Genomic DNA, 56,904 nt, shown 5'->3' with positions numbered 1-56,904 from the left:
CCCAAGGTCTACACCTTCGACCAGGTCGCCCAGTAAGCGCCGAAAAGGATAAGGACACTCCCGTGGCGAACATCGAAGAAACCACCAACTACTCCACCGAGACGCCGGCCGACCTCGACGACGTAGCCGTCGCCGCCGAGCGCCCCGTGCTCTCGGTCCCCGGCGCAGCCGTCGGTCGCCGCAAGCAGGCCATCGCCCGCGTGCGTCTGATCCCGGGCTCGGGCACCATCACGGTCAACGGCCGGGCGTTCGAGGACTACTTCCCGAACAAGCTGCACCAGCAGCTGATCACCGACCCGTTCACGGTGCTGAACCTCACCGGCGCGTACGACGTCATCGCCCGCATCTCCGGTGGCGGCGACTCGGGTCAGGCCGGCGCGCTGCGCCTCGGCATCGCCCGCGCGCTGAACCAGATCGATGAGGAGAACAACCGCCCGACCCTCAAGAAGGCCGGCTTCCTCTCGCGCGACGCCCGCGTCATCGAGCGCAAGAAGGCCGGTCTCAAGAAGGCCCGCAAGGCTCCTCAGTACTCGAAGCGCTGACACGCCCTATGGCGCTGTTCGGTACGGACGGCGTGCGGGGGCTGGCCAACGGCCCCCTCACCGCCGATCTGGCGCTTTCCCTGGCCCAGGCGACTGCTGTCGTCCTGGGCCAGGGACGTTCCGCCGAGGCGCGGCGGGCCGCAGGCAAGCGGCCCACCGCCGTCGTCGCGCGTGATCCCCGCATCTCGGGTGAATTCCTCTCCGCCGCGGTCGCCGCGGGTCTCGCCTCCTCCGGGGTCGACGTGCTCGACGCCGGGGTGCTGCCCACCCCCGCCACGGCCTTCCTCATCTCCGACATCGATGCCGACTTCGGTGTCATGGTGTCGGCCTCGCACAACCCGGCTCCCGATAACGGGATCAAGATCTTCGCCCGAGGCGGCGTCAAGCTCCCCGATGAGGTCGAGCAGCGCATCGAGTACGCGATCGCCGGTCAGAAGCTGCAGCCCACCGGGCCCCACGTCGGCCGCATCCGCCGGTTCGCAGACGCGGAGGACCGGTACGTCGTGCACCTGCTCCAGTCGCTGCCGCACCCGCTCGACGGCCTGCACGTCGTGCTCGACTGCGCGCACGGCGCTGCGGCCGGCGTCTCCCCGGACGCCTTCCGGGATGCGGGCGCTCGCGTCACCGTGATCGGTGCGGACCCGGACGGTCTGAACATCAACGACGGAGTGGGCTCCACCCACCTCGACCAGCTGGCTGTGGAGGTGCTGCGCACCGGTGCCGACCTCGGCATCGCGCACGACGGCGACGCCGACCGCTGCCTCGCCGTCGACGCACAGGGCAACATCATCGACGGCGACCAGATCATGGCGATCCTCGCGGTCGCCATGAAGGACCGCGGCGTGCTGACCAAGGACACGCTCGTCGCCACCGTGATGAGCAACCTCGGGCTGCACCGGGCGATGGCCGAGCGCGGCATCCGCGTCCTGCAGACCAACGTCGGCGACCGGTACGTCCTCGAGGAGATGAACGCCCACGGCTACGCGATCGGCGGCGAGCAGTCCGGTCACGTGATCATGAGCGAGTTCGCCACGACCGGCGACGGCCTGCTGACCGGGCTGCACCTGATGGCCGAGATGGCACGGCAGGGCAAGTCCCTCGCCGAGCTGGCCTCGATCATGACGGTCTTCCCGCAGGTGCTGGTCAACGTGAAGGGCGTCGACCGCACCCGCGTCGCCGACGCCGGAGTCTCCGCCGCCGTCGCTGCGGCCGAGGCCGAGCTCGGCGACAGCGGACGCGTCCTGCTGCGCGCCTCCGGCACCGAGCAGCTCGTTCGCGTGATGGTCGAGGCGGAGAACGTCGAGCAGGCACAGCGGATCGCCGACGAGCTCGCTGCGGTCGTCCTCGAACGCCTGGCCCTCTGACCCGCCTGGCCGCGACCGGTGTGCAGGCCGCAGCCGTGCACACCGCTGGGCGCCGTATCCGTCAGGGGCGGTGGGTGAGGCCGTTGAGCATCTTCCAGAAGGCCAGCGCCGTCGTCTCCCACTCGACGGGTTCGCCGTCGATGCCGGGGCGCAGAGCCGTCCCGTGGGCCTCGTCGATCCCGATGAGGCGCTTGCTGGCCATGCCCTCGACCAGAGACGTGCCGACAGCCGCGATCTGCAGCCAGGTGACGCCCTCCGAGGGGCGGCGGCCGACCCGCTCCAGCACGCTGCGGTAGAGATCCGCCATCTGCTCCAGGAATCGCATCTGCGCGAGCCGGAGCGCCTCGCGCACCCGCGGCTGCTGGGCGGGCGGAAGGCTCGACACCGACACCGACAGGGCCATGTACGTGCGCCATTCCGTGGACTGCATCGTGTCCACGACGTTGCGGGCCAGCCCCACCCGGATCGATTCCTTCAGGACGGCGTCCGCGCCCTCGGGGTCGATGTCGCCGTCGGCGTTCCGTATCCGGTCGGCGTACGTCCGGAACACGGCCGTGGCCAGTTCATCCGTGCCGGGCGAGTATCCGAGGGTGCGCGGTTCCGAGGGCTCCAAGAGGCGGAGCATCAGCTGCGTGAGCAGTTCGTCCTTGCCGCCGAAGGCCGCGAACGCGGAGCTGCGGGGCACTCCCACCCGCCGGATGAGCTCCTCCATGTTGAGCTGATGCAGGCCCACCGACAGGCCCCCGTCGGCCAGGAGCTCCTGCGCCGCATCCAGGACGCGTGCCCGCAGCTCCGCTCGCGGGATGCGCTTCGCGCGGCCCGCCGAGCCGTTCCGGGCAGCAGTCGATGCCGGATTGTTATGGACCGGGAGTCCAGAATCTTGTCCGGATGCGGAATCTGCTCTACGTTCGTTCATACCGACGGTGGTTCTGCTCTCTGCTGAGGCCGGAGCGTCCTGTTTTGGGGGGACGTCGGTACCGGCGCCGCTCGCCCGGTCGGAGTGGCTCTCGGAGCCGTCCCGACCGGGTGCGCGGACGCCTCATCCTACGTTCGGAACAGGGGCGGCGCACCAGGTCCGATGGACCCGCTTCGACGGTCGTTCGCGAGGAAGTGCCGGGCGCGCGTCAGCCCCAGGCCATGGACTCGATGTAGCGCAGCAGGACGCCCTCGCGCAGCGCCCACGGGCTCACTTCGAGTTCCGCGACGTCGAGGGTGCGCATCGCCTCATGGAGTACCACCGCGCCGGCGACGATCTGGAACGTGCGGTCCGGGGTGATCCCGGGGAGCTCCTGGCGGGCGGACGCGGGCAACCGGGCCAGACGCGGGATCCAGGATCCGAGCGCGTCGCGGGGCAGCAGCATCCGCTCCGTCCCCGACCATCCCGGGGCGGGGTACCCGGCCAGACGCGCGAGCGAGCGGATGGCCTTCGACGATCCCGCGACGTGGTCGGGGCGCGGCTGGGCGGCGAAGGCCTCGGCCACCGGCTGCAACGCTGCCGCGGCGTGCTCGCGCAGGAGCGACACTGCGCCCTCGCCGGGCGGGTCCTCCGGCAGGAACTCGATCGTCATCCGTCCGGCGCCGAGGGGGGCGGACGCCGCGGCCGCGGGCAGCTCGTCGGAGCCCGCCGCGACCTCGAGGGAGCCGCCGCCGATGTCGAGCAGCAGGATCTGCCCCGCCGACCAGCCGAACCAGCGGCGCACGGCGAGGAAGGTGAAGCGCGCCTCGTCCTCGCCGGAGAGCACCTGGAGGGGCTGGCCGAGCGCGTCCTCGATGCGGCGGATCACCTCGACCCCGTTCGCGGCCTCACGCACCGCGGACGTCGCGGTGGCGAGCAGTTCGGCGACGCCCTCGGCGCGGGCGGTCTGCCGCGCCTCGGCGACCGCATCCTCCAGCGCGCGGACACCGGTCTCGCTGATCGCACCGGATGGCGTGAGGTGGCGCATGAGGCGCAGTACCGTGCGCCGGCTCGTGGTCGCCTGCGGGCGTCCGCCGGGATGGACGTCGGCGACGAGGAGGTGGACGGTGTTGGACCCGATGTCGAGAACGCCTAGTCGCACGAAGCCAGCGTAGTGGCGCCCAGGGGTGCATCCCTACCGCGCGGCGGGGGTGGGGGCGGGTGCGGCGTTCCGCTCGGCGGGGTGGGCTCGGGGGGACCGTCCCCGGGGGAGCGGGCGCTACGATGGGGCCGTGTCCGAGCTGCCCGCCGTCTCCGAGTCGCTCGCGCTGTCGCTGTACCGCCAGATCGACCGTCCGGACTGGGCGCGTCTCGCGGCGGGTATCGCGCAGCCGCTCACCGAGGCCGAGGTCGTGCAGCTGCGGGGGCTCGGCGACCGGCTGGATCTTGCCGAGGTCCGCGAGGTCTACGTGCCGCTGAGCCGCCTGCTCTCGCTCTACGCGTCGTCCACCAAGCGTCTCGGCGCCGACGCCAGCGCGTTCCTGGAGGAGCCGGACAGCACGACGCCGTTCGTGGTCGGGGTGGCGGGTTCCGTCGCCGTCGGCAAATCCACCATCGCGCGTCTGCTGCGAGAGCTCGTCAGCCGCTGGCCGGGCACCCCGCGCGTCGAGCTCGTCACGACGGACGGGTTCCTCTATCCGAATGAGGAGCTCGAGCGGCGGGGGCTGATGGACCGGAAGGGCTTCCCGGAGTCCTACGACCGGCGGGCGCTCGTGGAGTTCCTCACCGCCGTGAAGTCGGGGGAGTCCGAGGTCCGCGCGCCCTACTACTCGCACATGCGTTACGACATCGTCGCCGATGCGCACACGACCGTCCGGCGTCCCGACGTGGTCATCGTCGAGGGGTTGAACGTGCTCCAGCCCCCGCCCACTCCCAATGACGTGGCCGTGAGCGACCTGTTCGACTTCTCCATCTACGTGGATGCGGATCCCGCCCACATCCAGCAGTGGTACACCGATCGATTCCTCGCGCTGCGGCGCTCCGCGTTCAGCAACCCGAACTCGTTCTTCCAGGTCTTCGCCGACATCTCGGACGAGGAGGCCATCGAGCGGGCCGGCTACTTCTGGAACGAGATCAACCTGCCGAACCTCGTCGAGAACGTGCTGCCGACGAAGCACCGCGCCTCGCTCGTGCTGCAGAAGGGCGCCTCCCACGCGGTCGAGCGTGTCCTCCTCCGCAAGCTGTAGCCCCCGCCGCCTTCCGGCTTTTTCCCGCGAGACTGCACGCGCGGCACGAGACTGCGGCTGGTTACGTCCGTCTCGTGCTGTGGATGCAGTCTCGCGGGCGGAAAGAGCCCGCGGGACGGGATGGCGGGACGGGCTCGGGACGGGCTCGGGGGAGGCGGAAGGCGTAGGGAGATGGCGGCCGGGGTGAGGGGGCGGGTGATGGAGCGGTGGGGGGAATGCCCCTAGATTGAGAACTTCGGCTCTTCTCCGGGGGGAAACGCAGTGAAGCGAAGTTTGTCTGCTGTTGTGGTGTGTGCGATGATCGGCGCGGGCGTCGTGTTCGGGGGGACTGCGGCATCCGCGGTCGATGAACCCGGGGAGATCATCCCGTCCCTCGCCGATGCGCTCGCAGAGGCGGCGGATGACGGGGCTGCGGGCGCGGCGGAACTCGCGGACGCCGTGGGCTTGCCGGATGCCGGTCCGGGGAGTCTCCGCGTGGATGCCGACGGAGACGTCGCCGCCACGGTCACCTTCACCGGACGCCCGTCGGACGCGGACCTCGCCGCCGTCCGGGCGCTCGCCACCGTCGGCACGGTGTACCGGTTCACCCCGGCGGCCGCCGTGACGGTGGCCCCGGAGCTGCTCGACGACCTCGCGGACCTCCCCGGCGTCCTGTCCGTCACGCCGGTGCTGGCCCCGACGGTCGGCTCGGGGGCGAAAACCGCCGGCGCGGCCACCGGCATCCTGCCCACCGCATCCGGTCCCGCAACCGACTGCCGCGCGTTCCCGAGCGACGCGGTCGGTCCACTCGGTGTCGACCTCGCCCGGGACACGTTCGGTGTCGATGGCACCGGTGTGACCGTCGGCATCCTCTCGGACTCGTACGCGAGCGCGAACCCGGCAGGCCCGGCCGCCGATGTCGCGGCGGGCGTGCTGCCCGGGCCCGGGAATCCGTGCGGCTACGAGACCCCGGTGGCGGTATTGGCGGATCTCTCCGGAGCGGGCACCGACGAGGGTCGCGGCATGGCGCAGCTCGTGCACGGTATCGCCCCCGCGGCGGAGATCATGTTCTACACCGGCTACACCGGTATGGAGGGGATGGCCGAAGGGATCGTCGCGCTCGCGGAGGCGGGCGCCGACGTCATCGTCGACGACATCGGCTACTTCAACGAACCGCACTTCCAGCAGAGCGTGATCTCCGCCGCGATCTCCCACGTGCAGGAGATGGGGGTGGCGTACTACACCTCCGCGGGTAACCAGAACGTCATCGGTCGCGAGGGGTCTTCTGCCGGCCTGGCGATCGGGGCCTGGGAGACGAGCGCGTTCCGTGGCACGGCCTGCCCGTCCTGGGTGGTGTCCGTCCCTGCACCCGGTGTGACGTGGGACTGTCTGGACTTCGACCCGAATGGCGCGGGAGATCCCACCGACACCCTGTTCTTCGACGACCCGACCAGCCCGCAGCCCACGGTGTCCTGGGCCGAGCCGGTGTACGGCGCGGAGAGCATCCTGATCCCGCAGCTGTACGTCGACCAGGGAACCGGCTACGAACTGGCATCCCAGCCGATCTCCGCCATTCCCCAGAACCCCGTCGTGGTGGCCGGCCTCAACCCTGCGCACCCGACGGTCGAAGGAGACGTCGAGCTCGTCGTGTTGCGCGGTAGGGACCCAGGCGCGGCACCGAGTTCACCCGCCGTGTGGACCGCCTTCTGGGGGGGGACCGCGGATCTGGCCGCCCGCGAGCACGACACGTCCGTGGGGACTGACCGTGTCGGTATGCGTGCGACCGGGCACTCGTCCGACGGTTCGGCGATCGCGGTGGCCGCCGCAAATTGGCGCACACCGGATCAGCCCGAGCGGTTCACCTCGCCCGGCGCGGGAGACATCTACTTCGAGCCCGTCGCGTTCGGGCCCGACGCGCTGCCCGTCCCGTCGCCGGCCTACCCGCAACCGCTCACCGTCCCGGGGCCGCAGATCGCCGCGGTCGATGGCAACCGCACGAGCTTCTTCGGGGGAACCGAGGTGATCGACGGTGAGACGCAGCACTTCTTCTTCGGCACCTCGGCCGCCGCACCGAATGCCGCCGCCGTTCACGCACTCGCCCTCGAGTACGCCCCGGACACGAGTGCGGATGACATCACGCAGGCGGCGTTCGCGACGGCAGCGGCGATGGACAATCCCCTCGCCTCATCCCTTTCGGACGAGGAGTACTTCGGCGCGGGGCTGATCGACGCGAACGCCCTGCTTGGGGAACTGCCGCCGCATGCGGCGACCGGGCTCGGCGCCACCGCGCTGTCCGAGTCGAGCATCGCCGTCGAATGGGATGCCACCGCCGGCGCGACCGGATACCGGATCGAGGTGCTCGCCGGGGGAGCGCCGGTGACCAGCATCGACACGGATGCGGCGACCACCGCCACGACCGTGACCGGCCTGGAGTCCGAGACCGCCTACACGGTGCGCCTCTCCGTCATCGGCGCGACCGTGACCGGCCCCGCGGTGACGGTCGAGGTCACCACGCTGCGCCCGGCTGAGCCCGCCGGGACGCCCGCCACTCCGTCGGCGGCCGGCCTCACACCGGAACCCACGCCGGGACTCGTGGCCACGCCCTCCCACGTTCAGGCGGGCGGGACCGTCACGGTGACCGGGCTGCCTCCGCGCACGTGGGTCTACGGATGGCTGTTCTCCGAGCCGACCGCGCTCGGGTGGGCCTGGACCGGGTCATCCGGTGCGGCGACCCTGAGCGTGCCCGCCGCAGTCCCCGCCGGCGCACATCGGCTCGCTGTCGCTGCCGCGGACGGAACGCTCCTCGGCTGGGTCGCGCTGGACGTGACGGCGCCCGCCGCGGTGCCGGCGGCAGCCGTGCTCGCTCGCACGGGTTTCGGGGCCGATCTCGCCCCCGCGACGGCGTTCGGGGCACTCGCCCTCCTCATCGGCGCCGGGCTCGTCGCCCTGTCCGGTCGTCGTCTCCGCCGCGCCTCGCGCTGAGCCGATCCGCGGGAGGGGGCGGGTCGTCCCGCCCCCTCCCGCGAGACTGCACGCTCACCACGAGACGGACGTAACCAGCCGCTGTCTCGTGGTGGCTATGCAGTCTCGCGGGAAAAGGGGGCGGGTCAGGGGAGGGGACGCAGGGTGTCGCCGTCCTCGGCGTAGCGCTCGCCCGTCTCGGGGCACACCCACTCGCCGGCGCCGGCGGGGGACAACGGGCGGCCGACACGGCCGACCCAGCCGATCCGCTTGGCCGGTACACCCGCGACGAGCGCGTGCGCGGGCACGTCCTTGGTCACCACCGCACCCGCGGCGACCAGCGCCCACGCGCCGATCCGCACCGGGGCGATGCACACCGCACGTGCGCCGATCGAGGCGCCCCGGTCCACCGTCACCCCCACGGCGTGCCAGTCGTCTGCGCTCTTGAGCGACCCGTCCGGGTTCGCTGCGCGGGGGAACTCGTCGTTCGTGAAGACCACCGCGGGACCGATGAACACCCCGTCGCCGACGACGGCGGGTTCGTAGACCAGCGCATAGTTCTGCACCTTGCAGGCATCGCCGAGCACGACGCCCGGCCCGATGTACGCGCCCCGGCCGATGTTGCAGTCGGCGCCGACCCGCGCCCCCGCCCGTACCTGTGCCAGATGCCACACCCGGGTCCCCGCGCCGAGTTCCACGTCGTCGTCGAGGTCGGCGGAGGCGTGGACGAAGGGGGCGGTGCGGGTCATGGCGGGACCTCTCGCTCAAAGCGCGGATGCGGATGCCGGCGGGCCGCCGTGCGTCGGATTGTATTGTGCCCCGTCCGCGCCCGTGGATACACTGCCCGCGGGGACACCGGTCGTGTGCGTCTGGGGAGACGTGGTCACGACGGCGGCGAGTGGGATCGCCGACCGGACCGGGCTACGTCGGCGCCGCTTCACCGGGGCGCGGGCATCTGGGGAAGAAAATGGGGACTCTGGGGACGGTTGTCGCCTCGTCGGCGGCTCTCGGATCGCGATGGATGCGGCTCGCCGCGCGCGCGGACCTGCGGCGCGAACCGGACACGCCGGCGCTGCCGGCGGACGGCGCGGTCCAGGAGACCGAGCCGGCCCCGGCATCCGCGGGGGCCCTTCCCCTCGATGCCCGCGGCGCGGTCATCATCCCGGCCCACGACGAGTCCGCGGTCATCGGACGCACCCTGCGCTCGCTCGCTCCGCTGACCTCCCTCGCCGGGGTAGAGGTGATTGTCGCCTGCAACGGATGCGTCGACGACACCGCCGACATCGCCCGCGGGTTCGCGGGAGTGCACGTGGTCGAGACGGATCGTGGGTCGAAGCCGGTGGGGCTGAACCTGGGGGACAGCGTCGCGACGGCGTGGCCGCGGCTGTACCTGGACGCCGACATCGAGATCGAACCCGCATCGGTGCTCGCGGTCTTCGAGACGCTCGCCCAACCCGGGGTGTACGCGGCCCGGCCGCGCTACGTCTATGACATCTCGGCGGCGACCCTGCCGGTGCGCGCCTACTACCGGGCGCGCAGCCGCATCCCGGTGCCGCTGCGGATGTGGGGAGCGGGCGGCTACGCGGCGAACGAGGCCGGCCACCGGCGGTTCGGCCAGTTCGCGCAGGTGACGGCGGACGACTCGTGGTTCGACGAGCAGTTCGCCCCCGAGGAGAAGCGGATCGTCGACACCGCGCCCACGCGGGTCCGGACGCCCCGGGACACCGCCGCGCTCCTGGCGGTGCTCACCCGGCAGCGCCGGGGATACCGGGAACTCGGTCTGGAGTCCACGGCTCACACGCGCGGGCGGGCGCTCGTCCGCTCCATCCGCGGTCCGCGCAGCGCATGCGACGTCGCCTGGTACGTCGCCCTCACGCTGATCTCACGTCATCGGGCACGCGCGGTGACGCGTCGCGGCGGAGCCGGCGGCTGGGAGCGGGACACGTCGAGCCGGGCCGGTGGCCCGGTGGACGGCGGGTGGAGGAGATGAGCCTGCTCGCCCCCGGGGAATGGCCCGCCGGAGAGTACGACTGCTGCGTGGTGGGGGCGGGCCCGATCGGCCTCGTCCTCGCGATGGAAGCCGCCGAGTCGGGGCTGCGGGTGCTGCTCGTCGAGGAGGGCGACCGGCGCTCGGGGAAGCGGGACATCGTGCCGCGCACCCGGCAGACCACCGTCATCGTGGATCCCGCCCGTCACGCGCCGCCCATGCTCACCAGCCGCCGGGGCATCGGCGGTACCTCCTGGCTCTGGGGCGGCCGGTGCGTCGCGTTCGAGCCGGAGGACTTCGAGGCCCGCGATCACGTGCCGCTGAGCGGCTGGCCGATCCGGTACGAGGACGTGGCACCGTTCTACGCGGCGGCTGCTCGCCGACTCGACTGCGGCGAGCCGGTGTTCCGCTCGGCCGAACCGGACTGGACGGGTCTCACGGACGTGACGATGTCGAATCTCGAACGCTGGTCGCGCCAGCCGAAGCTCGGACCGCGTCTGGGCGCCCGCGTCCTCGCCCACCCGGGCATCACGGTGCTCGTCGGGGCACGGCTCGCGGACGTCGACTTCGCCGCCGACGGCAGCGTCGCGGCGGTCGTGGTCGTCCGGGGGACCGCGCGTACCCGACTCGTCGCGGCGTCGTACGTCCTCGCCCTCGGCGGTCTCGAGACGACCCGGTTCCTGCTCGGGCTGCAGGCGGTCCGTCCCGCCGCATTCGGGGGGAGGGAGGGTGCGCTCGGCCGGTACTACATGGGGCACGCGACCGGATGCATCGCGGACATCGTGCTGCAGGACCCCGCCCGCGCGGCGGACCTCGACTTCCACCGCGACGGGAGTGACACCTACGTCCGCCGACGGTTCACCCTGGGCGCCGAGGCCGTCCGGCACCACCGCGTGCTGAGCACGAGCTTCTACCTCGACAACCCGGCCTTCCACGAGCACCGGCACCGCAACCCCACCCTCTCCGGGGTGTTCCTGGGGATCTTGATCCCGTGGGTGGGGAGGGCGATCCTCGCGGAGGGGATCCGGCTCCGGCACGTCGGTCCGCGGCCGTGGCACATCGGCGCGCACATCGGGAACGTGCTGCGCGGCCCGTGGCGCGCGGTCGCCGACCTCGGCGACATCCTGAGACGACGCTATCTGTCCCGGGTACGCAAGCCCGGGTTCATCCTGCGCAACGACGCGGGGCGCTACGCCCTGCACTATCACGCGGAGCAGCTCCCGAACCCGGAGAGCCGGATCACCCTCGAGGTGGGTGCGGACGGATCCGAGGTGCTGCGCGTCGACTTCCGCTTCCTGGAGGCCGACGTCGACTCGGTCCTGCGCTGCCACGAGCTCCTCGACGCGGACCTGCGGCGAGCCGGGATCGGGTGGCTGGAGTATCACCATCCGGATGCCGCGGCGGTACGGGCGTCCGCATGGGAGCAGACCACGGACGGCTTCCACAGCATCGGCACGACCCGGATGAGCGCCGATCCGGAGAGGGGGGTGGTCGACGCGGACTGCCGGGTGCACGGTGTCGCGAACCTGTACGTCGCCTCGAGCAGCGTGCTGCCCACCTCGGCGGAGGCGAATCCCACGTTCTTCGCCGCGGCGCTGGCGGTACGGCTGGCGCATCACCTGGCCACGCGCCGGACGAACGGGCCGGTCGAGGACGCGCATCGGTGAGGTCCGCGCGGTCGACGCCGATGCGCACCGCCGACGGACTTGCGGGATTTCCTGGTGTACGGGGACGGGCTGTGGTTATAGTGGCCGCGGGGACACCGGTTGTGCCCGTCTCGGGGAGGCGGAGCGCGACGTCGGCGAGTGGGATCGTCGGCGGGACCGGTCTATGGCTCGCATCACCTGCTCGGGGTGCGCGCGTCTGGGGAAGAGCATGGGGAATCCGGGGATCTCCGCCGTCGTATCGGCGGCGTCTCAGCCGCCACGGCGGCACCCGTCGGCGACGCCACGGCGTGCGCCGTCCTGCCTCGCCCGCGGCGCGGCAGCGGGGCTTCGTGCGCCGCGTCACCGCTCACGACACGACGTCCGGGCAGGCGTCCGTCTCGCCGTATCCGGCTAGCGGCGCGTCCGCGCTTCTGGGGAACACACACTGGGGATTTGGGGATCCGTGAACGATCATTTGAACGTCGCCGTCATCGGCGCCGGGTACTGGGGACCGAACCTCGCACGGAACTTCCGGGCCAGCGCGGACTGGAACCTCGTCGCGATCTGCGACCTGGACGTCGAGCGCGCACGTCGGGTCGCGGAGGGGGTGGGCGGCGTGCCCGTGATGTCGGATCTGGCCGCGGTGCTCGCCGATCCGCTCGTGGACGCGGTCGCCATCGCCACGCCGGCGCGCACGCATCACGCGATCGTGCTCGCGGCGCTCGCCGCGGGAAAGCACGTGATGGTCGAGAAGCCGCTCGCCGACACGCATGAGCGGGGAGACGAGATGGTGCGGGCCGCCGCAGCGCGCGGCCTCGTCCTCATGGCCGATCACACCTATTGCTACACGCCCGCGGTCCTCAAGATGAGGGAGCTCATCGCCGAGGGCGCGCTCGGCGACATCCTGTTCGTGGACAGCGTGCGCATCAACCTGGGCCTGATCCAGCCGGACGTCGACGTGTTCTGGGATCTCGCCCCCCACGACCTGTCCATCATGGATTTCGTCCTGCCCGGCGGGCTCGCCGTCACCTCCGTCTCCGCGCACGGCTCCGACCCGCTCCGCACCGGGAAGTCGTGCGTGGGGTACCTCGCCATGCCCTTGGAGAGCGGTGCGATGGCCCACGTGCACGTCAACTGGCTGAGCCCGACGAAGATCCGCCAGATGGTCATCGCCGGCACCAGGCGGACGCTCGTGTGGGACGACCTCAATCCGCAGCAGCGGCTCAGCGTCTACGACCGCGGCGTCGACATCGAGGCCGTGTCGAAGGGATCGACGGCGGACACCCGAGCCGCGAACGTCTCGTATCGGCTCGGCGACACCTGGTCTCCGGCACTCCCGGAGCGGGAGGCCCTGGGCGGGGTCGTGGCAGAGTTCGCCTCGGCGGTCCACGAGCGGCGTCCCGCCCGGACGAGCGGAGCGGCGGGGCTGCGGGTCCTGTCCGTGCTCGGTGCGGCGCAGGCCAGCCTTCTGGCCGGCGGCGCACCGCAGGTCGTCACCGCCGGCGTCGCCGCCCAGGAGGTGGCGGCATGACGCGGCTGGAGGGGACCCGCGTCCTCGTCACCGGCGGCGCGGGCTTCATCGGGAGTCACCTCGTCGACGCGCTGCTCCAGCAGGGGCCCGCGGACGTGGTGGTGGTGGACGATCTCGCGACCGGGAGCCGGGAGAACCTCGCCGGGGCGCTCCGGGACCCGCGGGTCCGGCTCGTCGAGCGGGATGCCCGTGACCTCGACGTCATGGACGACCTCCTCGGCGCGACCGACGTCGTCTTCCATCTCGCCTGCCTCGGCGTGCGGCACAGTCTGCACGACCCCCGCGAGAACCACGAGGTGAACGCGACGATGACGCTGGAGCTCCTGGAGAGCGCCCGGCGCGCCGGCATCCGGCGGTTCGTGCACGTGAGTTCGAGCGAGGTGTACGGGTCGGCGCAGTACGCCCCGATGGATGAGGGTCACCCGACCTTCCCCGAGACGGTGTACGGCGCCGCGAAGCTCGCCGGCGAGGCGTACGCCCGTGCCGCGTTCCGCACGCACGGGTTCCCCGTATCGGTCGTGCGGCCCTTCAACGCATACGGACTGCGAAGCCACTTCGAAGGGGACAGCGGTGAGGTGCTGCCCCGCACGATCGTGCGCGTGCTCGCCGGTGAACCGCCCCTCATCTACGGGGACGGCGAGCAGTCCCGCGACTTCACGCACGTGACCGACACCGCCCGGGGGATCATCGCGGTGGCCGAGTCGGACGACGCAATCGGGCGAACGCTGAACGTGGGATCGGGGGCGGACGTCACCATCAACGACCTGGCGCGCATCGTCCTCTCGGTGGCCGGCGCGACGGGTCTGAGCCCCATCCACCTGGAACCGCGTCCGGGCGACGTGCGACGGCTGCTGGCGGACTCGACCGCGATGCGGCGGCTGACCGGGTTCTCCCCGCGGGTGGCCTTCGCGGACGGCGTGCGAGAGCTGTTCGAGGGGATGCGGGATGGTGGGCTCCCGCCCGAGGCGATGCTCGCCCAGGTCGAGGAGCGCAACTGGGTGCAGGAAGGCGTGCCCCGTGCCTGAGTCGTCCCACACGGTGGCCACCGCGCCCGCGGAAGGCGGGCGGACCCGCATCAATGTCATGGTGCCGTGGCTCGGCACGGAGGAGGCCGATGCGGTCGCTGAGGTGATCGCGAGCGGATGGGTCGCGCAGGGTCCGCGGGTGGCCCGCTTCGAGCAGGAGTACGCGGCCGCGGTGGGCGCCCCGTATGCCGTGGCGACGTCGAGTTGCACCACGGCGCTCCACCTCGCCCTGATCGTGGCGGGCGTGGGGCCGGGCGACGACGTCGTCATCCCCTCGCTGTCCTTCATCGCCACGACCAACGTGGTCACCTATGTCGGCGCGAACCCGGTGTTCGCGGACGTGGACCCGATCACCGGCAACGTGACGGGAGCCACGGTGCGCCGGGCACTCACCCCCGCGACCGCGGCCGTCATCGCCGTGGACCAGGGCGGGCTGCCGGTGGATCTCGACGACATCCGCGCGGTGACCGATCCGCGCGGCATCGTCGTGATCGAGGACGCCGCGTGCGGGGCGGGATCGACCTATCAGGGACGTCCGGTCGGGGCGGGCGCCGAGATCGTCGCGTGGTCCTTCCATCCTCGGAAGGTCCTGACGACCGGTGAGGGCGGGATGATCACGACCCTGCACGGCGATTGGGCCATGCGCGCGAAGCACCTGCGCGAGCACGCCATGAGCGTCTCCGCCGCCGACCGGCACTCCGCGGTGCTGCCGCCCGCGGAGGAGTACCCCGAGATCGGTTTCAACTTCCGGATGACCGATGTGCAGGCGGCGATGGGGATCGTGCAGCTGGGCCGTCTCCCGGCGATCGTCCGGCGGCGGCGGGAGCTGGCCGAGCGCTACCGGGCAGCCCTCCGGGACGTGCCAGGACTCCGGGCGGTCGCCGATCCGGCCTACGGAGCCGGCAACATGCAGTCCTTCTGGGTCGAGGTGCTGGACGGGTACCCGGTCGACCGGGAGGAACTGCTGCAGGCGCTCGCCGAGGCGGACATCTCCGCGCGGCGCGGCATCATGGCCGCCCACCGTCAGCGACCGTACCGGCACCTGTCGCCCGCGGGCGGGCTCCCCGGGACGGAGCGCGTCACCGACCGGACTCTGATCCTCCCCGTGTACCACGCGATGAGTCTCGACGACCAGGATCGCGTCATCGCGGTGCTGCGGGACGTCGGCGGGGTGCCGGCGTGACGGCCGGGGTACTGCTCGTGGGGGCGAGCGGGCTGGCGAGGGAGGTCGTCGCCGCCGACATCACGGGGGTCGTCGGCATCCTGGACGACGACGCGGCGCTGCACGGGAACGAGATCGACGGCATCCCGGTCCTCGGCCCGGTTGCCTCCGCCGCCGGCCGCGCGGAGCAGCTGCTCGTGTGCATCGGACCGAGCGAGAGCCGCCGGGCCGTGGTGAGGAGGATACGCGACGCCGGGGTGCCCGAGGACCGCTTCGCCACCTTCGTCGCCCGCTCGGCCAGGATCGGGTCGACGAGTGGCATCGCCCCGGGATCCATCGTGCTCGACGGCGTGGTCGTCACCGCGCATGCCACGATCGGCCGGCACGTGGTCGTGATGCCGTCGTGCGTCATCACGCACGACGACGTGATCGGCGACTTCGCGACGCTCGCCGCCGGCGTCGCCCTGGGAGGAGCCGTCCGGATCGGGGAGGCCACCTACCTCGGCATGAACAGCTCGGTCCGGCCGGGCGCAGCGATCGGGGACGGGGCGACCGTCGGCATGGGCGCGGTCGTCCTCGGCGACGTGCCGGACGGAGAGATATGGGCCGGCATACCGGCACGGCGACTGGGGGGAAACCGATGAGCACGACGACGATGACGGACGCGGTGCCGTTCCTGGACCTGGCAGCGCAACAGGCCGAGATCGCCGCGGAGGTGCTGCCGGTCTGGGAGCGGCAGCTCGCTTCGGCATCCTTCGTCGGCGGTCCTGAGATCGCCGCCTTCGAGGACGAGTACGCCGAGTACATCGGTGTCGGCCATGTCGTCGGGGTCTCGAACGGCACCGACGCGCTCGAGCTCGCCTACCGCGCCGTCGGCATCCGTCCCGGTGACGAGATCATCATGCCCGTCAACACCTTCATCGCGACGGCGGAGGCGGCGTCCCGGATCGGCGCCGTCCCGGTGTTCGTGGACGTGGACGACGAGCACCTGCTGATCGACCCGGCCGCTGTCGAGGCCGCGATCACCCCGCGCACGCGGGCCATCGCGCCCGTGCACCTGTTCGGGCAGACCGCGCCGATGGGGCTGATCTCCGCGCTCGCCGGGCGCCACGACCTGTGGGTCGTCGAGGATGCCGCGCAGGCGCAAGGGGCGGGGGGCGCCGCCGGGCGGGCGGGTGCCCTCGGCCACGTCGCCGCGACGAGCTTCTATCCGGGCAAGAACCTCGGGGCGGCCGGGGATGCGGGTGCGGTGATGACCGACGACGTCGGCGTGGCGGCACGGGTGCGGACGCTCGGCGCACACGGCAGCTCGGCCAAGTACGTGCACGACGTGATCGGGGTGAACGCCCGGCTGGATGCGGTGCAGGCCACCGTGCTGCGGGCGAAACTGCGCCGGCTGGACGGCTGGAACGCCGCGCGGCGGTCGGCGGCCGAACGCTACGGGGCGCTCCTCGGAGAGGTCGACGGGGTCCGCCTGCCGGCTGTCCGTCCCGGGAATGCGGACGTGTGGCATCTCTACGTCGTCCGCGTCGATGCCCGTGCGGAGGTCATGTCCGCGCTCGGCGACGCCGGGATCGGGGCGGGCATCCACTACCCGACACCACTCCACCTGACCCCGGCCTACGCGGATGCCGGATACCGGCGAGGCCAGTTCCCCGTGGCGGAGGCGGCCGCCGACCGCATCCTCTCCCTCCCGATGTTCCCGCACCTGAGCGTCCAGCAGCAGGAACGCGTCGCGGACGCGCTCCGCGTCGCGGTGAGGGGCGACTGATGACGATCCCCAGCGCGCTCGAGGGCGGCAGCCGGCAGAAGGTCCTCGTTCAGCTGAACGAACTGGGGCTGCGGGGGACTGAGATCAGCGCGGTGCAGTTCGCCGCCGAGCTTCGCGCACACGGCTACGATTCGGTGCTCTTCGGGCCCGCGGACACCCTCCCCGCGGAGGGCCCGTCGCTCCATGACGTAGCGGCGGAGTACCAGGTGGAGCTGCATGCCGTGGAACGTCCCGCGACCACCCGCCGCGCAGCCGCGCTCTGGTCCTCGCTCGCGGACCGGGTCGGCGCCGACCTGGTGCATGTGTACAGTCAGACGGCGCTGCGTGGCGCCTATCTCGGACCGTGCCGGTTCGCGCGCCGCCCGCTGGTGATCACCACGTACGAAATGAGCGTCCCGGACGTGTTCCTCACCGCCCCGCCGTTGATCGTCGGGACACGGCAACTGGCCGATGACCTCGCGCACCGAAGCGGCCGGACTCATCTGGTCAGCCCGCCGGTGGACATCGACCGTGACTCGCCGGCCGGCGCGGACGGCGCCTCCTTCCGCGCCCGGTTGGGCATCCGCGCGACCGATCTCCTGGTGGTCTGGGTCGGCAGGCTGAGCTCCACGATGAAGTCGCCGGCGGTGGAATGCCTCATCGATGCGATGCCTCTGCTTCGACACCCCGACGTCGTCGTCGCGATCGTCGGGGGAGGGGACGCCGAGGCACACCTGATGCAGCGCGGTGACCGCGTGAATGCGCAGCTCGGTCGGTGGGCCGTACGCTTCGCCGGGTCGATGGCGGATCCCCGTGCCGCCTACGCGGCTGCTGACGTCAGCGTCGGGATGGGGTCATCCGCTGCACGTGCTCTCGCGTTCGGCTCCCCGCTCGTGGTCGTCGGAGAGGCAGGGTGGTCGCGCAGGTTCGATGAGGCCGGTGCCGCCGATCTGTTCCGTGACAGTTTCTGGAGCGCCGCGCAGGTCGCCGAGGGCGCGGAGCGCCTCGCCCGGGAGCTCGAACCGCTCTTGGCCGGTTCCGCTCTGCGGGAGTCGTCGGGACGATTCGGTCGGCGGTTCGCCGAGGAGAGCTTCGGCCTCACCGCGATGGCGGCGCGGGTCGCGGCGATATATCGGGACGCCCGTGCCGACTACCGCCTACGCCACTGGCTGCGCGACGCCGATCTCGAGGTGCGGGCGGCGTGGTCCCGATGGGAGGGCGTCGGACCGCGACGAGCCGACGCCGTGCCTCGAGGTGAGTACCGTTTCTCTCCGTCGTCTCTGCGACGGCGCCGCGCTGCCCGGGACGGGGAAGCACGCAGGTCCGCTCCGGGATCGTCCTCAGGAGGCGCTCTTGTCTGAGAAGGCCACGATGAGCGACGCAGGAGGCTCCCCTCCGCCGGGGCTCGCGACGCAGTCCGCACGCGCGGTGATGTGGACGTCGGCGCAGAAATGGGTCGTCCGCATCGGAGGCTTCGCGACGGTCGCGATCCTGGCGCGGATGCTGACGCCCGAGGACTTCGGACTCGTCGCGATCGCTATGACCGTCATCCCGTTCCTCTATCTCATCTCCGATTTCGGCTTCGTGTCCTACATCGTGCAGGCGGACGACCTGGACCAGCGCAAGCTCAGCACGGCTTTCTGGTACTCCAGCGGAGCCGGTCTGGTACTGACCGGGGCGATGGTCGCGTCGGCTCCGCTCGTGGCGGCTGTGCTCAGGACGCCCGAGGCGGCCACCGTGCTCGCCGCGGTGGCTCCGGCCGCCTTCATCGCGGGTCTCGCCTCGGTCCCCATCGCGCTGCTGAGAAGGAACATGCGCTTCCGCCTCCTGTCCGTGCAGGCGACCGCAGCGGGGCTGCTCGCTCAGATCGTCGCGATCGTGGGCGCCTTCGTGGGCTGGGGCGTCTACGCGCTCGTCGCGCAGTTGCTCGTCTCACAGCTCGTCGCGGCGCTCCTGGCCTGGGCGTGGGGACGCTGGGTGCCCGGTCTTCGTTTCTCGCTGCGCGATCTGGGCGCCATGGCGGGGTTCGGGATCAAGGTCGTCGGGGTGGACCTGGTCGCCATCGTGCGCAGCTGGATCGAGGTGTGGCTGATCACGATCACCCTGGGAGCGACCGGGCTCGGGTATCTCAACATCGCGCAGCGCCTGATCCAGGTGAGCCAAGACCTGTCGGCTGCGGCCATCACCCCCGTCTCGACCGTCGTGTTCGCCAAGGTACGCGCCGAACCGGAACGGCTCCGCTCCGGTTACGTGCGATCCCAGTCGGTCAGCTTCGCCGTGGTGATGCCGGTCATGGCCTTCATCGCCGTGGCGGCGCCCGCCCTCGTCCCGTTCGTCTTCGGTCCGGGGTGGGAGACGAGCGTCGTGCCGGCACAGATCCTCGCGGTGGCGGGCATCCTCACGGTGAGCGCCCTGCTCGACCAGGGACTGTTCATCGGCGCGGGCAAGCCCGGCCGGTGGCTCGCCTATGCGCTGGTCATCGACCTGCTGACGGTGCTCGCGACGCTGGTCGCCGTGCAGTTCGGCCTGGTCGCCGTCACGGTCGGCTTCGTGATCGTCTGCTGCGTCGCGACGGCGACCAGATGGGTCCTGGTCGCGCGTCTCACCCGGACGCCGGTGCGGCGGATCGCCGCCCCCGTCCTGCGGAGCCTTCCCGCCGGAGCGTTCGCGTCGGCGGTGGCGGTCGCCGCCTTCCTGATCTGCGCGGCCCTGCCCGAGGCGATCCAGATCGCCGTGACCGGAATCGTGCTCCTCGGGGCGTATGTGGCGCTGGTGCGTCTGACCCAGCCGGCCCTCTACCGGGAGATCATCGCGCTGACGGTCGGCCTGCTGCGCAGGTCGGCTGCACGACGGGAGGGCCAGGGATGAGCGGTCGATACCGGCGCGAGGGCGTTGCTCCCGGGGTCGGGGAAGCGGCACGGGCCCCTCGTGTGGTCCTCCTGCATCCTTCGCGCGGCCCCATAACCGCACGCGACTGGTCGGGGACACCGCTCGGGCTCATCACCGGGCTGCGGGAACTCGGCGCGGAGGTCCACGAGGTGGGCTACGGGGTGAACGGCCTCGTCCGCAGAACCGCCCACCTTCTGTCCATGCTCGCGACGTCCTCCATCACGGCGGCCGAGCGCAGCGCGCTGAAGATGGAACTGCGACGCAGCTCCTTCCAGCGGCAGCTCGACCGGCTCGGGCCGGTGGATGCGATCGTCGCCGTCGGAACCGACTGCTACCGGCTGGACCGGTTGCGTCTCCCCGCGCCGGTCGCCACCTACGACGATGCGACCTTGGCGGCGATGTGGGCGCATCCCGACTCCGATACCAGCCGTGCAGGGTTCCGCCCCGAGCACGTGCGCCGGTGGATCGCCACGCAGCGTGAGTCGAGCCGGGCAGCCACCGTCTGCTGTGTGAGCACGGCGTGGGCCGGCCGTGCCTTCACCGGAGACTACGGCGTCCCGCCGGAGCGGATCGCTGTGGTGGGGATGGGGCATCGGCCGCGCCGGCCCGCCGTCCATCGGGAACGGGACTGGTCCACGCCGACATACCTGTTCGTCGGTATCGACTGGGAACGCAAGAACGGCGACGCGGTGCTGCGCGCGTTCTCCCGCCTGCGCGAGGACGTCCCACAAGCGACGCTCCACCTGGTGGGCCGGCACAGCCGGGTCGACCGGCCCGGAGTGGTGGATCACGGGCTGCTGGCCCGCGACGATCCGCAAGCCCAACGCGTCCTCGACGACCTGCTCGCGCGTGCCACGGTGTTCGTGCTGCCGAGCAGATTCGACCCGTCGCCGATCGCCTACCTGGAGGCCGCCTCGGCCGGGATGCCGGTGATCGCGACGACAGCGGGCGGAGCCGGGGAGCTCCTGGGCGAAGCGGCGATCGCCGTCGCGCCGACGGACGAGGTCGCCATCCTCCGTGCGATGACCGCGTTGGCCGAGCCCGCCGAGGCCGCTCGCCGGGGCGCACTCGCTTCCGCGGCCGCGGAAGAGGAGACCTGGCGTCACGTGGCGGCGCGGATCCTCGGCGCACTGGGGTCGCCCACGGAGGTCGCCGCCGCACCCGTGCCGAGCCGAGGGGCGGGGCGATGAGCGCGGTCACCCGAATCCTCCACGCCGGCGCGCAGCGGTACCGGGCACGGGTGGACCGGCGGTGGCGCCGGCTGCCTGATATCCACGTGCTGCCGGCGGCCGGATCACCCACGGTCCACTATCTCGTGCCGCACGCCGCCAAACCCCATGGCGGGGTGCGGATGGCGTACCGGCACGTCGACCAGCTGAACGGGCTGGGCGTCTCCGCGGCCGTGCTGCACGCCCGCGACGGCTTCCACCCGGACTGGTTCGGCAGCTCGACCCGCGTGGAGTCCACGCGCACGCTCCGTTTCCGCGAGAACGACATCCTCGTCGTCCCGGAGGTCTACGGCCCCGCCATGAGGGATGTGAATCCCGGCGTCCGGGTCCTCGTGTTCAACCAGGGCGGGTACATCACCTTCGACGCCCTCGACTACGGCGGATCGCGAAGCGGCTCTCCGTACCGCGACCTCGCGCGCTTCGAGGGGATCATGACGGTCTCCGAAGACAGCGCGGAGCTGCTCGCCCTCTCCTTCCCGGAGGCGCCCATCGCCATCGCCCGACCGGTGATAGACGCCACCGTGTTCCACCCGGGTGCCGGGCAGAAGCGGCACGGGATCGCCTACGTACCGACCCGGCGCCCAGCGGAGCGTCATCAGCTGCTGCACGTCTTGCGGTCCCGCGGACTCGCGGGGGAGCTCCGTCCCCTCATCGGGCTCTCCGAGGTCCAGATGGCCGATGAGCTGCGGAGCGCGGCGGTGTTCCTGAGCCTCAGCGACCGGGACGGATTCGGGCTCCCCCCGGCGGAGGCGATGGCCTGCGGGGCATACGTCGTCGGGTACCACGGCGGTGGGGGCAGGGAGTTCTTCGACCCCGACTACTGCTCACCGGTCTCCTCGACGATCGAGCTGGTCTCCGAGCTCGAAAGAGCGGTCTCCACCCCGGCGCACGAGCTCGCCGAGGCCGGCCTGCGCGCCTCCGCCGCGGTGCGGTCCCGATACACCCTCGCCGGACTGCGCGAGGATCTCGCCGCGGTCTACGGACGGCTCATCCCATGAGCGCCGTGCCGGTGCCGCCGGGGAGGCGGACGAGATGACCCTCCGGGATGTGCTGCGGATGCTCCGGCGCCGTTGGTACGTGGTCGTTCTGATCCTGGCCCTGACCGGTGCGGCGACGGTGGGCCTGGCGCGCGACGGCGGGATCCACCACTCGAGGACCATCGTGATGTTCACCATGCCAGGGGCAGGCACCGTCACCCCCTACAACGGGAGCGACTCGTGGAGCGTGATCACCTTCGCGCAGACGATCGCGACGCAGGCGTCGGGTGGACGCGCCATCGGTCGGTACTACTCGCACGCCGACGCGCCGCTCTACGGGGCGGGATTGCGCGAGGCGGTCGTCGTCGCGGTGCGCAGCGACGGGAGTCAGTGGAGCTCGCGGATCGAGTCGGCCGTGATCGAGGTGCAGATCGTCGGTCGCACGGAGCAGTGGGTGCGGGAGCGTCAGGACGACCTGGTGACCAAGATCATCGGGATAACCGCCTCGGAGCAGGCCGCCGCCGGCGTTCCGGAGGGCGACCGGATAGACGCGCACGTCGAACCGCTGACCACGGCCATCGAGTACGTCAGCCCCTCACGCACGGCCGGCCTCGCCGCCATCCTCGCCATGGCGATCGCGGGTGTGCTGACAGCAGGAGCGGCCGCGTGGGCGCTCGACCGGCGCCGTCCGCCGACCCGCCGGGTCGTGCACGCACCGACCGAAGACATCGAAGCAGGAAGTAGGACATCGTGAACCTTCTGGATGCGCTGCGCGGACTGATCCGCCGGTGGTACATCGTCGTGCCGGGCCTCGTGCTCGCCGCTGCCGCGAGCATCTTCGTGTGGATCGACACGCCGCCGGACTATGAGCGGTCCGCCTCCCTGCTCCTGCTGCCGGGCCAGGGGGTGCTGCCGGAAGGAGCCACGAATCAGTACCTCTATATGGGAGGGCTCGGCCCGGTGGCCGACGTCGTCACCCGGGCGGTGGGCGGTGAGGGGCTGGTGCAGGCCTACCGCGAGGACGGCGCCGAGATCGACATCGCGCGCGATGCGTCCGGGACAGGTCCGCTGATGGTCGTCACGGTCCGTGCCACGAGCGAGCGCGCGGCCGTGGACATCCTCGATGCCGTGGCGGAGCAGGCCGTGGTCACGCTGGACCAGTTGCAGGCGGAGCAGGGCGTCCGCCCCGCGGACCGGGTGACCATGACCACCATCGCGGTGGCTCAGGAGAGTGAGATCCTGCAACGCTCCCGACTCGTGGCGACCGGGACGATAGGACTCGGCGTCGCCCTGGTCACACTGATCCTGGCGAGCGTGATCGACGGCGTCCTCATCCGTCGCCGTCGGCCCCGTCGTGGAAAGGGGGAGGAGCCCTCCGGAACTTTGGCACCGGAGGACGATCCGGACCAGGACGCGGACGGTGACGACGACGATCCGCGGCTGCTCGGCGATGAACGCGGCGACGAGTGGGCGCCGATGTGGGCGGACGAGGACCGTCACGAGCGCCCACGCCCCGACTCCCGGTCGTCGGAGGCCACGACGCGTCAGCGCGTCCCGGAACCGGCGGGGCGCGTCGATGATCGCCCCTGACGCCGGCACGGCGCCGGTCGCCGCCCAGGAGCACCGTGGGCTGGGCCGGCCGCGCCGGTTCACCGCGCCCGCGCTGTTGATCGTCTACGTGGTGCTGCTGTTCGCCGTTCCGTCCAACATCGCCATCGCCGGGATGGGCGGGCTCGGCCGCCCGGCGATGCTCTGGGCGCTCATGCTCCTGGTCTGGTGGGTGCTCAGCCACCTGCAGCGCCAGGGGGAGGATGTCCCGCCGCCGATGCAGCCGGTCCGGTGGGCGCTTGGAGCGCTCGCCGTCATCGTCCTGCTCAGCTTCGCCGCGGCGCTGCTGCGTGGACAGCCGGCGGAGCAGGTCAGTCCCGCACTGACCGCGATCATCCGGTTCGGGTCGTGGTGCGGGGTGGTCCTGGTGACCATGGATGGAGTCCGCACGCACAACGACGTCGTGCGGATCGTCCGCGTGCTGGTGATCGCCACGGGGTGCATGGCAGTCCTCGGAGTCGCTCAGTTCCTTATGGGATCGAGCCTGCTCGAATGGGTGGGTTCTGTTCCAGGTCTGTCGTATGACTGGGGCGGTATCGACAGTCGAGGGCAATTCATCCGGGCGGCCGGGACGGCGACGCATCCGCTCGAGTTCGTCGCCGCGCTGGTGACTGTGCTGCCGGTCGCTCTCGCCGTGGCGATCACCGGCGGGCTGACGCGGCATCACTCGAAGCCGTGGCTCTGGTGGGGCATCGTGATCCTGATGCTGTTCGTCTGCCTGATCTCGGTCTCACGGTCGGCCATCATCGGCGTCGTCGTGGCGATGGCGATGTTCCTGCCGTGGATGCCGCGGGGCTACCGCGCGGTGGGGGCTGTGGGCGCTGTCGGCGCGGCCGTCGCCGTCGTCGCTCTCGTGCCGGGTATGTGGAGTGCCACGGTGACGCTTTTCGTCGGCGTCGCGGAGGACTCGAGCACGCAGTCCCGGACCGGGGCACTCGAGCGGATCCCGGACTTCCTGGCCTCCTCGCCGCTGATCGGGCAGGGATGGGGAACCTTCACGTCGAGGTACTACGTATTCGACAACCAGTGGGCGGGACTGCTGATCGAGATAGGAGTGGCCGGCGTGCTGGCGCTTCTCGGCCTGATCGTGAGCGCCGTGTGGAGCGCCGTCAGTGCAGGGCAGGGCACCCCCTTCGCCGACACCCGGATCCTCTCAGGGGCGGTGGCATCCGGCCTGGTCGCGATGGCCGTGGTGCTGTTCCTCTTCGACGGGATCAGCTTTCCGATCGCGGCGGGCGTGTTCTTCCTGCTGATCGGTCTGTCGGCGGCCCTGCGCCGCATCGTCGTCTCGGACATGGCTCTGGCCGAGAGCCGGCGCCTGGTCGGACGGGAACGCCGATGACGATGCAGGGCACCCGCGTGGTCGCGGTCTTCGTCTTCCTGGAGCAAGGGCTCTCCCTCGAGTCCTGGGCGGGTGGCCGGTCGACCCGCAACTCCCCGTCGCCATACGGATACGCCGCCGCATCCGATGCCGTCCGGATGTCGTGGTCCACCGACCGCGATGAGTCCGGCATCGGGCGCCGCCTGCGCCGCGCGGTGTACCGCCTGCTCGGGTTCGACCTCGTTCACGCGTGGCGCAACAGAGCGGCGCTGAACGAGGCGGACGTGGTCTGGACGCACACCGAGAACGAAGCGCTGGCAGCGCTCGCGCTGCTTCAGCTCCTGCGCAATCGCCGGACGCGCGTCATCGCGCAGTCCGTCTGGCTGTGGGACGACTGGGGGTCCCGGTCGAGCGCCCGGCGTCGGGCGCACCTGCGACTGCTCGATCGAGCGGCGGTGGAGATCACCCTGAGCGAGTACAACCGCGATCATGCCCGGGAGGTGCGCGGGACGCAGGAGGTGTACTTCCTGCCGTTCGGTGCAGCCATCAACGAATCCGTCGCAGCACGAATCCGGGAGGACCCGGTCGACGGGGCCGAGACGTACGTGCTGGCGATCGGGAGTGATCGCGACCGGGATTGGGAGACTCTCGTCGCGGCGGCCCGGCTCCTCCCGGATCTCCGGTTCCGCGTCGCCACGCTCAGCCGCCGCTTCCCCTCGGACCTTCCGCCCAATCTCGCCGTGACCCCGGCGGGGTCGCTCGAGGAGTCCTACCGGATGTACGCCCGTGCGGATCTCGTCGTCCTCCCGCTGAAGCCGAACCTGCACGCGTCCGGCTGCACGGTGGCGGTCGAGGCCCAGGCCTTCGACGTCCCGCTGGTCACGACGGACGTGGGCGGCATCCGCTCCTACCTGGATGGCGGTGTGCACCTCTATGAGGCCGGGGACGCGACCTCGCTGGCAGCGGTCATCGCTGCTGCGGCACGGACGCCTCGCGCGCGAACGGGGTCGGGGGCGCAGTTCCTGCGCGACGCCGGCCTGACGGAGCAGGACTACGCCGCCAGGATGCTGCTCGTCACCCGGTGGGTGGTCGAAGGAGGGGGGTTCCCGGTCCAGGTCGAGGCGCTCGCTCCGCTCCGGCACGTGCTGGATCAGGAACGGTGAGGCCCTTCTCACGGATGCTGTCGATGAGTTCGCGGCGGCCCTCCAGCGTGAAACCCTCGGTCGACTGGATCGCGACCCCGACGTGCTGAGGAAGCATCCCCGAACGGAAAGCATCGATGCCCTCCGGTGCGGTGAGGTCGTAGAACCACCCCGCGTGGATGAGGTCCTCGTCGGTGAACGTATGACCGGAGGCCTCCTCTCCGAGGACGTGCTCGGCGAACGCCCCGTACAGGACGTACTCCGAGAAGGCCTTCTGGCCGGCGATCGCGACGTCCCATCGCCGATGCGCGACCTCGGTCAGTCGCGCCTGCAGGGCTCGGAGGACATCCGTGCGCCAGGTGATGAGGTTCCCGATGTAGTCCGAGCCCAGGTGCCCGGCGTCCGGCATGCCCAGCAACCGCTCCGCGGAGCGGTGCCAGCGGACGTGGTCCGGGCTGTCCGTGGTCGCCCCGGGTACCCGGTAGAGGCGAGTGCGGCCGCCGACGAGCAGACGTGACGCGGGGAGGGCGCGCAGCAGCTCGATGTCGCTGTCGGCGAAGACGATGGTGTCCCGTTCCGAGTAGGACGGCGCCGAGAGCTTGACGATCTGCTGGATGATCCAGCCGCGCGCGACTCCCCGTGGCGTCTTCCACAGCTCCCTGACGCGCCGGCGGAATCCGCCGATCCGGAGCTCCTGGGGTGCGGGGATCCGGACATACCCGGAGGGGAGGACGTCCTCGACGAGCACGATCCGTCGCCGCTCGGAGCAGAGCGGCTCGAACAGCCCCGCATCGGCTCGCGAGACGATGAGGATGTGTTCCACGTCATCGTCCAGGTAGGCATCGACGCTCCTGCAGAGGGACTGGGCGAGCTCGAGGTCCCCCCGATAGCTCACCGTCACCAGGGACACGTCCCGGTCGGACACGTTCACGACGAGACCTCCGCGGCGACGGTGCGGGTCGGTCCGCCGCCGGAGGCGTGCGGCAGTGCCCGCCAACCCGATTCCCGTGCCACCGTCCGTAGGATGCCCCGGTAACGCCGTTTTCCGGCGCGCACCAGCGCGTGCAGGATCACGACTGCGTGATACATGGCGGCGCCGGGTGCGGTGCGGTGCTTGCGTGCGTAACGGATGCGGTTCACGGCGAGGAGCTGATCGAGGGCGGGCGACGATCCCGACCCGCCCTGCGCGTGGCGGACCACGGCCTTGGGCTCGTACCAGGCCACGTACCCGGCGTCGCGGACCCGGCGGAAGTAGTCCGTCTCCTCCGAGTAGAGGAAGAATCGCTCGTCCCACGCTCCGACGGCTTGCGCCGTGGACATGCCGATCAGCAGCGCGGCGCCGGTCGCCCAGTCGATGGGATGCGCGTACGCGTACATCGTCGGGGCATAGACGGTCTCGCTGAGTGCCTTCGAGCGCCACCGGAAGCGCTCTCCGAAGGCGGCGTCGCCGAGGGCTGCGAGCAACGAGGGCTCGGACCTCAGAGAGCACGTCAGGTTGTCGTCCGAATCGAGGACCCCGGGGACGACGACTCCGGCACCGGTCGTGCGTTGGCGGTCCCGCAACGCGGTCACGCATCCGGGCAGTACCTCGAGATCCGGATTGAGGATCAGGAGAGCCTCGACGTCGCCGGCGAGCCGCACCGCGGCGTTGATCGCGCCCGCGTAACCGAGGTTCCCGCCCGTCTCCACGACGATGACATCCTCGTGCTTCCGCGCAACGCGTAGCGTGTCGTCCGTGGAGTCGTTGTCGGCGACCACGACGCGCAGGCGGTTCCGGGCGGCCTCGACCCGGAGCGATCCGAGCAGAGTCCCGAGATCGTCGGCGCTGTCGAAGGTCACGATGATCACGGCCACGTCGGCGGGCCCCTCCGTCACGAAACGAGGATCGTGGCGCATCATCCGTCCTTCCTCTCGCCGTGGCGGCGTGCGTCTGTCACAGCGACCTGATGCGCGAGCGACGGTGGATGCTGATCGCTCTGGCGGCGTATGCGCTCCTGGCCTGGTGCGTCCTGGCGCGCCATACCCGGCGAAGACACCAGGACGAGGCGATTCGCCGACCCGACCTGGACGGGCGAGGCGCACCGGGAACGCATGCCCCAGGTCACCGGCTATCCTCGCGCCACAGGGCGGACACGGCCGGACGGGGGGAGCGTCCGACCGTGCCCGCGCGCGGGTGACGCCTCATGCCCTGTGGGGGAGCGACGACCGGCGCACGGCTACGTAAGCCGGGGGTCCCTCGATGAGGTACCGCCTTGCGAGGCGTCTTGGCTCGAGCATGAGTCGCCACATCCATTCGAGTCCCGCGTCGGACACCCACCGGGGTGCCCGCGAGACCCGACCGGCCAGGAAGTCGACGACCGCGCCGAAGGCGAGCAGGGCGCCCGCGCCCGTCGCCTCCCCGTATCCGTCGATCCACTTCTCCTGCCGGGGCTTTCCCAGGCACACGATGACGATGTCCGCCCTCGCCGCGCGAATCTGCGCCGCCACAGCGAGCGATGATTCAGGCGAGGAGATCTCCTCGCGTGCCGGAGTCCAATGTCCTGCGAATCGCAGGGACGGCCAATCGGCCGCGAATCGCCGAGCCAGGGCCTGGCTCACGTCGGGCGACCCGCCGACCACGGCGACGCAGGCCCCACCTGCCGCCGCGTCGTCGAGGATGCCGGTGATCAGATCGCTGCCGGCCAGCCGCGGCCATGCCGTGCCCGTCATCCGCCGGGTCTGCGCGGCGATCGGCGCGCCGTCGATGAGATTGAGCCACCGAGGACTCCCGCCGAGCGGATCCTGCTGCAACGCATCGAGATGATGGATGTGGTCGAGGTTGACGGATGCGACCGCCAGCGGAGCGCCGCTCCGGGTGCGGACCGCCTCCTCCACCGCCTCCCGTGCGCCGATCGAGTCGGTGAGATGCACGGTCGTCCCGGCGATCGTGACCGCGGGGATACCGAGGGACGTCATCCCGGGTGCGACCGGCGGTCGGACCGGAGCGGAACGGTGCCGCAGTCGGATCGGCGTCGTCGCCACGCGCATGGCCATCAGTACGCCCCCTTCGCCCGCAGCACGACCCCGGCCGTGCGCAGCATGATCCCGATGTCGCTCGCGACCGACCAGTTCTCCACGTAGTGCAGATCCAGCCGCACGCTCTGTTCCCAGCTCAGATCGCTGCGCCCGCCGATCTGCCACGGCCCGGTGATCCCGGGACGGATGTACAACCGCCGGAACACCGGATCGTCGTACGCCTGTACCTCGCTCGGGAGCGGAGGGCGCGGTCCCACGACGCTCATGTCGCCGCGCAGGACGTTCCAGAATTGCGGGAGCTCATCGATCGAGTACTTCCGCAGCACGGCACCGACCCGGGTGATCCGCGGGTCCTGACGCACTTTGAACAGCGCGCCGGCGCCCTCATTCACCGCTAGCAGGCCCTCCAGTTCGCTCTCCGCCCCCACGCGCATGGTGCGGAACTTCACGATGTCGAACTCGCGCCCGTCGCGTCCGACCCGGCGTTGCCGGAAGAACACCGGGCCCGGCGAGTCGAGCCGGATGAGGAGGGCGATGAGCGGCGTCACCAGTGCGATCGCCACGAGCGCGCAGGTCGCCGTCCCCACGTCCATCAGGCGCTTGACCCGGTGCGGCCTGCCCGCATAGGTCGGGATCCGCACGTTCACCAGGGCGAGACCGGTCGTCGTGCGCAGCGACATCCGTCCGCTCGCGACGTCCGTCAAGGTCGAGGCGAGGATGAGATCGGTGGCCGTTCCTTCGAGTTGCCAGCTGAGCCGGCGGATGAAGTCCGGGTCGTCGGGAGTCCCGCTGACGATCACGGTGTCCGCGCCCAGCTCCCGGGCGGCCTGGGCCGCCGCGGCGACCGCTCCCAGGACAGGTGCTCCGTCGGTGCCAACGGCCGGCTCGGGGGCGCGAGGGCCCACCAACGTCGTCCCCACGACGTGGAAGCCGAGCCGACCGTCGCGTTGGAACGTCTGCACCAGGGCGTCCAGGTCATGGCGTGAGCCGACCAGGAGCGCCCGCGGCGCGGACTGCCGGTGACGAGGGGGAGCCCACCGCCGCCAGTACCAACGATTGGCGAGGAGGACCGCCAGAGCGGTCGGCACCCCGAGAAGCGCCTGCAGCCGCACCGGTGCGGACGGCAGGAACAGCAGTCCCACCGCTGCGACGGCAAGCACCAGCGCGGCAGCACGGGCCACCCGCCGGTACTCCCAGCCGGACGGCATCCCCGGTTCCCTGCTGTGCACCAGCGCGAGCGCCGACATCCAGAGCACCAGCCCGCCCGCGGCGACCGCCGGCAGCACCGTCCGCCCGGATTCTCCCAGCGGCACGGCCGACGCCCCGATCGCTACGGTGACGGCGACCATGCTCAGGCCCACGGCGAGCGCATCGCTCGCGGCGAGCCGCGCCGCATGTCGCCTGTGATCGCGCAGTCTGCGCAGCAACTCGGGCGTCGGCCGCGGCGTCACCACGGACTCGAGAGTCGGGCTGCCCACCGTCGGCATCATGACGGTGACCCGTCGACGTCGTGCCGACCTGTTCGTCCCCGGTCATCGCGGCGCACCGAATGCGCACGTATGCCACGTTCCGTCCCCATGAACGTCTTTCCCCAGATTCAGGAACGGACCGAAGCCCGTCCCTCCCCAGTGCGGATGAGATCCGCGTTCCCCAGTGCCGAGCGGTGGAAACCCCACCGCCCACGTCACGCATGATCCCGATTCCCACATCGGGGATGCCTCCGGATACCGACCCCTCGGTGCTCCGGATCCGCTCTTCGCGGCTGACGTGGGGCTGACTCTATTCACATCGGCGTCGCATGCACAAGGGCCGATCCGGACTCCTTTTGCGCCCCCGGAAACGAGTCGGGCCCTCTGTGCCTGTCGCTTCGAGAAGCGCAACGCACAAAGGGCCCTGACGTACGTGAGGAGATCCCCCAGATCCCCGGACACGCCATCCACTTCGCCGCAGATCCCCGGGGGCTCCCCAAAGCGTCCCGAGCTGCGGCATCGGTGACGCTACCCGAAAAGAACAGGCCCGCCTAGAGGTTCCGACGGCGCAATTCGTGCCACGAATCCACCGATTCGTGTCACCCGAACGGGGGACAGAATTTTGTTCGAATGCATACCGCGAATGTGGGGTAACGTGACGCAGCAGAACTGAGAAACGACGGACGCGATCCTGGGGAGGATGCGTCCGGTGACAGCCTTTGGGGAGGCTGATATGTGGGGGACTGTTCTTCGGTCGACGCTTGTCTGTGTGGCGCTGGTGTGTGCCATGCCATCTGCGGCATATGCCGTAGCTGATCCGTACACACCCGTCACGCCAAGGGATTCCGGACTCGCCGGTTCCACGGTCGAGGCGATGTGCCGGCTCGGTGACACGTGGATCGCATTCGACCTGATGAGGGAAGGCGACGGTGATCCGCTGCCGGCGTCCCTCCGGATGACCGACGGGGAGTCGGCGGTGGAGGTGCGCCTCGGCGAAATGACCGGGGGACGGCTGGTCGGCGAGGTGCCGTGGCCGGATGCGGAGTGGACGCGCGGCGACATCCGTGCGGTGGTGCGCTCCGGCGACGCGGAACTGGCGGTGCCGCTGGCGATGCCCGCGGCGTCGCCGGGATGCGCGGACGCAGAGGCCACCGGCCCGGGGTCCTCGGCGCTCGCGACCGCGCTGCCGGAGACCGGATCGGTGATCCCGATCGCCGTGGTCGCCGCTGGCGGGTTCGCCGTGGTGGCCGGTGCGGGCGCCGTCCTGCTGACCGCGCGCCGCGCGCGGTCCGGGCACCGCGGGTGACCGGGCGCCTTTCGCGCCGGCTCATTGTCCTCACGTCCCTCGTTCTCCTTGTCGGGCTGGGCGGCGCGGCGGTGTACGTGGGATGGCGTGCGGTCGGGGCGCGGGATGAGCTCGCCGCCGCATCCGCCGCCGCCGAACGGGCGATGACGGCGCTCACCGTCGGTGACGCCGGGTCGGCCGCGTCAGCCATCGACGCGCTGGTCGCGCACGCCGAGGCGGCGGATCCGGGGGACGACGCTCTCTGGTGGGCGGCGGAGCGGCTGCCCGGCGCGGGCGCGCAACTGGCGGCAGTCCGGGCGGTCGCATCCGGTCTCGCCAGGATCGGCGCCGATGTCGCTTCGCCGCTCCTGGCGGCCGCACGCGACATGGCGGATGTCGACCTGGCGGACCTGCCTGCTCAGGTGCGCGCCGCCGCCCCCGAGCTGGAGCGCGCGGAGCGTGCCCGGGCTGAGGTGCAGGCCGCGCTCTCCGGCATCGATCGATCGGGGCTGGTCGACGAGATCGCGGACGGTCTCGGTCTGCTCGACAGGATGCTCACGGAGGTCGCGGAGGTGACCGTGCCGACGGCCGAGGCGAGCCGCATCCTGCCCGCCGTCCTGGGCGCGGACGGGCCGCGCACGATCCTCGTCATGCTGCAGAACACGGCGGAGCTGCGCACGGGCGGTGGGATCACCGGCACTTTCCTGCAGCTCGACATCGACGACGGCAGGGTGACTCTCGCCGGGATGCGCGACTCGAGCGACTTCGCGCCGGCGGCCGAACCGCTCCTCCCGCTTCGCGCCGGCGAACAGCGCGCGCTGGGCGACGGCATCGGACGGTTCGTGCAGAACGCGTCGATGACCGCGGACTTCACCCTGAGCGCGGGACTGGCCTCGGTCTGGTGGCAGGGCGCGACCGGGGTGACCCCGGATGCGGTCGTCTCCGTCGACCCGATCGTCCTGCGGGCGATGCTCGCCGTTACGGGGCCCGTGGATACCGCGTCCGGCCCGCTGGCGGCGGAGGACGTGGTCGATCGTCTGCTCGTGCAGGCCTACGCCACGCTGAGCCCGCAGGAGCAGAGCGCCGCCTTCGCCGATGTCGCAGCGGCCGCCCTCGGCGCGGTGCTCGAGCGGGGGCATCCGCTCGAGCTCGCCTCGGCCCTTCGCACGCCCGTCGAGGAGGGCCGGATCTCGGTGTGGAGTGCGCACGAGGAGGAGCAGAGGGTGATCGCCGGAACGGCGCTCGCCGGCCCCCTCCTGCGTCATCGGCAGGCGGGCCCGGGCGCATTCGCCGTGTACCTGAACGACGCGACGGGGGGGAAGCTGACCCCGTACCTGCAGATCGGGCTCGGGGTGGGTGCGATGGTGTGCCGTGCGGACGGGCGACAGGAGGTCGTCGTCACGGTGGAGCTCGGCAACGCGCTTCCGGTGGGCGCCGCCGAGACGCTGCCCGTCAGCGTCACCGGCGGGGGCATCTGGGGCGCGGCCGTGGGCGACATCGCCCCGACCGTCAGCGTGGTGGCGCCGGCGGGATGGTTCCCGGGTGGCGTGTGGCTGGACGGGGGAGCGGTCGTGCACACCGTGGGCGAGGACGACGGGCAGCCCGCCTCGACCCGGCGCACCGACATCCATCCCGGCGACACCCGCACGCTGTCCTTCCGCTTCATCGCACCGGACCGTGCGGAGGTGGAGCCGTCGCTGCTCCACACGCCCCTGCTGGTGGATCCGACCGGGCTTCCGGCGACGGCGATCTGCGCCGCGAGCTGAACCGGCCGGGTGCGGGGTCGACGCGCACCGACGGCGTACCGAATCCGGTGCTGTATTCGGGAGTGGAAGATCCGCTAGGCTCGCGGTGCCGTCCACTCTGGGCGTCAGGGCTGCCCCCAGCAGCTTTCGGTCGCTCACGTCCCCAAAACGTGCGGCCGTGCGACGCCGGGACGGTTCGCGGACCCTCTCCAGTTCTCCAGTCCCCACTGGGAATCTCGAGAGGGTCCGTCCTTTTCCCCGGGAGACTGCACAGGCGCCACCAGACTGCGCGTGGCGGCATCCGTCTCGTGGTTTGCCTGCAGTCTCGCGGGAGGAGGCGCGCGGGCGACCACCCTCGGCGCGAGCCGCGAGGAACGCCGTGGCTGACGCGCGACGGACGCGGTGCGTGGCGGGGCCGGCTGTCAGCCGGGGCCATCTAGCATGGACACCATGTGTGGAATCGTCGGATATGTCGGCCCTCGGCCCAGCCAGGACATCCTGATCTCCGGGCTCGCCCGCCTGGAATACCGCGGGTACGACTCCGCGGGCATCGCCGTCATCGACGGCGACGGGCACCTCGGCATGCGCAAGCGCGCCGGAAAGCTGCAGGTGCTGCGCGATGACCTCATCATCGACCCGATCCCCGACGGCACGACCGGCATCGGGCACACCCGCTGGGCCACGCACGGCGGCCCGACGGACGCCAACGCGCACCCGCACCTCGCCGACGACGACAAGCTCGCCGTCATCCACAACGGCATCATCGAGAACTTCGCGACCCTGAAGGCGGAGCTCGCCGACGAGGGCTACGAGTTCCGCAGCGAGACCGACACCGAGGTCGCCGCGATCCTGATCGGACGCGCGTACGCCCGGTCCGGGGATCTCGTCGAGGCGTTCCGCTCCACCGTCTCCCGCTTCGACGGGGCCTACACCCTGCTGGCGATGCACCAGGACCACCCCGGTCTGGTCGTCGCCGCGCGGCGCAACTCGCCGCTCGTGATCGGCCTCGGCGTCGGGGAGAACTTCCTCGGGTCCGACGTCGCCGCCTTCGTCGAGCACACCCGCAACGCGCTCGCGATCGGTCAGGACGAGATCGTCGCGATCACGCCGTCGCTCGTCGAGGTGACGAACTTCGACGGCGAGGTCGTCGAGGTCGAGCCGTTCGAGGTGACCTGGGACGCGTCCGCCGCCGACAAGGGCGGATGGTCGTCGTTCATGGCCAAGGAGGTGTCCGAGGAGCCCGAGGCGGTCGCCAAGACCGTGCTCGGCCGCGTCCGCGACGGCGCCGTCGTCATCCCCGAACTGGACGGTCTCGACGAGCTCTTCGCCGGGATCTCCCGCGTCGTCGTCATCGCCTGCGGCACCGCCGCGTACGCCGGCCAGGTCGGCAAGTACGCGATCGAGCAGTGGGCACGCATCCCCGTCGACGTCGAACTCGCCCACGAGTTCCGCTACCGCGACCCGGTGATCGGACCCGACACGCTCGTGGTCTCCATCAGCCAGTCCGGCGAGACGATGGACACGCTGATGGCGGTCAAGTACGCCCGCGAGCAGGGGGCCCGCACGCTGTCGATCTGCAACACGCAGGGCGCGACGATCCCGCGGGAGTCCGACGCGGTCGTCTACACGCACGCCGGTCCCGAGGTCGCCGTCGCCTCCACCAAGGCCTTCGTCGCGCAGATCACCGCGCTCTACCTGCTGGCGCTGCACGTCGCCCGCGTGCGCGGGTCGATGACGGCCGAGCAGATCGCCCGCGAGACGCAGGAGCTCGAGGCCGTGCCGGAGAAGATCAGCACCATCCTGGAGCGGGAGCAGGAGCGCATCACGCAGCTCGCCGGATGGATGGCGGACACCCGGTCCGTGCTGTTCCTCGGCCGCCACGTGGGCTTCCCGATCGCGCTCGAGGGCGCGCTGAAGCTCAAGGAGATCTCGTACATCCACGCCGAGGGGTTCGCCGCCGGCGAGCTCAAGCACGGACCGATCGCGCTGATCGAGCCCGGCCAGCCGGTGTTCGTGATCGTGCCCTCGCCGCGCGACTCCACCGTGCTGCACGACAAGGTCGTCTCCAACATCCAGGAGATCCGCGCCCGCGGCGCCCGCGTCATCGTGATCGCCGAAGAGGGGGATGCCTCGGTGCTCCCGTTCTCGGACGAGGTGCTGCGCATCCCGCTGGCCGGAGCGCTCTTCGAGCCGCTGCTCGCGGTCGTGCCGCTGCACATCTTCGCGATGGGTCTCGCCACGGCCAAGGGTCTGGACGTCGACCAGCCGCGCAACCTGGCCAAGTCCGTCACGGTCGAGTAGACCGCGACACGCCGCCTCCGGTCGGTCCTCCTCCCGCGAGACTGCATCCGCGCCACGAGACAGACGTCGTCACGCGCAGTCTCGTGCGCACCATGCAGTCTCGCGGGAGAGAGAAAGCCCGGACAGGGTGGCGGAACCACCGGGCGTAGGGTTGCGGATGCGGCCACGCCGCGGCATCCGGAAGGACACACATGATCGTGGGGATCGGGATCGACCTCGTCGACATCCCCCGCTTCGAGCAGACGCTGGCGCGTACGCCCCGGCTGCGCGAGCGGCTGTTCTCACCGAGTGAGCAACTGCTCAAGCCGCGCTCCCTCGCCGCGCGCTACGCCGCGAAGGAAGCGCTGATCAAAGCACTCGGCGGCTCGGACGGCGTGCACTGGACCGAGATCGAGATCACCCCGGAAGCCTCGGGACGGCCGTGGTTCACCCTCACCGGTTCGACCGCGGAGGTCGTCGCCGCGCGTGGCATCACGACGCTGCACCTGTCGATGAGCCATGACGCAGGTCTGGCCACCGCCTATGTCGTGGCGGAGGCGGCGGGCGCCCCGGGTGCGGACACGGCACACGAAGAGGAAGAAGAGGCATGAGCGGGTTCCCGGCAGGCGTGACGCGCGAGGCGACGATCGATGTCGGCGCCATCGAGGACAACGTCCGCCACCTCCGACGCCTCGTCGGCGTCGAGGTCCTCGCGGTCGTGAAGGCGGAGGGCTACGGCCACGGCGCCGCCCGCTCGGCGGCCGCCGCGCTCGCCGGAGGCGCGACGCGTCTGGGGGTCGCCGACATCGACGAGGCCCTGGCGCTCCGTCGCGCCGGGATCGACGCCCCGATCCTCGCCTGGCTGCACGCCCCCCACGCGCACTTCGGCGAGGCCGTCGAGCAGGGTGTGGAGCTCGGGATCTCCCACCTCGATCAGCTGAACGCCGCCGCGGCGGCGTCGACGGCCGACCGGCCGGCGGTCGTGCACCTGAAGCTGGAGACGGGACTCGGGCGGAACGGTCTCGCGCCCGAGGAGGCCAGGATCGTCTTCGCGGAGGCGGCACGGCTCGAACGCCTCGGCCGCATCCGTGTGCTCGGCATGTTCAGCCACCTGTCCAACACCTCCGCCGCCGATGACCTCGCCGCCCTGGCCCGTTTCGAGGAGGGCGTGCTGGCAGCCGCATCCGCCGGTCTCGCTCCGCGCCTGCGCCACATCGCCGCCACGGACGCCGCGATCGACCTGCCCGAGACCCGCCTGAACTGCGTGCGGCTGGGCCTCGGCATCTACGGACTGTCGCCCTTCGCGGACCGCTCGTCCGCGGATCTGGGGCTGCGTCCGGCGATGACCCTACGGGCGGCCGTCGCCGCCGTGCGCCGGGTTCCCGCCGGTCAGGGTGTCTCCTACGGGTACACCCACCGCACCGCCCGGGAGACGACCCTCGCGCTCGTCCCGCTCGGCTACGCGGACGGGGTCCCGCGCCAGGCGTCCGGGGCGGGTCCCGTCGTGATCGGCGGGCGGCGGTACCGCGTCGCGGGACGGATCGCCATGGACCAGTTCGTCGTCGACGTGGGGGACGCCCCCGTGGCGGTGGGCGACGAGGCGGTGCTCTTCGGCGATCCGACGCTGGGTGCGCCGTCCGTGACGGAATGGGCGGATGCGGCCGGCACCATCAACTACGAGGTCGTCACCCGGATCGGTGCCCGGGTCCCGCGTCGTCAGACGGCGGCATGAGCGTGCGAGTCCGGTGCGCTCCGCCGTGCGGGGACGTGCGGCGAGACCCGGCACGAACCGTCCCGGAGAGGGGAGGATGGAACGCATGAGTGTTCCCGATGACCTGCTGGGCCGCCGCGAGATCGACTCGCCGGAAGCCATGGAGGAGCTCGGCCGCCGGCTCGGCGCCGCACTCCAGCCGGGCGATCTCGTCGTGCTGACGGGTCCGCTCGGGGCGGGGAAGACCACCCTCACCCGCGGCATCGGCGAGGGTCTCGGGGTGCGGGGCCCGGTGCAGAGCCCCACGTTCGTCATCGCGCGGACGCATCCCTCCCGGGTCGGCGGCGCCCCGCTCGTGCACGTCGACGCCTACCGGCTCGGATCCGCGGCCGAGCTGGAGGACCTCGACATCGACCTGCCGGGTTCGGTCGTGGTGGTCGAGTGGGGCAAGGGGATGGTGGACGGCCTCGTCGACTCGTGGTGGGAGATCGAGCTGGACCGCGAGTGGCACGGGCGCGGCGTCGACACCGCCTGCGGCACGTACTCCCGGGCCACCCTCGACCTCGACGCGGACACGCCGCGCCTGGTCACCATCACGCGCCACCCCTGATCCGAGCTCGCCGGTGCGGCCGGTTCCCCGCGAGACTGCATCCGGGGCACGAGACAGCGCGGGCCACGGTCCGTCTCGTGCCCCGGATGCAGTCTCGCGGGAAAAGAACCGCGGATACCCTGGAAGGGTGATCCTCGGCATCGACACCTCCCTGGGCACGGCCGTCGCCGTGATCGACCCGGACGGCGTCGTGCGCGCCGACATCGGCAGCGACAACCCGCTCGGACACGCGGAGGTCATCGGCGACCTGCTCAGGCAGGCGACGGATGCAGCGGCGGCCACCGCCGCGCACGGCAGCGGCCTGCCCGCATCCGGTCGGGACGAGATCACCCACGTCGCAGCGGGGATGGGGCCCGGTCCCTTCACGGGCCTGCGCATCGGCATCGCGGCAGCACGCGCCTTCGCCCTCGCTCGCGGCATCCCGGTCGTCCCGGTCCCCAGCCACGACGCCGTCGCCCTCGCGATCCTCACCGCAGCCGCGATGGAAGGCCAGGACGACATGCGCTTCGCGGTCGTGACAGACGCCCGCCGCCGCGAGTTCGCGTACACCGTCTACGCGGGCCTCGACGAGGACGGACTCCCTGTGCGGGTGACGGAACCCGCGCTCGTGCCGCGCGACGACCTGGACGAGCGCCTCGCGGAACTGGGCGCCGCGCGGGTGGAGGCGACGAGCGTGTCGGCCCCGTTCCTCGCCCTCGCCGCCGCACGGGCCCTGGCGGCCGGACGCGCCCTGGCCACCGCGGAACCCCTGTACCTGCGCTCCCCGGACGTCACGGTCGGGCACGCCCCCAAGCGGGTCTCGTGATGATCCGTCCCGCGACGATCGGCGACCTCGACGCGATCATGCGCCTCGAGCGGGCCTCGTTCCCGAGCGACGCCTGGAGCGAGGCGATGATGCGGGAGGAACTGCGTTCCCCGCACAGCCGTTACGTCGTGTGGGAGGAGGCGGCCGGCATCATCGGCTACGCGGGATTGCGTGCCGTCGCCGGTGCCCGCGACGGTGACGTCCAGACGATCGCGATCGCCGAGTCCGCCCGCGGCCGGGGGCAGGGCCGGATGCTGCTGCGCACCCTCATCGCCGCCGCCCACGAACGGGGGGTGCGCGATCTCTTCCTCGAGGTGCGCGCGGACAACCCCGTCGCCCAGGAGCTCTACCGCTCGGAGGGGTTCGCGGAGACGGGTCGCCGCCCGCGGTACTACCAGCCCGACGACGTGGATGCGATCGTGATGACGCTGGACGTGGCCGGCTGGGCGGCCGCGCGCGGCGCCGAGTCCGCCGCATCCCCGACCCCGACGTCGCAGGATCGCGCGAACCCCGCAGCATCCGGCGAAGAATCTGCGAACTCCGCTCAGACCTGCGAACATCCCGCAGGAGGATGGTGCACATGACCGCGTCCGAACCCCTTGTGCTCGGCATCGAGACGAGCTGCGACGAGACCGGCATCGGCATCGTCCGCGGCCGTACGCTCCTGTCCAACACGATCGCCAGCTCCATGGACGAGCACGCCCGCTTCGGCGGCGTCGTCCCCGAGGTGGCGGCACGCGCCCACTTGGAGGCGCTGCAACCCTCCATCGAGGCGGCCCTCGCCGAGTCCGGCGTGACCCTCGCCGACCTCGACGCGGTCGCGGTGACCTCCGGTCCCGGCCTCGCCGGGGCGCTGATGGTGGGCGTCGGCGCGGCGAAGGCCCTCGCGGTCGGTCTCGGTACTCCTCTCTACGCGGTCAATCACCTGGTCGGACACATCGCCGCCGACATCCTCGACGAGGGCGCCGAACCCCTGGAGTACCCGACCGTCGCGCTGCTGGTGAGCGGCGGGCACACCTCTCTCCTGCTCGTGCGCGATCTCACGACCGACGTGGAACTGCTGGGCGAGACCGTCGACGACGCCGCGGGGGAGGCCTTCGACAAGGTCGCCCGGATCCTCGGCCTGCCCTACCCGGGCGGCCCGCAGATCGATGCCGCCGCCGCATCCGGCGATCCCGCCGCCATCCGCTTCCCGCGCGGGCTCTCCCGCGCGTCCGACATGGACCGGCACCGCTACGACTTCTCCTTCTCCGGCCTGAAGACCGCGGTCGCGCGATACGTCGAGCAGACCCCGGATGCGTCGGTGCCCGACGTGGCCGCCTCCTTCCGCGAGTCGGTCGTGGACGTGCTCGTGACGAAGGCCCTCGACGCGTGCGCCCGGTACGGCGTTCCCCGGCTCCTGCTCGGCGGTGGCGTCATCGCCAACCGGCGCCTGCGGGAGGTCGCGCTCGAACGCGGCGCCGCCGCCGGTGTCACGGTGCGGATCCCGCCGCTGAGCCTGTGCACCGACAACGGCGCGATGATCGCCGCTCTCGCGTCGGAGCTCATCATGTCCGGGCGGCGGCCCTCGACGCTCTCATTCGGGGCGGACTCCACGCTGCCCGTCACCGAGATCCAGATCGCCGAGGCGGAAGCCGGGGTCCCGGCATGACGGAGCCGCAGCCGCAGCCGCAGCCGCAGCCGGATCCCGATGCGGAGGCGCGCCCGCCTGCCGTCCGCCGCTCTCCGATGCCCGCCGCGCAGGCCCAACCGGTCGCCGGGCCCGCGTCCCCGGCAGCGGATCCGACCGGCCCGCCGCAGATCCGCCCTCACCTCGAGCCCGCGTCCTCGGATGTGGCAGCGCCGACTCCCGAGGCGTCCCTGCCGGGAGCGCACCGCGGTGGCTTCACCCGGCCACCCACCGCGCCGATCGGCATCACGATCGAGCAGATCGAGTTCGTCCCGGTCACCGGCGCGGTCGCCACGCCGCCGCCGCTGCGTCCGGCGAACTTCGCCGCCACCGCGCTCGGCTTCGCGATCGTGGCCCTGATCGCGTCGATGGTGGTCGGGGTCGCCTTCCCGATCGGGGTCACCGCGATCGTCCTCGGTGCGCTGTCGATGCGACGCGCCTTCGAATCGAGGGCGGTCGCGCGCTGGGCGATCGTGCTGGGCGTCGTCTCGGTGCTCTACAGCGCGGGCTGGTTGCTGTGGGCGGCGTACCGGTCCGGCTGGTTCGCCTGACCGGCGGCCTCCATACACGATCCCGCGAGCCTGTGGAAAGTCCCGGCTCCCCGGGCGGGGGCCTTTGCTAGCGTGCAACCGTGGCCGACACCATCGAAGCAGACCCCGACGCGCTGCAGACTCTGGTCGACTCGCTCACCGCGTCGGTCTCCGCGATCGACCTGCAGCTTCAGGGGCTGGACGGCGAGCTGACCTGGCTCATGGGCTCCTGGTCCGGTGACGCGGCGCAGGCGTACCTCACCGCCCAGACCGGATGGAACGGGAGCCTCGAGGAGCTGCGGAGCTGGCTCGGTGCCATGGCCGGCGTTCTGAGCGGGATTTCTGCGCGGTACACCGAGACCGAGAGCACCGTCATCGCACGGTGCTCCTGAACGAAGGAGCAGACCGATCGTCGACGCACCTGACAGCGATGCGCCCGGGGGCGCGGAAGACCTGCTCGAACGCATCACGGCCATGCAACGACGGGCTGAGCAGTCCGTGTTGCGGCTGGAGGAGCTGCAGAGCGAGATCTCCGCGCTCGCGACGCTCCCGGAGGCGACCGCCGTCACGGCGGCCGTCGATCCGGAGGGGCGGCTGACCCGGCTCACGATCGACCGCGAGGCCCGGAAGGATCTCACCGACGAGCAGCTCGCGTACGAGCTCCATCTCGCCATCGCCCACGCCTACGGCGAACGGGATGCTCCCGTCCCGCCCCGTCCCGATCCGGGACTGGATGTCGCCGGCCTCCTGGATCGGATCTTCTCCGGCGCCGAGGCCGCCGCGGCGGCGCCCCAGCCCGAACTCGTCTGGAACGACCGTCGCACCGTCGGCATGAGTGCCGTGTGGGGCGTCATCCAGGACGTCCGCGTGGACCGGGATTGGCTCGGCGCGAGCAGCGAGCTCACGATCGAGACGGATGTGCTCGCGTGGGCGGCAGAAGTCTGGGAGCGATCCGTGGCGGCGCAGAGCGCAGGGGAGGACTGACATGGTCGACGCATTCCGGGTACGACCCGGGGTTCTCGAATCCGACGCGCAGGTGTGGTCCGACTGGGCGTCCCGCCTGAGCACCCTCGGGGAGAGCATCCCCGAGGTGGGCGCGGGGCTGGACCCGCTCGCGTTCTCGATCCTGCCCGGAGCCGGGGAGGTGCGCGACGCGTACGCCGCCGCTGCCTCGACCCTGCGCGCCGCCGTCGCGAAGGGCACGAACCAGTTCGAGGGCATCTCCGGCAAGCTCGCGTGGGCGGCCGCCCAGTACGCCGCCGCCGAAGAGCAGAATCTCGCAGATATCCGTACGGTGAGCGAAAGGTAGCCGATGCATCCCGAAGCGATCGCAGAGCTCATCCTGACGGGCTGCGACAAGACCGAACAGCTCGTCCGGGCGACCGTGGCCGGGGCGCCGGCCGTGATCGACGCCGCTCTGGATGCCGTCCGCGTGGGGTGGCCGGTCTCCGTCCCGCTGCCGGGGTTCGCCAAGGACGGCATCCGCAAGCTGCTGATGGCGGCGGTCGACGAGGCGGCGGAGCGGATCTACGAGGCGATCGAGATGTTCCGGCTCCTCGCACGCTCGGTCGGACGTCCCTCGCTGCTTCGCGCGACCGCGGAGATCCTCCGCACCGCCGTCGAGCAGGGCGGCACGTCTCTCGGCGAGGCGATGCAGCCCTCCGCGCTCGCCGCGCGGGACGACGAGGCCTGGGACTCCCCGGCGGCCGACTCGTACGACACGGCCTTCAGCGAGCAGGTGCGATGCGTCGACCGCATCCCCGAGAACGGCCGCGCTCTGGCCACGACCCTGGACAGCATGGCGGAATCGCTGGAGTCTTTCTTCGCGGAACTGCAGTACGCCTACCTCGGCCTGGTGGTCGGTGTCGCGGGACTCGGCATCGCGATCGCCACCGCCGCTCCGACCCTCGGGGTCGGGGCGATCATCGGCATCGTGGTCACCGTCGTCGGCATCCTCATCAGCCTGGGGAGCGTCGTGATGGCCTTCACGAACTCCTCCAGCCGCAACGCCGGTCTCGCCCGCACGCTCTCCGCTTCGCCCGATCTCGAGTGGACGACGTCCGCTTTCGCCCGGTGAGGAGGACCGCATGAGCATGAGTGATCCTCAGCCCTCCGCCCCCGCCGGCTGGTACGACGCCGGCGTGCCGGGCTGGCAACGCTGGTGGGACGGCACCGCGTGGACCGACCGGCAGCGGCCTGCCGCAACGCCCGCGGTCGCAGGGCCGCCCGCCGAGCCCGCGCAGCCGGTGCGCCCCGGCTGGGGGCAGGGCGCACCGGAGGCGAGCATCATCGCCGGCGTCTTCGCCTGCCTGCTCATCCCGGGCGCCGCGGTGATCGGTCTGTTCGCCCTCGCCGGGAACCCGGTGCTGGTGTTCGGGTCCGTCGTGGCCTGCCTGGCCCTCACCGCACTCGCGGTCGTCGCCTTCCTCAACGCCGCGGCGGCATTCCGGCGGCGGCGCGAGACGCCGCCGGGGTGAGGGTAGCGGCGGTCAGCCGACCCGGTCCGCCAGCAGGGCCCGGTGCCGGCCGGCGACCCGGGTGAGAACGAGCGTGGCCGCGCCGTCCCCGGCGAGCTTCAGCCGGGTGCGCAGCGCTGCGGGGTCCACGTCGACGCCGCGCTTCTTGATCTCGAGGCGGCCGATACCGCGTTCCCGGAGCGCGCGGGCGAGCTTCTTGACGTCGAACGGCACCTCCTCCCGGATGCGGAACGACTGCACGAACGGGCTCGTCACCGCGGTGTCCGAGGTCAGGTAGGCGATCTTCGGATCGAGCATCCCCGCCTCGAGCGACCGGGCGACGTCGCCGATCAGCCGGGCGCGGATGACGGCGCCCTCCGGTTCGTGCAGGAACTCGCCCAGCTCACGGGTCGGAGCGTCCTCGGCATCCGCGCCCGCGGTCAGCTCATGCGTTTCATCGCCGCGGATCACCAGGGCCGCGCGTCGCACGCCAGCGCGGGCGAGGGTCCCCGACCACAGCACGAGCTCCACCGTCGAGCCGTCCACGCTGATCCACTGGGCCTCCGCGTCCGCGGGGATGTCCGCGCGCTCGAACGCAGGACCGAGCTTGATGCCGGACGGGATGCGGGTGGCGAGCTCGAACGCCCAGTCGAGCGGCGGGGTGTAGTCGGCGGCGCGCAGGCGGACCGTCTCCCCGTGCCCGGACGAGCGGCGTGCGGGATCCAGCCACACCGCGTCCACGCCCTCCAGCGGGGTCTGCTCCGCCAGGCCCTGCCGCACCCGCACGTCGGCGCCGAAGGGGGCCAGGTTGTAGGCGGCGACCGCGGCGGTCACCTCATCCGCGTCGACGGCCGTGACGTGCAGTCCCAGCGCGGCCAACCCGAGCGAATCGCCGCCGATGCCGCAGCCGAGGTCGGCGACGTGGGTGCATCCGGCGTCACGGAACCGCCCCGCATGGCGCGCCGCGACCCCGAGGCGGGTCGCCTGCTCGAGCCCGGCGCGGGTGAACAGCATCCGCGTGGCGAAGTCGCCGAACTTCGCGCGCGCGCGGGTGCGCAGCCGCGCCTGTGTGACGACGGCGGAGACGAGCTCCGGCGGATGCCCCGCCGCCCGGAGCCGGCTCACCGCCGACGCCGCGTCACCGGTGGATTCGATCGTTCCGACCTCGTCGAGCAGCCGCAGTCCCTCGGCGGTGAGCAGTGCGCGCAACTCGGCCATCTCCATCCCGCCAGCCTACGGTCCGGCCGCCGTGCCCCCTGAACGCCCATCGGGCCCCTATCGCGTTAGGGGGTTACCCGCACCCGAGGGGGTGAGGCCAGGGAGACGTCCCCGATGTGCGTGACCGGCGGCGCTCGTACCGTGAACCCCACAACCGTAGAGAAGGGGCATGGCCCCGGAAAGAGGGAAAGCGATCATGCCACTCTTCGACGACTACCGTGATTCGTTCAACGCGACCGCGATCGACTCGTTCAACACCGTCAACGACAACACGCTGACCACCGACTTCGGCATCGAGAACTCCGGCAACACGGACAGCTCGACGAACAACAGCAACAACCTGGGCGTGGACATCGACGACACGCTGACGGTCGACTCGAACGACACTTACACCCGGACCGAGACCGACATCGAGGACTCCTACAACGACGTCGTCGACAACTCCATCCGCGACTACTCGGACACCCGGATCGACGACTCCTACAACGAGCTGACCGACAACAGCACGAACAACTCCGGGAACACCTGGACGCTGACCTCCGCCGACGACCGCTCCATCCAGGTCGGCAACCGCGACTACAACACCGGCTTCGGCGACGTGACCGTCGGCGGCGGCGGGGCTGCGGCGGCGGGCGGCGGCGGCGACCTGTTCCTGGACGCACGGGCCACCATCGTCGACCAGTCGGTCAACCAGAACATCGACGCCGGCGTCGTCTTCCAGTCCTCTGCCAGCAACGCCGTGGTCGCCTCGGGTGACGACGCGGTCGCGGCGGGCGACGACGTGCGGATCGAGACGAACCTCGACTCCTCGACGACGATCGTCTCGCTCGGCGGCGATGTGAACCTCGGCAACGAGACGACCATCAACACGACGGTCGGTTCCTACAACACCTACACCGACGAGTCGACCTACACGGACGAGTCGATGGACATCGACATCCGCGGTTCGTACAACGACTTCTCGGACAACTACTCGGCGGTGGACTCGTTCAACGACACCGTCGACTACGCCGAGAGCACGGTCGTCGACATCGACGTGAACGCCATCGTGGACAGCTTCGGCGCCGCAGTGGTGGACGACTCCTTCTGATACCTCGGCCCGGCCGCCGCCACGGCCGGGCCACTCCAGCGCAGAGAAAGCGAACAGGATCATGGCATTCGACGACTTCGAGGACTCCTTCAACTCCCGGGCACGGGACTCCTTCAACACCTCCACCACCAACAACGCCAACCTCAACGTCGGGCTCGACAACGTCGGGAACACGGACAACTCCCAGAACGACAGCGGTAACGCCGTGTTCGACGTGGACAACTCCGCCACGTTCGACTCCAACGACGTCGTCACCGAGACCGAGACGCGCATCGAGGACTCGTACAACACGTCCGAGGACAACTCGGTCGTGGATGCTTCCGACACCTCGGTGCGGGACTCCTACAACCAGTGGACCGACGCGTCGACGAACGATTCGGGCAACTCGTTCAGCTGGACCTCCACCGACGATCACTCCATCCAGGTCGGCAACCGTGACTACAACACCGGCTTCGGCAACATCAACGTCGGTGGCGGAGCGGGCGGAGTGGGCGGCGCCGGCGGCGGCGGCGACGTCTTCCTGGACGGGCGTGCGACGATCGTCGACCAGTCGGTGAACCAGAACATCGATGCCTTCGCGGCCGGCCAGGCCAGTGCGAGCAACGCGGTCGTGGCCTCCGGGGACGGGGCCATCGCCGCCGGCGACGACGTCAGCATCCGCCAGTCGCTCGACGACTCGACCACCATCATCGGCGGCGGGGACATCAACATGGGGAACACCACGACCGTGGACATGGTGGTGGATTCCTACAACGTCGAGGAGGACTTCTCGCAGACGACGGATGCCTCGCAGGAGTGGGAGATCCGCGACTCGTTCAACGACTACTCCGACAACTACGAGGCCGCGAACTCGTTCAACGACGAGATCGCGATCTCCAGCGAGAACGACTGGGACATCGATGCCAACGTGATCTGGGACAGCAGCACGGCGATCATCGTCGACAGCTCGGATGTGGACCTCCCTCCAGCCTGATCCACATCCCCGGCAGGGGTCGTTCCGCGACTCCTGCGCCGATGACCCCGCCGGTCCGCCGTCGGGGTCATCGGCACCTGACACGAGAGGCACCGCTGGACGGTGCCGGAGGAGGCGATGGTGCCGAGCCGAGACGACGTGACGATCCAGAACCCGCCCGGTGCGGCAACAACAGGGACGCAGGATCCGCCGGGTGGGCCGGCTTCCGACTCGGGGGCGGAGCTGATCCAGATCATCACGCGCGTACAGGCGATGTCCGGCGCCCTGGGCCGTGGGGATCTCGTGAACCGGCTCGAGCAGGCGCGTGCGCGCCTGCTCGATCCGCATGTCCGGGTGGCGATCGTCGGGCAGTTCAAACAGGGCAAGAGCAAGCTGGTGAACGCGCTCGTGAACGCCCCCGCGTGCCTGGTGGACGACGACGTCGCCACCACCGTGCCCACTTCCGTGGGGTACGGCGAGGAACCGTCCGCGGCGGTCATGGTGCGCCCGCACGGCGGCACGGACGCGGACATCACCCGGGTGTCGGTGCCGCTGGACCGGCTGGAGGACTACGTGTCCGCGGACGGCGCGGCCGAGCTGGACGGGGATGTCGTCGGAGCCGAGGTGTTCCTGCCTCGCGAGATCCTCAAGGGCGGACTGCGCCTGGTCGATTCCCCCGGCGTCGGCGGACAGGAGTCGACGCGGTCGCTGACCACGCTGGCGGCCCTGTCGACGGCCCACGCGGTGCTGCTCGTCTCCGACGCATCCCAGGAGTACACCGAATCCGAGATGCAGTTCCTCGACCACGCGATGCGCATCTCGCCCAACGTGGCGGCTGTGCTCTCGAAGACCGACGTGTATCCGCAGTGGCAGCAGATCGAGCGCATCGACCGCTCGCACCTCGGCGACGTGGGCAAGATCCCGCTGTTCGCCGTGTCCAGCGATCTGCGGTTGCTGGCGGCGAAGGAGCAGGACCGCGAACTCAACGACGAGTCCGGGTTCCCCGCCCTCGTCGCGCATCTGCGCCGTGAGGTGCTGGGGCACGCCGAGTCGCTGCACCAGCGCAGCACCGTGCACGATCTCGGCTCGGTGCTCGACCAGCTGTCGATGACGATCGACTCGGAGCTGAACGCGCTCCTGCATCCCGAGCGCACACCCGCCATGATCCTGCGGCTCGAGGACGCCAAGGCCCGCGCCGATGAGTTCCGGGGACGGTCGGCACGCTGGCAGGTGACGCTGAGTGACGGCGTGGCCGACCTCATGTCGGACACCGAGCACGACCTCCGCGACCGGCTCCGGAAGGTGCAGCGGGAGGCCGAGGCGGCGATCGACGCCGGCGATCCCGGCCCGATCTGGAGCCAGATCGCCCAGTGGCTCGACGAGCGGGTCGCGACGGTGGTCGCGGAGAACTTCGTGTGGACCTCTGAGCGTGCGCGATGGCTGACCGAGCGCGTGGCGGACGAGTTCCTGCGCGACGACACGCTGATCCCCTACATCGAGGTGGGGGCGACGGATGGCGTGCTCGACCCGGTGGAGCCGCTGCAGCTCCTGGACGAGGGGCGGCTATCGGCGGCGGAGAAGATCTACGTGGGGGTGCGTGGCTCGTACGGCGGGGTGCTCATGGTCGGACTCGCGACGAGCGTCGTCGGGCTCAGCCTGCTCAACCCGCTGTCGCTGCTCGCGGGTGTCGTCGTGGGCCGCAAGGCCTATCGCGAGGACATGGCCACGCGGCTGGCCCGTCGTCAGGCGGAGGCCAAGAACCTGGTGCGTCGGCACATCGACGACGTGGTCTTCCAGACCGGGAAGCAGCTCAAGGACCGGCTGCGGCTCGTTCAGCGCACGGCGCGCGACCACTTCGGGTCCATCGCGGACGAGCTCCACCGGTCCCTGTCCGATTCGGTGCTGGCCGCCAAGCAGGCAGCGGCGAACTACTCGAGCGACCGGGAGGGCCGCGTGGCCCAGTTGCGTGCCCAGCATCAGCGCACACGTCAGCTGCGGGCGTCCCTGCCCCAGCTCGAGCAGTGGGACGGAGGGCAGGGGGCGTGACGGTCACGGCGGAACTGCTCGCCGACGTGCGTGCGGTCTATGCGGACGACCCGATCGCCGGCCGCATCCTGGACGAGATCGACACGCGCCTGCGCGAGCCGGTACGCATCGCCGTGGCGGGGATGGTGAAAGCGGGGAAATCGACGCTCCTCAACGCCCTCATCGGTGAGGAGATCGCGCCGACGGATGCGGGGGAGTGCACGCGCACGGTCATCTGGTACCGGTTCGCCCACACCGCACGCATCACGGCGTTCCTGTGCGACGGGTCCACCCGGCGAATGCCGGTCATCCGCAGAGAAGGGCGCATCGAGTTCGACCTCGGCACCCTGTCCGCGGCGGACATCGAACACATCGAGGTCGGCTGGCCGGCGGAGGCACTCCGATCGCACGTCCTCATCGACACTCCGGGCATCGGCTCCCTCTCGGTGGGGACCTCCGCGCTGTCGCGCCGGTTCCTCACCTCGGCGGACACCCCGTCCGAAGCGGATGCGGTGATCTATCTGCTCCGCCACCTGCACGCGGTGGACCTGGCGTTCCTGGAGGCGCTGCGCGGCGCCGAACCCGGCGTCGCGCCCACCGTGAACGCCATCGCCGTGCTGTCTCGATCGGACGAGATCGGGTCCGGGCGGATCGAGGCGCTGCTGTCCGCCGCCCGCGTGGTCGAGAGGTACCGCCGGGAGGGGGTGCTGAAGGGGCTGGCACTCGCCGTCGTCCCCGTCGCCGGCCTGCTCGCCGAAGCGGCGCGCACCCTCCGGGAGGAAGAGTTCGCGGTGTTCCGCGCTCTCGCGGGACTCGACCGCGCGGAGCGGGAGCGTCTGCTCATCTCCGCGGACCGGTTCGTCCAGCCCCGTCCCGCACCGGTCCCTCCGGCCGCGCAGCGCCGGGCCCTGCTCGAACGGTTCGGGGTGTTCGGCGTCCGGCTCGGGGCGACGCTCGTGCTGGCCGGCGCGTCGACGTCGTCGGAACTCGCCTCCCGGATGGTCGCACAGAGCGGACTGCGTGAACTCGAACGGCTCATCGCCGACCAGTTCCGCTCGCGCGCCGCTGCGCTGAAGTCGCGCTGGGTCCTGCAAGCACTGGAATCCCTGCTCCGCGACCGTCCCCGTCCGGGCGTCGACCGCATCCGTCACGGCATCGAGCGCGCGGCCGCCAATGCGCACGAGCTGCGCGAGCTGAACCTCCTCGCGCGCCTGCGGACGAGGGATTCGCCCCTGGCCGCGGACGAATGGCAGGAGGCCGTGCGCATCATCGGCGGTGAGGGTGTGACGCGTGCGCGTCGGCTCGACATGAGCGAGAGCGCCTCGGAATCGGAGGTGCGGGCGCGGGTGGGAGAGATCGTCGGCCGGTGGCGCACGTACTCCGAGTCGCCCCTGGTGCCGCGGGACGCTGTGGCCGTCTATCAGCTGGTCGTCCGCAGCGCCGAGGGGGTGCTGACCTCCGCCTCGTGAACCGTGCTTCCCCGGGGCCGGACGGGGCACGCAGGGCCGGGTCCTCATCCCCGGCGCGCGGCGGTATCGGGGACCGGCGCGGCTACGAGCGCCCGGTGATCTTCTCGCCCGTGATCCGGTGCGCGACGTCATGCCCGCGCGCCGTCCAGCGCAGCGCCGGCGGCAGGAGCGCGAAGAGGAAGCCCAGCACGAGCAGGCCGATCTGCGTCGCGAGGAGGTAGGCGAGGGGCGCGCCGCGGTCACCGAAGGCGACGAGTTCGCGGGCGGCGAAGAACACGCCCACGAGCACCACGAGGGCGCCCAGCATCCACCATCGGATACCCGGCCGCCGGTTCGCGTACGAGACCAGTGCCGTGACCTGCACGAGCAGGACGGCCACCAGCACGCCGAACAGCGACCAGGAGATGATGTCGGCGACGGTCGTGTAGGTCTCCTCGGCTCGGGCCGGATCCACCTCCTTCACGATCGCGACGATGTCCTCCAGATGGGGTTTGCGGATGATGAAGAGGTAGACCACGCCGACGGCGCCCGCGAGCAGGCTCAGGATCCAGAAGAACTGACTGAAGCGGACCGTGACCGGCGGGGGCAGTGCGACCACGACGGGAGCGCCGGTGGGGTCCACGAGACCCGGGCGGGGCGGGGCCTCGCGGTTGGCGTCGGCCTCGGCGGCCGCGCGCTCGGCCGCGATCCGCTGGGCCTCGGCCCGGCGGATCGCGCTGAGCGTGACCGGCTTGCCGACCAGGGCGACGGTCGGTGTGTTGCTCTTGTCGTTCTGGTCAGAATTGGTCATCGGCCGTGGTGTCGGCGATCAGGGTGTCGGTCGAGTCGAAGACGACCGTCGAGTCCGTGTCGCTCGTGCTGTCCGTATAGGTCGTCGTCGAGCTGTCGAACGAGTCGGTCGCCGTCGTGTCGGTGGACGAGTCGTTGCCCGAGTCCACCGCGATGGTCGTGTCCGAAGCGTCCGTCGTCGTCGACGCATCCGTGCTCTCGTTGTAGGAGCCGTTCGTCGTGTTCGACGTCGTCTCGTTGCCGACGTTCGCATCCCCGCCGGCGGTGATCGTGGTCGAGTCGTCGCGCGACTGGTCGATGTCGACGTCGTCGCCGGCGGCGATCGCGTCGTCCCCGGAGGCGACGATGGCGGCCTGGTCGAAGTTCTGCGTCACGTCTCCCTCGGCCCAGATGTTCTGGTTGACCGATTGGTCGACGATCGTGTCGCGGTCATCGATCCAGGCGAAGTTGTTGACGATGCTGCGGATCTCGTTGATGACGGGGTCCGGGCTCGGCTGCGGGGCCGGGGCCGGGGCGGGGTCGGGCCGCGGTGCGACGGCGGGCCGATCGACGACGACGGGGGCCACGGCGCACACGTCCTCGTAGCGCACGTCCGCCAGGCCGCGCGACGACATCGCCCCGCCCGGATCGGCATCGAACTCGGCAGCGGCGTCGGGGTCGCGCAACAGGCTCAGGATGAATTCGATCAACGCATCGGCCATGGTTGCCAAAGTGACGCTCATGCCTGCCTCCTTCGGGTGGTGTCCTCATCTGACGTTAGGACTTCGCGGGGTCGCCCCGCGTCGGGGATAGCCCCCCGGTCCCCGGGAGGGGACTAGGGAGTGCCCCTGGGTATTACGGGGTTCGCCACGCGGATCCCCCATGCTCGTCGGAACCGGAGCCGTCGCGGTCCTCCACGATCGCCCGGAGCCGGGCGATGAGGTCCGACCGTGACGTCGCCCCGAGACGCCGGCGGATGCGGGCGATGTGGTGCTCGGCCGTCCTCGGTGAGATGAAGATCGTCTCGCCGATCTCGGCGTAGGTCTTCCCGCTGATCACGAGGGCGGCGACCTCCATTTCGCGAGGGCTCAGCATGCTCGGCCCCCGGCCGGCGCTGGCCGGCTGCGGGTGCTCGGCATCCGGCGCCTCGCGGTTGGGGTGCAACTGACGCGCGGTGGAGAGGAGCCGCGCGACCGTGCGCCGCTCCTCCGAGCGGCCCGCGCCGTGGGAGGCCAGGCGGGCGCCATCCCAGGCCAGACCCACCTTCGCGAGTTGCGCGGCGGCGTGCTCGATCGCGTCGACGTCCACGGCCCCCGTGAGCGCTTCGGTCCAGACCTTCCCCGCCCGGGACATCGCGGCCGCGACCGGGTTGCTCTGGGCCGCGGTGACCAGGGCGCGGGCATGCCGGGTCAGCTCATCGGGCCGACCGAGGAGTACCCCCTTCTGGAAGCCCGCCCAGTGCAGGGGGGCGGACCATGCCGGCGGGTTTCCGAGCCGGTCGACGAGACGGAGCGCCTCGGCGAACGCGCTCTCGAAGCGCTCGGCGTCGCCCAGGAGCGCCGCCGTCGTGACGAACTCCGTCACCGGGAACAGGCTGAACAGGTCGGGCTGCACGTGCATCACGTCGTCGCGTACCCGGTGCCACACGGTGGGGAGGGTGGCCGGGTCGCCGTAGCGCCGGGTGTGCCCGATGACCACCGCATCCCGCAACAGCCGGTCCCGCGCACTGAGCTCACCGGGGATGGCACGCACGTTCTCGAGGCGCAGGAGCGTCTCGTCGGGATGCTGACGCCGGAGCGCCACCCAGGCCGTCCAGAGGAGCAGCCGCGGCTTCGCCCAGGCGCCGCCGTGGCCGCCGCGGTGGGCGGTGGTGAGGATGCCGTGCGCGACGTCGAGCTCGCCGGTGTTCACCGCGGTCAGCGCGGCGAGCACAGCGGGGAGCTCAGGGATCGGGCCGTGCGCCCCGGACTCGGTGTACCGTTCGGCGGCACGGACCATCTCGTCCAGCGCTCCGGTCGCCGTCGGGGTGACCCCGGCCCGCAAGCCGCGACCGAGGAGCCGCATGGAGACGGAGAGGGTCGACGGGTAGGTGCGGAGAGGGGCGGCGATCCCCAGCGCGGACTCCAGGGCGTCGCCGTCGCCCGAGCCGAGCGCGGCGATCGCGGCGTGCGCGGCCACCCGCGGGTCGGAGATGTCTCCGGAGGCGTACGCGTCCGTGCTGATGGACATGAATCCGCGGGCGGCCCACACCGATCCGGCGATGTCGACCGCCTCGTCGTGCAGCGGGTGCCCGGTCGGCACTTCCGCGCTGTCGATCAGGGCACAGGCCCGGTCCAGGTCTCCGCGCGTCCAGGCGGCGCGGGCGAGACGCACGGCGATGGCGGTCGGGTCGGCACCGGAACTGGCGGCGTTCCGGTACAGCTCGGCGGCGCGGACGGGATCGCGCTCCAGCATCGCGTCGCCGAGCTCCACCAGCGCGCTGGCGATGCGCGGGTCGGTCAGTCCGGTGAGCAGCTCCATCACCTCGTTGCTCGGGCGCGACCTACCGCCCGACAGCAGCGCGATGAGACGGTCCACGGGGATGGTGGCCAGCACCGTGGTGCGGACGATGGGCACGGGCCGGCCGTTGCGCAGGAGCAGGCCCTCGGCGTATCCGGCCATGGCGGTCTCGTCGGCGTCCGCGTCGGCCGTTCCGGCGACGTTGAGGCACTCGCTCTGCACCCGCGCGGCGACGGCAGGCTCGATCGTGTGCAGCCGAGCCGCCACGATCTCGGTGAGCGCCGTCTGCACCGCACGATGTTCGGGATCGTTGCACGGCCCGGTCCCGTGGGCCAGGAGCGCCTCCCGCACCAGCCAGGTCACCGCTCCGCAGAGTTCGAGAAGCGCCGAGAGGCAGGTCTCCGGCACTGTGGTGCCTTCCCGGGCGAGGTGGGAACGCAACTCCGCCGCGCCGAGGTGGCCGAGCACGATCGGGGGGCGGCCCTGCTCGAGCTGACGCGCGATGAGGCGCAGCTGTTCGCTCCGCGGCCACGGCCGGCATGCCAGCACGACGCCCGCCTCGTCATCCTCCAGGCGCGATTGCAGTGCGAGGAGCTGGGACTCGGTCATCAGATGAGCGTCGTCCACGAACAGCACGGCGTCGCGCGGGAGGGTGGAGAGGTCGGGGTTCGACGACGCGAGCGCCACGTGCGTGCCCCGGCTGCGCAAGGTGGAGCGCAGATGCTGGAGGACGAGCGACTTCCCGGAGCCCGCCGTGCCCACCACGAGTGCGCGGGGCGCGCGGGACGCATCGCCGGTCAGTTCACGGACCCGCGCATGCGCGAGCCTGGTCCAGACGAGTTCGGTGGGGGAGCTCTGCGTATCAGGTGCGGACGCGGTCATGAGTACCTCCGGTCGCCTCCCGGTCAGCTCACGGCGCGTGTTCCTCGGCCGGTTCCGTCGACTGCGTCGTCGACGAGCTGGGATCGGGCTGCGGTTCGGGTTCGGGTTCGGGTGGGGGGTCGGCTGCGGGCTGCGGTTCCGGCGTATGCGCGGGCGGTGTGTCCGGATCGGGTCCGGGATCGGGGTGGGTCACGACCGGATCCGCCGGGGTGACGGGGCCGGAGTCCTCCGCGACCGCCGGGGGCGGTGTCGTCGCGGAGGGCTGGGGCGTGGCGCTCGGCTCGGTGGTCGGCGTACGGGGATTCGCGGGCGTCGTGCCGCTGGACGAGGACGAGCTCGTCGGTTTCTCGGGATCGGGCTCGCGGCGCGTGTCGGGCGCTGCGGACCTGGACGCTGCAGGCTTGCGGTCGGGGGAGGCCGTGCGAGGGGTGGTCCAGTCGTCCGCGGGCTCCTCCGCGGCGACGGGCGACGCAGGGGCGGCGATCGCCGCCCCCCGGTCCGCGCGTGCCTCGAGCGCGCTCAGAGACAGGATGCTGTTCCCGCCCGCGAGCGTCAGCGACGTCGATCCCGATGCCAGCGAACTGCCGCTCGAGACGACGATCCCGGCGGCCAGGACCAGCACCGCGGTGCCGGTCGCCGCCGCCGGAGCGATCCGACGCAACCAGGACCGTCGCCGGGCGATGACCGCGGGCGCGGCCCCGATCGCCGTGTGGGCGAGGGGTATCGTCGTGTCCGCGTCGAGCGTGGCCGCGCCGAGGGAGCGGGCGGCGCCCACGGTCACCACGGCCTTCGGATCGATCTCGACGACGACGGGGCGGTCGAAGCGCTCGGACAGCATCTGCGCCACCCGCGGAATCCGGGACGATCCGCCCACGAGCAGGACCGCGTCGAGCTCCGCGGCGGAGATGCGGGCCGATTCGATCACCCGCGTCAGAGTCTCCATCGTGCGCTCGACGATCGGCTCGATCATCGCCTCGAGCTCGCCACGGGTGAGGCGCACGCTGCCGCCCTGGCCGACGATCACCGGGACAACCGTCTCCGAGTCGAAGGAGAGGGCTTCCTTGGCCTCGGTGCACTCGCGTCGCAGGGCGGCGGCGGCCAGCGGCGGTGCGCCGAGGAACTCGGGCGATGTCGCCGTGAGACCGGTCGACTGGAGCACCCGGGCGAGGACCGCGTCGTCGACGTCCCCCCCGGCGGCGTCATCTGCGGCGAGCGGTGTGCCGACGATCCGCAGCCGGTCGGAGCCGCGCTCCTTGCGCAGCACGACGGCCTCGAATCCGCCGCCGCCGAGATCGTAGACGGCGAGGGCGCGACCCGGCCGGAGCGGGGTGGCGGTCTCGTACTCGGCTGCGGCGGCTTCGGCGCCGGTGGTCAGCGCCACCCCGGTCAGGCCCGCCCGTTCCAGGGCGGCGCGGACGAGGTCGGTGCGGTAGTCGCCCCAGGTCGCGGGGACCGTGACCGCGATGGCGGACGGATCGGCGGACTCACGGTCCTTCACGGACTCGACGACCCAGCCGACGATCGCGGCGAAGACGTCGGCCGGCATCAATCGGCGGTCGCCCACGACGAAGGGTGCATCGTCGCCGATGCGGATGCTCACGGCCCGCAGCGCCCGGTCGGGCTGGACGAGCGCGCGCCGGTCCGCCGCATCCCCGAACTGCAGCCCGGATTCGCCGACGAAGACGGTCGCCGGCGCCGCGTCCCGGGCGCGCCCCAGAGCGACGCTCGTGGTGCTGATTTCCCCGGTCGTCGCCTTGCGTGCGACGGCAGCACTCACTCGAGACGTCCCGACATCGACGGCGAGAACGTACTCACCCATATTTGCCCCCTCAGGAGTGGTACAGGGCCTGTATACCACCGCATGGCCATTTGGGGGACACGTCCGCCGCAGATTAGGGGGCCGGACGATCGGGTCCTCCGTCGGACGGGCTCGGCCGCGCCGGGACGTTAGGGGGAGGAGGGGAGATTACGGGGTGGACCCGCATTGGCACTCGCGTTGCACGAGTGCCAGTACGCCTCTACACTGGCGTTAGCACTCTCGGTGTGAGGGTGCTAATGAGTCTTCCGTTTCACGAAGCGAGAAAGAAGAGGTAGACCGTGTCGGTTTCCATCAAGCCGCTCGAGGACCGCATCGTCATCCAGCAGGTCGAGGCCGAGCAGACCACCGCTAGT

The 56,904-nt window shown here is 71.3% G+C and carries 52 protein-coding genes (2 of these 52 cut by a window edge); 40 read left to right on the top strand and 12 right to left on the bottom strand.

Annotated features, from left to right (window positions below; translation table 11 throughout):
* The 3 genes in view from rplM to glmM are tightly spaced (at most 26 nt apart) and all read left to right on the top strand, a layout consistent with a single transcriptional unit that may run on beyond the window.
* Window positions 1-36 carry the end of a 50S ribosomal protein L13 gene (gene rplM / locus F6J84_RS12410; protein WP_150974145.1) on the top strand. It extends 411 nt beyond the left edge of the window, so 36 of the gene's 447 nt are visible here — the last part of the coding sequence; its start codon lies beyond the left edge, outside the window; it ends in the stop codon at window positions 34-36.
* A 26-nt stretch (window positions 37-62) separates the two neighbouring features.
* Entirely contained in the window at window positions 63-542 is a 480-nt protein-coding gene (gene rpsI, locus F6J84_RS12405; RefSeq protein WP_150894438.1) for a 30S ribosomal protein S9, read from the top strand.
* 8 nt (window positions 543-550) lie between these two features.
* Window positions 551-1,906 carry a phosphoglucosamine mutase gene (gene glmM / locus F6J84_RS12400; RefSeq protein ID WP_150974144.1) on the top strand — a complete coding sequence of 452 codons (1,356 nt, stop codon included), beginning with the start codon at window positions 551-553 and terminating at the stop codon, window positions 1,904-1,906.
* 61 nt (window positions 1,907-1,967) lie between these two features.
* On the opposite strand, the gene F6J84_RS12395 is transcribed toward glmM, so the two are convergent.
* A complete protein-coding gene (locus F6J84_RS12395) occupies window positions 1,968-2,822 on the bottom strand; it encodes a TetR/AcrR family transcriptional regulator (RefSeq protein ID WP_150974143.1) in 855 nt (284 codons plus the stop codon).
* A gap of 208 nt (window positions 2,823-3,030) precedes the next feature.
* Window positions 3,031-3,963 (bottom strand): Ppx/GppA phosphatase family protein, encoded by a 933-nt coding sequence (locus tag F6J84_RS12390; protein WP_150974142.1) that lies wholly within the window; start codon window positions 3,961-3,963, stop codon window positions 3,031-3,033.
* 139 nt (window positions 3,964-4,102) lie between these two features.
* Between F6J84_RS12390 and coaA the strand changes: the two genes are divergently transcribed.
* Both coaA and F6J84_RS12380 read left to right on the top strand, forming a co-directional pair.
* Window positions 4,103-5,047 (top strand): type I pantothenate kinase, encoded by a 945-nt coding sequence (gene coaA / locus F6J84_RS12385; protein ID WP_150974811.1) that lies wholly within the window; start codon window positions 4,103-4,105, stop codon window positions 5,045-5,047.
* Window positions 5,048-5,344: 297 nt separating this feature from the next.
* Window positions 5,345-8,008, top strand: coding sequence for a fibronectin type III domain-containing protein (locus F6J84_RS12380; protein ID WP_150974141.1), 2,664 nt, complete (start codon window positions 5,345-5,347; stop codon window positions 8,006-8,008).
* A gap of 125 nt (window positions 8,009-8,133) precedes the next feature.
* On the opposite strand, the gene F6J84_RS12375 is transcribed toward F6J84_RS12380, so the two are convergent.
* Complete coding sequence (locus tag F6J84_RS12375; RefSeq protein WP_150974140.1) at window positions 8,134-8,736, bottom strand: acyltransferase; 603 nt, start codon at window positions 8,734-8,736, stop codon at window positions 8,134-8,136.
* A gap of 272 nt (window positions 8,737-9,008) precedes the next feature.
* Between F6J84_RS12375 and F6J84_RS12370 the strand changes: the two genes are divergently transcribed.
* From F6J84_RS12370 to F6J84_RS12305, 15 genes are all read left to right on the top strand, one after another.
* Entirely contained in the window at window positions 9,009-9,977 is a 969-nt protein-coding gene (locus F6J84_RS12370; RefSeq protein ID WP_150974139.1) for a glycosyltransferase family 2 protein, read from the top strand.
* Window positions 9,974-11,641 (top strand): GMC oxidoreductase, encoded by a 1,668-nt coding sequence (locus F6J84_RS12365; protein WP_150974138.1) that lies wholly within the window; start codon window positions 9,974-9,976, stop codon window positions 11,639-11,641. Before F6J84_RS12370 ends, F6J84_RS12365 begins: the two co-directional genes overlap by 4 nt.
* Before the next feature lie 442 nt (window positions 11,642-12,083).
* A complete protein-coding gene (locus F6J84_RS12360; protein WP_150974137.1) occupies window positions 12,084-13,151 on the top strand; it encodes a Gfo/Idh/MocA family protein in 1,068 nt (355 codons plus the stop codon).
* On the top strand, window positions 13,148-14,176 hold the full coding sequence (locus tag F6J84_RS12355) for a dTDP-glucose 4,6-dehydratase (protein WP_150974136.1): 1,029 nt from the start codon (window positions 13,148-13,150) through the stop codon (window positions 14,174-14,176). The genes F6J84_RS12360 and F6J84_RS12355 overlap by 4 nt, the downstream gene beginning before the upstream one ends.
* Window positions 14,177-14,234: 58 nt before the next feature.
* Entirely contained in the window at window positions 14,235-15,359 is a 1,125-nt protein-coding gene (locus F6J84_RS12350) for a DegT/DnrJ/EryC1/StrS family aminotransferase (protein ID WP_150974810.1), read from the top strand.
* Window positions 15,356-15,982 (top strand): NeuD/PglB/VioB family sugar acetyltransferase, encoded by a 627-nt coding sequence (locus tag F6J84_RS12345; RefSeq protein ID WP_150974135.1) that lies wholly within the window; start codon window positions 15,356-15,358, stop codon window positions 15,980-15,982. The genes F6J84_RS12350 and F6J84_RS12345 overlap by 4 nt, the downstream gene beginning before the upstream one ends.
* Window positions 15,979-17,109, top strand: a complete 1,131-nt coding sequence (locus tag F6J84_RS12340) for a DegT/DnrJ/EryC1/StrS family aminotransferase (protein ID WP_238702486.1) — start codon at window positions 15,979-15,981, stop codon at window positions 17,107-17,109. The genes F6J84_RS12345 and F6J84_RS12340 overlap by 4 nt, the downstream gene beginning before the upstream one ends.
* Window positions 17,109-18,449 carry a glycosyltransferase family 4 protein gene (locus F6J84_RS12335; RefSeq protein WP_150974134.1) on the top strand — a complete coding sequence of 447 codons (1,341 nt, stop codon included), beginning with the start codon at window positions 17,109-17,111 and terminating at the stop codon, window positions 18,447-18,449. The genes F6J84_RS12340 and F6J84_RS12335 overlap by 1 nt, the downstream gene beginning before the upstream one ends.
* A 10-nt stretch (window positions 18,450-18,459) precedes the next feature.
* The gene (locus F6J84_RS12330; protein ID WP_191905663.1) at window positions 18,460-19,956 is read left to right on the top strand and encodes a lipopolysaccharide biosynthesis protein; all 1,497 of its coding nucleotides are present in this window, start codon (window positions 18,460-18,462) and stop codon (window positions 19,954-19,956) included.
* Window positions 19,953-21,167 (top strand): glycosyltransferase family 4 protein, encoded by a 1,215-nt coding sequence (locus tag F6J84_RS12325; RefSeq protein WP_191905662.1) that lies wholly within the window; start codon window positions 19,953-19,955, stop codon window positions 21,165-21,167. Before F6J84_RS12330 ends, F6J84_RS12325 begins: the two co-directional genes overlap by 4 nt.
* Window positions 21,164-22,204, top strand: a complete 1,041-nt coding sequence (locus F6J84_RS12320; protein ID WP_150974131.1) for a glycosyltransferase — start codon at window positions 21,164-21,166, stop codon at window positions 22,202-22,204. Before F6J84_RS12325 ends, F6J84_RS12320 begins: the two co-directional genes overlap by 4 nt.
* Before the next feature lie 34 nt (window positions 22,205-22,238).
* Complete coding sequence (locus F6J84_RS12315) at window positions 22,239-22,937, top strand: hypothetical protein (protein WP_150974130.1); 699 nt, start codon at window positions 22,239-22,241, stop codon at window positions 22,935-22,937.
* Window positions 22,934-23,773 carry a YveK family protein gene (locus tag F6J84_RS15545; RefSeq protein ID WP_191905661.1) on the top strand — a complete coding sequence of 280 codons (840 nt, stop codon included), beginning with the start codon at window positions 22,934-22,936 and terminating at the stop codon, window positions 23,771-23,773. Before F6J84_RS12315 ends, F6J84_RS15545 begins: the two co-directional genes overlap by 4 nt.
* Entirely contained in the window at window positions 23,760-25,133 is a 1,374-nt protein-coding gene (locus F6J84_RS12310; protein ID WP_191905660.1) for an O-antigen ligase family protein, read from the top strand. The genes F6J84_RS15545 and F6J84_RS12310 overlap by 14 nt, the downstream gene beginning before the upstream one ends.
* Window positions 25,130-26,275: a glycosyltransferase gene (locus F6J84_RS12305; protein WP_191905659.1), complete on the top strand. Its 1,146-nt coding sequence runs from the start codon at window positions 25,130-25,132 to the stop codon at window positions 26,273-26,275. Before F6J84_RS12310 ends, F6J84_RS12305 begins: the two co-directional genes overlap by 4 nt.
* Here F6J84_RS12305 and F6J84_RS12300 read toward each other — a convergent pair.
* The 4 genes from F6J84_RS12300 to F6J84_RS12285 all read right to left on the bottom strand — a co-directional run bounded on the left by F6J84_RS12300 (window position 26,187) and on the right by F6J84_RS12285 (window position 30,756).
* A complete protein-coding gene (locus F6J84_RS12300; RefSeq protein WP_150974127.1) occupies window positions 26,187-27,185 on the bottom strand; it encodes a DUF6492 family protein in 999 nt (332 codons plus the stop codon). The genes F6J84_RS12305 and F6J84_RS12300 overlap by 89 nt on opposite strands.
* Window positions 27,182-28,153, bottom strand: a complete 972-nt coding sequence (locus F6J84_RS12295) for a glycosyltransferase family 2 protein (protein ID WP_150974126.1) — start codon at window positions 28,151-28,153, stop codon at window positions 27,182-27,184. Before F6J84_RS12295 ends, F6J84_RS12300 begins: the two co-directional genes overlap by 4 nt.
* Before the next feature lie 282 nt (window positions 28,154-28,435).
* Window positions 28,436-29,287 (bottom strand): WecB/TagA/CpsF family glycosyltransferase, encoded by an 852-nt coding sequence (locus F6J84_RS12290; protein ID WP_150974125.1) that lies wholly within the window; start codon window positions 29,285-29,287, stop codon window positions 28,436-28,438.
* A complete protein-coding gene (locus F6J84_RS12285; protein WP_150974808.1) occupies window positions 29,287-30,756 on the bottom strand; it encodes a sugar transferase in 1,470 nt (489 codons plus the stop codon). The genes F6J84_RS12290 and F6J84_RS12285 overlap by 1 nt, the downstream gene beginning before the upstream one ends.
* Window positions 30,757-31,651: 895 nt before the next feature.
* On the opposite strand from F6J84_RS12285, the gene F6J84_RS15715 reads away from it, so the two are divergent.
* The 15 genes from F6J84_RS15715 (at window position 31,652) to F6J84_RS12215 (ending at window position 43,850) form a co-directional block, all read left to right on the top strand.
* Complete coding sequence (locus tag F6J84_RS15715; protein WP_238702484.1) at window positions 31,652-32,044, top strand: hypothetical protein; 393 nt, start codon at window positions 31,652-31,654, stop codon at window positions 32,042-32,044.
* Window positions 32,041-33,789 carry a DUF4012 domain-containing protein gene (locus F6J84_RS12280; protein ID WP_238702483.1) on the top strand — a complete coding sequence of 583 codons (1,749 nt, stop codon included), beginning with the start codon at window positions 32,041-32,043 and terminating at the stop codon, window positions 33,787-33,789. The genes F6J84_RS15715 and F6J84_RS12280 overlap by 4 nt, the downstream gene beginning before the upstream one ends.
* Before the next feature lie 429 nt (window positions 33,790-34,218).
* On the top strand, window positions 34,219-36,069 hold the full coding sequence (glmS, locus tag F6J84_RS12275; RefSeq protein WP_150974123.1) for a glutamine--fructose-6-phosphate transaminase (isomerizing): 1,851 nt from the start codon (window positions 34,219-34,221) through the stop codon (window positions 36,067-36,069).
* Between the two features lie 191 nt (window positions 36,070-36,260).
* Window positions 36,261-36,659 (top strand): holo-ACP synthase, encoded by a 399-nt coding sequence (locus tag F6J84_RS12270; RefSeq protein WP_150974122.1) that lies wholly within the window; start codon window positions 36,261-36,263, stop codon window positions 36,657-36,659.
* Entirely contained in the window at window positions 36,656-37,780 is a 1,125-nt protein-coding gene (gene alr, locus F6J84_RS12265; protein WP_150974121.1) for an alanine racemase, read from the top strand. The genes F6J84_RS12270 and alr overlap by 4 nt, the downstream gene beginning before the upstream one ends.
* 85 nt (window positions 37,781-37,865) lie before the next feature.
* Window positions 37,866-38,369, top strand: a complete 504-nt coding sequence (tsaE, locus tag F6J84_RS12260) for a tRNA (adenosine(37)-N6)-threonylcarbamoyltransferase complex ATPase subunit type 1 TsaE (RefSeq protein WP_150974120.1) — start codon at window positions 37,866-37,868, stop codon at window positions 38,367-38,369.
* A 127-nt stretch (window positions 38,370-38,496) separates the two neighbouring features.
* Complete coding sequence (gene tsaB / locus F6J84_RS12255) at window positions 38,497-39,174, top strand: tRNA (adenosine(37)-N6)-threonylcarbamoyltransferase complex dimerization subunit type 1 TsaB (RefSeq protein WP_150974119.1); 678 nt, start codon at window positions 38,497-38,499, stop codon at window positions 39,172-39,174.
* Window positions 39,174-39,758: a ribosomal protein S18-alanine N-acetyltransferase gene (gene rimI, locus F6J84_RS12250; RefSeq protein ID WP_238702677.1), complete on the top strand. Its 585-nt coding sequence runs from the start codon at window positions 39,174-39,176 to the stop codon at window positions 39,756-39,758. Before tsaB ends, rimI begins: the two co-directional genes overlap by 1 nt.
* On the top strand, window positions 39,755-40,825 hold the full coding sequence (gene tsaD, locus F6J84_RS12245; RefSeq protein ID WP_150974117.1) for a tRNA (adenosine(37)-N6)-threonylcarbamoyltransferase complex transferase subunit TsaD: 1,071 nt from the start codon (window positions 39,755-39,757) through the stop codon (window positions 40,823-40,825). The genes rimI and tsaD overlap by 4 nt, the downstream gene beginning before the upstream one ends.
* Window positions 40,822-41,394, top strand: a complete 573-nt coding sequence (locus tag F6J84_RS12240; protein WP_150974116.1) for a hypothetical protein — start codon at window positions 40,822-40,824, stop codon at window positions 41,392-41,394. The genes tsaD and F6J84_RS12240 overlap by 4 nt, the downstream gene beginning before the upstream one ends.
* Before the next feature lie 80 nt (window positions 41,395-41,474).
* Window positions 41,475-41,765, top strand: a complete 291-nt coding sequence (locus tag F6J84_RS12235; protein ID WP_150892054.1) for a WXG100 family type VII secretion target — start codon at window positions 41,475-41,477, stop codon at window positions 41,763-41,765.
* Between the two features lie 82 nt (window positions 41,766-41,847).
* Window positions 41,848-42,357, top strand: a complete 510-nt coding sequence (locus F6J84_RS12230; RefSeq protein WP_150974115.1) for a hypothetical protein — start codon at window positions 41,848-41,850, stop codon at window positions 42,355-42,357.
* Window position 42,358: 1 nt separating this feature from the next.
* Window positions 42,359-42,682, top strand: coding sequence for a type VII secretion target (locus tag F6J84_RS12225; protein ID WP_191905658.1), 324 nt, complete (start codon window positions 42,359-42,361; stop codon window positions 42,680-42,682).
* Between the two features lie 3 nt (window positions 42,683-42,685).
* Window positions 42,686-43,450: a hypothetical protein gene (locus tag F6J84_RS12220; protein WP_150974113.1), complete on the top strand. Its 765-nt coding sequence runs from the start codon at window positions 42,686-42,688 to the stop codon at window positions 43,448-43,450.
* 10 nt (window positions 43,451-43,460) lie between these two features.
* A complete protein-coding gene (locus F6J84_RS12215; RefSeq protein WP_150974112.1) occupies window positions 43,461-43,850 on the top strand; it encodes a DUF2510 domain-containing protein in 390 nt (129 codons plus the stop codon).
* Window positions 43,851-43,862: 12 nt separating this feature from the next.
* Here F6J84_RS12215 and F6J84_RS12210 read toward each other — a convergent pair whose 3' ends face one another.
* Window positions 43,863-45,053: a class I SAM-dependent methyltransferase gene (locus F6J84_RS12210; protein ID WP_150974111.1), complete on the bottom strand. Its 1,191-nt coding sequence runs from the start codon at window positions 45,051-45,053 to the stop codon at window positions 43,863-43,865.
* A 190-nt stretch (window positions 45,054-45,243) separates the two neighbouring features.
* On the opposite strand from F6J84_RS12210, the gene F6J84_RS12205 reads away from it, so the two are divergent.
* The 4 genes from F6J84_RS12205 to F6J84_RS12190 all read left to right on the top strand — a co-directional run bounded on the left by F6J84_RS12205 (window position 45,244) and on the right by F6J84_RS12190 (window position 50,583).
* On the top strand, window positions 45,244-46,137 hold the full coding sequence (locus F6J84_RS12205) for a hypothetical protein (RefSeq protein WP_150974110.1): 894 nt from the start codon (window positions 45,244-45,246) through the stop codon (window positions 46,135-46,137).
* 61 nt (window positions 46,138-46,198) lie between these two features.
* Window positions 46,199-47,110 carry a hypothetical protein gene (locus tag F6J84_RS12200; RefSeq protein WP_150974109.1) on the top strand — a complete coding sequence of 304 codons (912 nt, stop codon included), beginning with the start codon at window positions 46,199-46,201 and terminating at the stop codon, window positions 47,108-47,110.
* A 117-nt stretch (window positions 47,111-47,227) separates the two neighbouring features.
* Window positions 47,228-49,135, top strand: a complete 1,908-nt coding sequence (locus tag F6J84_RS12195; RefSeq protein WP_238702482.1) for a dynamin family protein — start codon at window positions 47,228-47,230, stop codon at window positions 49,133-49,135.
* Window positions 49,132-50,583: a dynamin family protein gene (locus F6J84_RS12190; protein WP_238702480.1), complete on the top strand. Its 1,452-nt coding sequence runs from the start codon at window positions 49,132-49,134 to the stop codon at window positions 50,581-50,583. The genes F6J84_RS12195 and F6J84_RS12190 overlap by 4 nt, the downstream gene beginning before the upstream one ends.
* Window positions 50,584-50,665: 82 nt before the next feature.
* Here the strand turns inward: F6J84_RS12190 and F6J84_RS12185 are convergent, their stop codons facing one another.
* The 4 genes from F6J84_RS12185 to F6J84_RS12170 all read right to left on the bottom strand — a co-directional run bounded on the left by F6J84_RS12185 (window position 50,666) and on the right by F6J84_RS12170 (window position 56,551).
* A complete protein-coding gene (locus F6J84_RS12185) occupies window positions 50,666-51,373 on the bottom strand; it encodes a hypothetical protein (RefSeq protein WP_150974108.1) in 708 nt (235 codons plus the stop codon).
* The gene (locus F6J84_RS12180; protein WP_150974107.1) at window positions 51,360-52,094 is read right to left on the bottom strand and encodes an IniB N-terminal domain-containing protein; all 735 of its coding nucleotides are present in this window, start codon (window positions 52,092-52,094) and stop codon (window positions 51,360-51,362) included. The genes F6J84_RS12185 and F6J84_RS12180 overlap by 14 nt, the downstream gene beginning before the upstream one ends.
* 112 nt (window positions 52,095-52,206) lie before the next feature.
* Window positions 52,207-54,732, bottom strand: a complete 2,526-nt coding sequence (locus F6J84_RS12175; protein WP_150974106.1) for a helix-turn-helix transcriptional regulator — start codon at window positions 54,730-54,732, stop codon at window positions 52,207-52,209.
* Window positions 54,733-54,760: 28 nt separating this feature from the next.
* Complete coding sequence (locus F6J84_RS12170; protein ID WP_150974105.1) at window positions 54,761-56,551, bottom strand: Hsp70 family protein; 1,791 nt, start codon at window positions 56,549-56,551, stop codon at window positions 54,761-54,763.
* A 278-nt stretch (window positions 56,552-56,829) separates the two neighbouring features.
* Here F6J84_RS12170 and groES point away from each other — a divergent pair, with 278 nt between their 5' ends.
* A protein-coding gene (gene groES, locus F6J84_RS12165) for a co-chaperone GroES (RefSeq protein ID WP_047543013.1) crosses the window boundary here: on the top strand, window positions 56,830-56,904 show its beginning. Its footprint extends 222 nt past the window's final position; the window shows 75 of its 297 coding nt (coding positions 1-75); it begins with the start codon at window positions 56,830-56,832; its stop codon lies beyond the right edge, outside the window.

The organism is Microbacterium caowuchunii, from assembly GCF_008727755.1.
GTDB lineage: Bacteria > Actinomycetota > Actinomycetes > Actinomycetales > Microbacteriaceae > Microbacterium > Microbacterium caowuchunii.
The sequence above is the reverse complement of the archived record's forward strand: the minus strand, read 5'-3'. Positions and strand labels throughout refer to the sequence as shown.

What these genes read in the sequence shown, in the direction of transcription:
- F6J84_RS12205 (WP_150974110.1), top strand. Translation starts at nt 45,244, where the DNA reads ATGCCACTCTTCGACGACTACCGTGATTCGTTCAACGCGACCGCGATC.
- F6J84_RS12175 (WP_150974106.1), bottom strand. Translation starts at nt 54,732, where the DNA reads ATGACCGCGTCCGCACCTGATACGCAGAGCTCCCCCACCGAACTCGTC.
- tsaE (WP_150974120.1), top strand. Translation starts at nt 37,866, where the DNA reads ATGAGTGTTCCCGATGACCTGCTGGGCCGCCGCGAGATCGACTCGCCG.
- F6J84_RS12170 (WP_150974105.1), bottom strand. Translation starts at nt 56,551, where the DNA reads ATGGGTGAGTACGTTCTCGCCGTCGATGTCGGGACGTCTCGAGTGAGT.
- F6J84_RS12185 (WP_150974108.1), bottom strand. Translation starts at nt 51,373, where the DNA reads ATGACCAATTCTGACCAGAACGACAAGAGCAACACACCGACCGTCGCC.
- glmM (WP_150974144.1), top strand. Translation starts at nt 551, where the DNA reads ATGGCGCTGTTCGGTACGGACGGCGTGCGGGGGCTGGCCAACGGCCCC.
- F6J84_RS12220 (WP_150974113.1), top strand. Translation starts at nt 42,686, where the DNA reads ATGCATCCCGAAGCGATCGCAGAGCTCATCCTGACGGGCTGCGACAAG.
- rimI (WP_238702677.1), top strand. Translation starts at nt 39,174, where the DNA reads ATGATCCGTCCCGCGACGATCGGCGACCTCGACGCGATCATGCGCCTC.
- F6J84_RS12315 (WP_150974130.1), top strand. Translation starts at nt 22,239, where the DNA reads ATGACCCTCCGGGATGTGCTGCGGATGCTCCGGCGCCGTTGGTACGTG.
- F6J84_RS12210 (WP_150974111.1), bottom strand. Translation starts at nt 45,053, where the DNA reads ATGGAGATGGCCGAGTTGCGCGCACTGCTCACCGCCGAGGGACTGCGG.
- F6J84_RS12270 (WP_150974122.1), top strand. Translation starts at nt 36,261, where the DNA reads ATGATCGTGGGGATCGGGATCGACCTCGTCGACATCCCCCGCTTCGAG.
- F6J84_RS12350 (WP_150974810.1), top strand. Translation starts at nt 14,235, where the DNA reads ATGGTGCCGTGGCTCGGCACGGAGGAGGCCGATGCGGTCGCTGAGGTG.
- F6J84_RS12325 (WP_191905662.1), top strand. Translation starts at nt 19,953, where the DNA reads ATGAGCGGTCGATACCGGCGCGAGGGCGTTGCTCCCGGGGTCGGGGAA.
- F6J84_RS12240 (WP_150974116.1), top strand. Translation starts at nt 40,822, where the DNA reads ATGACGGAGCCGCAGCCGCAGCCGCAGCCGCAGCCGGATCCCGATGCG.
- F6J84_RS12225 (WP_191905658.1), top strand. Translation starts at nt 42,359, where the DNA reads ATGGTCGACGCATTCCGGGTACGACCCGGGGTTCTCGAATCCGACGCG.
- F6J84_RS15715 (WP_238702484.1), top strand. Translation starts at nt 31,652, where the DNA reads ATGAGGGAAGGCGACGGTGATCCGCTGCCGGCGTCCCTCCGGATGACC.
- F6J84_RS12320 (WP_150974131.1), top strand. Translation starts at nt 21,164, where the DNA reads ATGAGCGCGGTCACCCGAATCCTCCACGCCGGCGCGCAGCGGTACCGG.
- F6J84_RS12335 (WP_150974134.1), top strand. Translation starts at nt 17,109, where the DNA reads ATGACGATCCCCAGCGCGCTCGAGGGCGGCAGCCGGCAGAAGGTCCTC.
- alr (WP_150974121.1), top strand. Translation starts at nt 36,656, where the DNA reads ATGAGCGGGTTCCCGGCAGGCGTGACGCGCGAGGCGACGATCGATGTC.
- F6J84_RS12295 (WP_150974126.1), bottom strand. Translation starts at nt 28,153, where the DNA reads ATGATGCGCCACGATCCTCGTTTCGTGACGGAGGGGCCCGCCGACGTG.
- F6J84_RS12200 (WP_150974109.1), top strand. Translation starts at nt 46,199, where the DNA reads ATGGCATTCGACGACTTCGAGGACTCCTTCAACTCCCGGGCACGGGAC.
- F6J84_RS12395 (WP_150974143.1), bottom strand. Translation starts at nt 2,822, where the DNA reads ATGAACGAACGTAGAGCAGATTCCGCATCCGGACAAGATTCTGGACTC.
- F6J84_RS12180 (WP_150974107.1), bottom strand. Translation starts at nt 52,094, where the DNA reads ATGAGCGTCACTTTGGCAACCATGGCCGATGCGTTGATCGAATTCATC.
- F6J84_RS12305 (WP_191905659.1), top strand. Translation starts at nt 25,130, where the DNA reads ATGACGATGCAGGGCACCCGCGTGGTCGCGGTCTTCGTCTTCCTGGAG.
- F6J84_RS12355 (WP_150974136.1), top strand. Translation starts at nt 13,148, where the DNA reads ATGACGCGGCTGGAGGGGACCCGCGTCCTCGTCACCGGCGGCGCGGGC.
- F6J84_RS12310 (WP_191905660.1), top strand. Translation starts at nt 23,760, where the DNA reads ATGATCGCCCCTGACGCCGGCACGGCGCCGGTCGCCGCCCAGGAGCAC.
- F6J84_RS12375 (WP_150974140.1), bottom strand. Translation starts at nt 8,736, where the DNA reads ATGACCCGCACCGCCCCCTTCGTCCACGCCTCCGCCGACCTCGACGAC.
- F6J84_RS12340 (WP_238702486.1), top strand. Translation starts at nt 15,979, where the DNA reads ATGAGCACGACGACGATGACGGACGCGGTGCCGTTCCTGGACCTGGCA.
- F6J84_RS12230 (WP_150974115.1), top strand. Translation starts at nt 41,848, where the DNA reads ATGCAACGACGGGCTGAGCAGTCCGTGTTGCGGCTGGAGGAGCTGCAG.
- glmS (WP_150974123.1), top strand. Translation starts at nt 34,219, where the DNA reads ATGTGTGGAATCGTCGGATATGTCGGCCCTCGGCCCAGCCAGGACATC.
- F6J84_RS12380 (WP_150974141.1), top strand. Translation starts at nt 5,345, where the DNA reads ATGATCGGCGCGGGCGTCGTGTTCGGGGGGACTGCGGCATCCGCGGTC.
- F6J84_RS12330 (WP_191905663.1), top strand. Translation starts at nt 18,460, where the DNA reads ATGAGCGACGCAGGAGGCTCCCCTCCGCCGGGGCTCGCGACGCAGTCC.
- F6J84_RS12215 (WP_150974112.1), top strand. Translation starts at nt 43,461, where the DNA reads ATGAGCATGAGTGATCCTCAGCCCTCCGCCCCCGCCGGCTGGTACGAC.
- F6J84_RS12285 (WP_150974808.1), bottom strand. Translation starts at nt 30,756, where the DNA reads ATGCCGACGGTGGGCAGCCCGACTCTCGAGTCCGTGGTGACGCCGCGG.
- F6J84_RS12290 (WP_150974125.1), bottom strand. Translation starts at nt 29,287, where the DNA reads ATGGCCATGCGCGTGGCGACGACGCCGATCCGACTGCGGCACCGTTCC.
- F6J84_RS12195 (WP_238702482.1), top strand. Translation starts at nt 47,228, where the DNA reads ATGGTGCCGAGCCGAGACGACGTGACGATCCAGAACCCGCCCGGTGCG.
- tsaD (WP_150974117.1), top strand. Translation starts at nt 39,755, where the DNA reads ATGACCGCGTCCGAACCCCTTGTGCTCGGCATCGAGACGAGCTGCGAC.
- F6J84_RS12365 (WP_150974138.1), top strand. Translation starts at nt 9,974, where the DNA reads ATGAGCCTGCTCGCCCCCGGGGAATGGCCCGCCGGAGAGTACGACTGC.
- F6J84_RS12370 (WP_150974139.1), top strand. Translation starts at nt 9,009, where the DNA reads ATGCGGCTCGCCGCGCGCGCGGACCTGCGGCGCGAACCGGACACGCCG.